At 47.6% G+C, this 57671-nt stretch carries 50 protein-coding genes, 6 tRNA genes, 1 other RNA gene and 2 pseudogenes (2 of these 59 cut by a window edge); 39 read left to right on the top strand and 20 right to left on the bottom strand.

Annotation, left to right across the window (positions count from 1 at the left end):
• The 3 genes from tilS to C2M24_RS13505 all read left to right on the top strand — a co-directional run.
• On the top strand, positions 1 to 1073 hold the 3' portion of the coding sequence (gene tilS, locus C2M24_RS13515; RefSeq protein WP_158683767.1) for a tRNA lysidine(34) synthetase TilS. Its footprint begins 262 nt before the window's first position; 1073 of the gene's 1335 nt are visible here — the last part of the coding sequence; the start codon falls outside the window, past its left edge; its stop codon occupies positions 1071 to 1073.
• A gap of 11 nt (positions 1074 to 1084) precedes the next feature.
• Positions 1085 to 1411 (top strand): hypothetical protein, encoded by a 327-nt coding sequence (locus C2M24_RS13510; protein WP_233999556.1) that lies wholly within the window; start codon positions 1085 to 1087, stop codon positions 1409 to 1411.
• Between the two features lie 195 nt (positions 1412 to 1606).
• Complete coding sequence (locus C2M24_RS13505; protein ID WP_105215519.1) at positions 1607 to 3574, top strand: monovalent cation:proton antiporter family protein; 1968 nt, start codon at positions 1607 to 1609, stop codon at positions 3572 to 3574.
• 7 nt (positions 3575 to 3581) lie between these two features.
• Here the strand turns inward: C2M24_RS13505 and C2M24_RS13500 are convergent, their stop codons facing one another.
• Entirely contained in the window at positions 3582 to 4721 is a 1140-nt protein-coding gene (locus C2M24_RS13500) for a patatin-like phospholipase family protein (protein WP_105215789.1), read from the bottom strand.
• Between the two features lie 147 nt (positions 4722 to 4868).
• On the opposite strand from C2M24_RS13500, the gene C2M24_RS13495 reads away from it, so the two are divergent.
• On the top strand, positions 4869 to 5708 hold the full coding sequence (locus tag C2M24_RS13495) for a DUF3014 domain-containing protein (protein ID WP_105215517.1): 840 nt from the start codon (positions 4869 to 4871) through the stop codon (positions 5706 to 5708).
• Positions 5709 to 5947: 239 nt separating this feature from the next.
• Positions 5948 to 6044, top strand: an RNA gene (gene ffs / locus C2M24_RS13490) — signal recognition particle sRNA small type.
• A gap of 978 nt (positions 6045 to 7022) precedes the next feature.
• Here the strand turns inward: ffs and C2M24_RS13475 are convergent.
• Positions 7023 to 7262, bottom strand: a complete 240-nt coding sequence (locus C2M24_RS13475; RefSeq protein ID WP_105200510.1) for an RNA recognition motif domain-containing protein — start codon at positions 7260 to 7262, stop codon at positions 7023 to 7025.
• A gap of 981 nt (positions 7263 to 8243) precedes the next feature.
• On the opposite strand from C2M24_RS13475, the gene C2M24_RS13465 reads away from it, so the two are divergent.
• The 3 genes from C2M24_RS13465 to C2M24_RS13455 are packed head-to-tail and all read left to right on the top strand — an operon-like array spanning position 8244 to position 10220.
• Complete coding sequence (locus tag C2M24_RS13465) at positions 8244 to 8927, top strand: energy transducer TonB (protein WP_105215504.1); 684 nt, start codon at positions 8244 to 8246, stop codon at positions 8925 to 8927.
• Positions 8928 to 8985: 58 nt separating this feature from the next.
• Positions 8986 to 9606 (top strand): RNA polymerase sigma factor, encoded by a 621-nt coding sequence (locus tag C2M24_RS13460; protein WP_105190773.1) that lies wholly within the window; start codon positions 8986 to 8988, stop codon positions 9604 to 9606.
• Entirely contained in the window at positions 9606 to 10220 is a 615-nt protein-coding gene (locus C2M24_RS13455; protein ID WP_105200506.1) for a hypothetical protein, read from the top strand. Before C2M24_RS13460 ends, C2M24_RS13455 begins: the two co-directional genes overlap by 1 nt.
• Positions 10221 to 10270: 50 nt before the next feature.
• Here the strand turns inward: C2M24_RS13455 and C2M24_RS13450 are convergent, their stop codons facing one another.
• From C2M24_RS13450 to cmoA, 5 genes are all read right to left on the bottom strand, one after another.
• A complete protein-coding gene (locus C2M24_RS13450) occupies positions 10271 to 11071 on the bottom strand; it encodes a DUF3108 domain-containing protein (protein WP_105215502.1) in 801 nt (266 codons plus the stop codon).
• Entirely contained in the window at positions 11004 to 11675 is a 672-nt protein-coding gene (purN, locus tag C2M24_RS13445; protein ID WP_105215500.1) for a phosphoribosylglycinamide formyltransferase, read from the bottom strand. The genes C2M24_RS13450 and purN overlap by 68 nt, the downstream gene beginning before the upstream one ends.
• A complete protein-coding gene (gene purM / locus C2M24_RS13440) occupies positions 11675 to 12727 on the bottom strand; it encodes a phosphoribosylformylglycinamidine cyclo-ligase (protein ID WP_105215498.1) in 1053 nt (350 codons plus the stop codon). The genes purN and purM overlap by 1 nt, the downstream gene beginning before the upstream one ends.
• Before the next feature lie 366 nt (positions 12728 to 13093).
• Positions 13094 to 14062, bottom strand: coding sequence for a tRNA 5-methoxyuridine(34)/uridine 5-oxyacetic acid(34) synthase CmoB (gene cmoB / locus C2M24_RS13435; RefSeq protein WP_105215496.1), 969 nt, complete (start codon positions 14060 to 14062; stop codon positions 13094 to 13096).
• Between the two features lie 11 nt (positions 14063 to 14073).
• Positions 14074 to 14799 carry a carboxy-S-adenosyl-L-methionine synthase CmoA gene (cmoA, locus tag C2M24_RS13430; protein ID WP_105215494.1) on the bottom strand — a complete coding sequence of 242 codons (726 nt, stop codon included), beginning with the start codon at positions 14797 to 14799 and terminating at the stop codon, positions 14074 to 14076.
• Positions 14800 to 15026: 227 nt separating this feature from the next.
• Here cmoA and C2M24_RS13425 point away from each other — a divergent pair, with 227 nt between their 5' ends.
• Entirely contained in the window at positions 15027 to 15710 is a 684-nt protein-coding gene (locus tag C2M24_RS13425) for a DUF3334 family protein (RefSeq protein WP_105215492.1), read from the top strand.
• Positions 15711 to 15728: 18 nt separating this feature from the next.
• Here the strand turns inward: C2M24_RS13425 and C2M24_RS13420 are convergent, their stop codons facing one another.
• Positions 15729 to 16586, bottom strand: a complete 858-nt coding sequence (locus C2M24_RS13420) for a DUF72 domain-containing protein (protein WP_105215490.1) — start codon at positions 16584 to 16586, stop codon at positions 15729 to 15731.
• A 193-nt stretch (positions 16587 to 16779) separates the two neighbouring features.
• Here C2M24_RS13420 and aspS point away from each other — a divergent pair.
• The 19 genes and pseudogenes from aspS (at position 16780) to C2M24_RS13325 (ending at position 31629) form a co-directional block, all read left to right on the top strand.
• Positions 16780 to 18566, top strand: a pseudogene (gene aspS / locus C2M24_RS13415) (aspartate--tRNA ligase).
• A gap of 129 nt (positions 18567 to 18695) precedes the next feature.
• Positions 18696 to 19217: a crossover junction endodeoxyribonuclease RuvC gene (gene ruvC / locus C2M24_RS13410; RefSeq protein ID WP_105200498.1), complete on the top strand. Its 522-nt coding sequence runs from the start codon at positions 18696 to 18698 to the stop codon at positions 19215 to 19217.
• A gap of 2 nt (positions 19218 to 19219) precedes the next feature.
• The gene (ruvA, locus tag C2M24_RS13405; protein WP_105215488.1) at positions 19220 to 19840 is read left to right on the top strand and encodes a Holliday junction branch migration protein RuvA; all 621 of its coding nucleotides are present in this window, start codon (positions 19220 to 19222) and stop codon (positions 19838 to 19840) included.
• Between the two features lie 13 nt (positions 19841 to 19853).
• Positions 19854 to 20858 (top strand): Holliday junction branch migration DNA helicase RuvB, encoded by a 1005-nt coding sequence (ruvB, locus tag C2M24_RS13400; RefSeq protein ID WP_105200496.1) that lies wholly within the window; start codon positions 19854 to 19856, stop codon positions 20856 to 20858.
• A gap of 1054 nt (positions 20859 to 21912) precedes the next feature.
• Positions 21913 to 22614 carry a protein TolQ gene (gene tolQ / locus C2M24_RS13395; protein WP_105200495.1) on the top strand — a complete coding sequence of 234 codons (702 nt, stop codon included), beginning with the start codon at positions 21913 to 21915 and terminating at the stop codon, positions 22612 to 22614.
• Positions 22601 to 23026, top strand: a complete 426-nt coding sequence (gene tolR, locus C2M24_RS13390) for a protein TolR (protein ID WP_105200494.1) — start codon at positions 22601 to 22603, stop codon at positions 23024 to 23026. The genes tolQ and tolR overlap by 14 nt, the downstream gene beginning before the upstream one ends.
• Before the next feature lies 1 nt (position 23027).
• Entirely contained in the window at positions 23028 to 23960 is a 933-nt protein-coding gene (gene tolA, locus C2M24_RS13385; protein ID WP_105200493.1) for a cell envelope integrity protein TolA, read from the top strand.
• A gap of 9 nt (positions 23961 to 23969) precedes the next feature.
• Positions 23970 to 25325: a Tol-Pal system beta propeller repeat protein TolB gene (tolB, locus tag C2M24_RS13380; RefSeq protein WP_105200492.1), complete on the top strand. Its 1356-nt coding sequence runs from the start codon at positions 23970 to 23972 to the stop codon at positions 25323 to 25325.
• Between the two features lie 122 nt (positions 25326 to 25447).
• Positions 25448 to 25981, top strand: coding sequence for a peptidoglycan-associated lipoprotein Pal (gene pal / locus C2M24_RS13375; RefSeq protein ID WP_105200491.1), 534 nt, complete (start codon positions 25448 to 25450; stop codon positions 25979 to 25981).
• Positions 25982 to 25997: 16 nt separating this feature from the next.
• Positions 25998 to 26765: a tol-pal system protein YbgF gene (gene ybgF / locus C2M24_RS13370; RefSeq protein ID WP_105215486.1), complete on the top strand. Its 768-nt coding sequence runs from the start codon at positions 25998 to 26000 to the stop codon at positions 26763 to 26765.
• 187 nt (positions 26766 to 26952) lie between these two features.
• Positions 26953 to 27028: transfer RNA gene (locus C2M24_RS13365), tRNA-Lys, on the top strand.
• A 26-nt stretch (positions 27029 to 27054) separates the two neighbouring features.
• Positions 27055 to 27130 (top strand) — tRNA-Lys (locus C2M24_RS13360).
• Positions 27131 to 27153: 23 nt separating this feature from the next.
• Positions 27154 to 27229: transfer RNA gene (locus C2M24_RS13355), tRNA-Lys, on the top strand.
• Between the two features lie 68 nt (positions 27230 to 27297).
• Positions 27298 to 27373: transfer RNA gene (locus C2M24_RS13350), tRNA-Lys, on the top strand.
• A gap of 70 nt (positions 27374 to 27443) precedes the next feature.
• Positions 27444 to 27519: transfer RNA gene (locus C2M24_RS13345), tRNA-Lys, on the top strand.
• Between the two features lie 130 nt (positions 27520 to 27649).
• Positions 27650 to 28693 carry a quinolinate synthase NadA gene (gene nadA / locus C2M24_RS13340; protein WP_105200489.1) on the top strand — a complete coding sequence of 348 codons (1044 nt, stop codon included), beginning with the start codon at positions 27650 to 27652 and terminating at the stop codon, positions 28691 to 28693.
• 106 nt (positions 28694 to 28799) lie between these two features.
• Positions 28800 to 28890, top strand: a tRNA-Ser gene (locus C2M24_RS13335).
• 95 nt (positions 28891 to 28985) lie between these two features.
• On the top strand, positions 28986 to 30722 hold the full coding sequence (locus tag C2M24_RS13330) for a site-specific integrase (RefSeq protein ID WP_105215476.1): 1737 nt from the start codon (positions 28986 to 28988) through the stop codon (positions 30720 to 30722).
• 22 nt (positions 30723 to 30744) lie between these two features.
• Positions 30745 to 31629, top strand: a complete 885-nt coding sequence (locus tag C2M24_RS13325) for a hypothetical protein (protein WP_105215474.1) — start codon at positions 30745 to 30747, stop codon at positions 31627 to 31629.
• A gap of 450 nt (positions 31630 to 32079) precedes the next feature.
• Here the strand turns inward: C2M24_RS13325 and C2M24_RS13320 are convergent, their stop codons facing one another.
• From C2M24_RS13320 to C2M24_RS13300, 5 genes are all read right to left on the bottom strand, one after another.
• Positions 32080 to 33777, bottom strand: a complete 1698-nt coding sequence (locus C2M24_RS13320) for a hypothetical protein (protein WP_158683766.1) — start codon at positions 33775 to 33777, stop codon at positions 32080 to 32082.
• Positions 33778 to 34648: 871 nt separating this feature from the next.
• Positions 34649 to 35134, bottom strand: coding sequence for a ribonuclease HI (rnhA, locus tag C2M24_RS13315; protein WP_105215470.1), 486 nt, complete (start codon positions 35132 to 35134; stop codon positions 34649 to 34651).
• A gap of 148 nt (positions 35135 to 35282) precedes the next feature.
• Positions 35283 to 35864 (bottom strand): recombinase family protein, encoded by a 582-nt coding sequence (locus C2M24_RS13310; protein ID WP_105215468.1) that lies wholly within the window; start codon positions 35862 to 35864, stop codon positions 35283 to 35285.
• 281 nt (positions 35865 to 36145) lie between these two features.
• Positions 36146 to 36379, bottom strand: coding sequence for a hypothetical protein (locus C2M24_RS13305; RefSeq protein WP_158683765.1), 234 nt, complete (start codon positions 36377 to 36379; stop codon positions 36146 to 36148).
• Positions 36380 to 36407: 28 nt separating this feature from the next.
• Complete coding sequence (locus tag C2M24_RS13300; RefSeq protein WP_105215464.1) at positions 36408 to 37904, bottom strand: KAP family P-loop NTPase fold protein; 1497 nt, start codon at positions 37902 to 37904, stop codon at positions 36408 to 36410.
• A 726-nt stretch (positions 37905 to 38630) separates the two neighbouring features.
• Between C2M24_RS13300 and C2M24_RS13295 the strand changes: the two genes are divergently transcribed.
• Both C2M24_RS13295 and C2M24_RS13290 read left to right on the top strand, forming a co-directional pair.
• A complete protein-coding gene (locus tag C2M24_RS13295; protein ID WP_105215462.1) occupies positions 38631 to 39731 on the top strand; it encodes a helix-turn-helix domain-containing protein in 1101 nt (366 codons plus the stop codon).
• Between the two features lie 138 nt (positions 39732 to 39869).
• On the top strand, positions 39870 to 41396 hold the full coding sequence (locus C2M24_RS13290; RefSeq protein WP_105215460.1) for an amidohydrolase family protein: 1527 nt from the start codon (positions 39870 to 39872) through the stop codon (positions 41394 to 41396).
• 66 nt (positions 41397 to 41462) lie between these two features.
• Here the strand turns inward: C2M24_RS13290 and C2M24_RS13285 are convergent, their stop codons facing one another.
• The 5 genes from C2M24_RS13285 to C2M24_RS13265 all read right to left on the bottom strand — a co-directional run bounded on the left by C2M24_RS13285 (position 41463) and on the right by C2M24_RS13265 (position 46531).
• Positions 41463 to 42401, bottom strand: coding sequence for a LysR family transcriptional regulator (locus C2M24_RS13285; protein WP_105215458.1), 939 nt, complete (start codon positions 42399 to 42401; stop codon positions 41463 to 41465).
• Between the two features lie 61 nt (positions 42402 to 42462).
• Positions 42463 to 44157: a bifunctional isocitrate dehydrogenase kinase/phosphatase gene (gene aceK / locus C2M24_RS13280; protein WP_105215456.1), complete on the bottom strand. Its 1695-nt coding sequence runs from the start codon at positions 44155 to 44157 to the stop codon at positions 42463 to 42465.
• Positions 44158 to 44222: 65 nt separating this feature from the next.
• Positions 44223 to 44708 carry a DUF4124 domain-containing protein gene (locus tag C2M24_RS13275; protein ID WP_158677897.1) on the bottom strand — a complete coding sequence of 162 codons (486 nt, stop codon included), beginning with the start codon at positions 44706 to 44708 and terminating at the stop codon, positions 44223 to 44225.
• A gap of 116 nt (positions 44709 to 44824) precedes the next feature.
• Complete coding sequence (locus C2M24_RS13270; RefSeq protein ID WP_105215454.1) at positions 44825 to 46315, bottom strand: DUF3413 domain-containing protein; 1491 nt, start codon at positions 46313 to 46315, stop codon at positions 44825 to 44827.
• Between the two features lie 3 nt (positions 46316 to 46318).
• On the bottom strand, positions 46319 to 46531 hold the full coding sequence (locus C2M24_RS13265; protein WP_105215452.1) for a DUF1414 domain-containing protein: 213 nt from the start codon (positions 46529 to 46531) through the stop codon (positions 46319 to 46321).
• Between the two features lie 64 nt (positions 46532 to 46595).
• Here C2M24_RS13265 and yejK point away from each other — a divergent pair, with 64 nt between their 5' ends.
• Complete coding sequence (gene yejK, locus C2M24_RS13260) at positions 46596 to 47603, top strand: nucleoid-associated protein YejK (RefSeq protein ID WP_105215450.1); 1008 nt, start codon at positions 46596 to 46598, stop codon at positions 47601 to 47603.
• Positions 47604 to 47686: 83 nt separating this feature from the next.
• Here the strand turns inward: yejK and rne are convergent.
• Positions 47687 to 50916: pseudogene (gene rne / locus C2M24_RS13255) on the bottom strand (ribonuclease E).
• Positions 50917 to 51548: 632 nt separating this feature from the next.
• On the opposite strand from rne, the gene rluC reads away from it, so the two are divergent.
• Both rluC and C2M24_RS13245 read left to right on the top strand, forming a co-directional pair.
• The gene (gene rluC / locus C2M24_RS13250; protein WP_105215448.1) at positions 51549 to 52511 is read left to right on the top strand and encodes a 23S rRNA pseudouridine(955/2504/2580) synthase RluC; all 963 of its coding nucleotides are present in this window, start codon (positions 51549 to 51551) and stop codon (positions 52509 to 52511) included.
• The gene (locus C2M24_RS13245; RefSeq protein WP_325034823.1) at positions 52495 to 53145 is read left to right on the top strand and encodes an HAD-IA family hydrolase; all 651 of its coding nucleotides are present in this window, start codon (positions 52495 to 52497) and stop codon (positions 53143 to 53145) included. The genes rluC and C2M24_RS13245 overlap by 17 nt, the downstream gene beginning before the upstream one ends.
• Before the next feature lie 31 nt (positions 53146 to 53176).
• Here C2M24_RS13245 and C2M24_RS13240 read toward each other — a convergent pair whose 3' ends face one another.
• Positions 53177 to 53764 (bottom strand): Maf family protein, encoded by a 588-nt coding sequence (locus C2M24_RS13240; RefSeq protein WP_105200474.1) that lies wholly within the window; start codon positions 53762 to 53764, stop codon positions 53177 to 53179.
• A gap of 120 nt (positions 53765 to 53884) precedes the next feature.
• Between C2M24_RS13240 and yceD the strand changes: the two genes are divergently transcribed.
• The 6 genes from yceD to acpP form a co-directional block, all read left to right on the top strand.
• Entirely contained in the window at positions 53885 to 54409 is a 525-nt protein-coding gene (gene yceD / locus C2M24_RS13235) for a 23S rRNA accumulation protein YceD (RefSeq protein ID WP_105215446.1), read from the top strand.
• A gap of 10 nt (positions 54410 to 54419) precedes the next feature.
• Positions 54420 to 54590, top strand: a complete 171-nt coding sequence (gene rpmF / locus C2M24_RS13230) for a 50S ribosomal protein L32 (protein WP_105190738.1) — start codon at positions 54420 to 54422, stop codon at positions 54588 to 54590.
• Between the two features lie 11 nt (positions 54591 to 54601).
• A complete protein-coding gene (gene plsX, locus C2M24_RS13225; RefSeq protein ID WP_105200472.1) occupies positions 54602 to 55648 on the top strand; it encodes a phosphate acyltransferase PlsX in 1047 nt (348 codons plus the stop codon).
• A 66-nt stretch (positions 55649 to 55714) separates the two neighbouring features.
• Positions 55715 to 56644, top strand: a complete 930-nt coding sequence (gene fabD, locus C2M24_RS13220) for an ACP S-malonyltransferase (RefSeq protein WP_105200471.1) — start codon at positions 55715 to 55717, stop codon at positions 56642 to 56644.
• Positions 56645 to 56656: 12 nt separating this feature from the next.
• Positions 56657 to 57403, top strand: coding sequence for a 3-oxoacyl-ACP reductase FabG (fabG, locus tag C2M24_RS13215; protein WP_105200470.1), 747 nt, complete (start codon positions 56657 to 56659; stop codon positions 57401 to 57403).
• 243 nt (positions 57404 to 57646) lie between these two features.
• Positions 57647 to 57671: the start of an acyl carrier protein gene (acpP, locus tag C2M24_RS13210; protein ID WP_010374019.1), read on the top strand. 212 nt of this gene lie beyond the right edge of the window; the window shows 25 of its 237 coding nt (coding positions 1-25); the start codon lies at positions 57647 to 57649; the stop codon falls past the right edge of the window.

The raw sequence follows: 57671 nt of genomic DNA, 5'->3' as shown, positions 1-57671 counted from the left end.
TGTCGGATAAAACCAGGCTGGGCATTGAAGCCAAGGCGCGTCAGGCTCGTTATCGAGCCATGGATATGGCCTTGCCTGCAGGCTATGCGCTGCTTTTGGGTCAGCATAGTGACGACCAGGTAGAAACCTTCTTCTTGCGCTTGAAGCGAGGCGCCGGTCTCAAGGGGCTTGGCGGCATGCAGGCGCTAAGCTACTGGCAACAACGTCCTCTACTTAGACCCTTATTGGGTATTAGTCGCAAGCAATTGCAGCACTATGTCGAAAGTCATGGCCTTGAGCATATTCACGACGAGTCCAATGATGACAGCCGCTTCGACCGTAACTTTGTGCGTAACCAGGTCTTGCCGCTACTTAACAAACGTTTCCCCGGCTTTAGCGCTAAGGTGGCGCAAACCACTGAGTTACTGCAACAGCAGCAGCGCCTGCTTGATGAGATTGCCGCCCAAGACTTAACTCAGTTGGCTGTTAATCCGCAGCAGCTAAGCCTGGCGCCATTAATGGCCTTAGGCGCGGCTCGTGCCAATAATGTGTTGCGCTACTGGCTGCAAAGCCATGATGTGGCCATGCCTTCGCAATTGCAGCTGCAAAGCCTGTGCGAGCAGCTGTTAAGTGCCCGTATTGATAGTCAGCCGAGTTTATCGCTGCGCACTCATAGTGGCGCTGAGGTGAGTGTGCGTCGCTTTAATGAGCAGCTGTACTTGGTTGAAAACCAAGTCGAATTATTGGCACAGCAACTAAGTTGCCCGGGCGCCCATATCCTGAAAGATGCACGTGTTTTAACCTGTGAGCCGGGGCTGGGAGTCAGAGCGCCAAATGCCGATGAGCAGGTCTGGGTGCGCTTTGGTGTGCTTAATGCCCGTATTCGTCCACAGCACAAACCCTATGGCAATAAACTAAGTCACTGGCTCAAAGAGCTCAAGGTACCGCCCTGGGAGCGCCAACGTATCCCGCTTATTTTTTATGGCGATACCCTAGTGGCCGTGGTGGGTTACTTTTATAATTACGACTTTTTGGCACAACAAGGATTGCAATGGCAATTGAAACCAACTCTTCCCCAAAGCCCCCTCATGTAGGTTTATCTTTGGTGCAAAAAGCACCCTTGGCTACGCTGGTTACCTTGATTTTGCTGGCTGTGGTGGTCGGTGTTTATGGGCCAATGTGGTCTGTATTGGTGATTGCGCTTATTGCTGGCGTCGGTTGCGGTGTTTTGTTACTCGCTTATTGGCTGGGTAAGGGTGGCATCTATTTTATTCTTGGCTTGTTGGTGCCCTTGCTGGCCGTGATCTTCGCCGAGTTACCAAACTTTATTTCCCTGTTTCAGCTTATTTTGGCGTTCTTTTGTGGTTTTTGGTTGTCGTTATGGGCGCTTAAGCTCGTCAATGGCACGGCAGATAAACCCGGGGCGCCGTGATAGGTGTTGCGAGCACTGAATTTGGCCTGTTAAGGCCTTATCGGCGCGCTCAATATGTACCGCTGTGAATATTAACTTCGTCTAGCATTTCCATGCTAGAACTGTGCCTGTAATTCAAACTAGCCATAAAACAACGCCTTGCTATAGTTAGTGAAGGGTCATTGGTTGGTCGGGTGTTGACGTTACAGGAGCGCCATGCAGCAGCTGTTTATCGAAGTTATTGGCTTGTTAGTCAGCGCTGTGGTGCTGGTATGGCTGTTTAAACGCCTGGGTCTGCCGGTGATACTCGCCTATCTGGTCACCGGAGTTATGGCCGGTCCCCACGGTTTCGACTGGCTTGCCAGCGGCTCTCAGATGCATGGCATTGCCGAGCTCGGCATCGTATTTCTGCTCTTTAGTCTGGGCCTGGAGTTCTCTTTTCCCCGCTTGTTGGCGATGCGCAATATCGTATTTGGCGTTGGTTTATTGCAAGTGCTGGTGACCTCGAGCGTTTTCTTTTTCTGCCTGTGGTTATTTTCTTTCGACACCCTAAGTGCTTTTGCGGTGGCGACCCTGGTAGCATTGTCGTCTACCGCCGTGGTGGTGAAATGCCTTAAAGATAGCGGCCAGTTGCAAAAGCGTCGCGGCCAGCTGGCGGTGGGTGTCTTGTTATTTCAGGACCTGGCCGTGGTGCCCTTGCTGATCGCCATTCCTTTACTGGCAAACGACACGGAGCAATCGTTACTTTATAGCCTGGCCTTTGCGCTCGGCAAGGGCGCCTTGGTTTGCGCCTTGCTGTGGGCCATAGGCAAGTGGCTGTTGCCGCTTATCTTTAATGAAGTGGCGCGGATGCGCAATGAAGAGCTTTTTGTACTCACCACCTTGCTGGTAACCCTGTTCGCCGGTGGATTGACCTATTGGTTTGGTCTGTCGATGGCCCTGGGAGCCTTTTTGGCCGGTATGATGCTTGGTGAGAGCCAATACCGGCATCAACTGGAAAGCGATATACGCCCATTTCGCGACATTCTGATGGGCTTGTTTTTTGTTACCGTGGGCATGCAGCTGAGCCTGCTTTATGTGTTCTCTAATCTGCATATAGTGCTTGCGGTGCTGGTGGCCATGATGTTGCTAAAATGGGTGATTCTAGCGCTGATAGCCCAGCTTTTGGGGGAGCGTAAAACCGATGCCTTCAGTGCCGCCATCATGCTTTGTCAAATGGGTGAATTTGGCTTTGTGCTGGTGGCCTTGGCGAAAACCCATGGTATTTTGGCTACCGAGTTAGCGTCCTTGCTTATTGCTGTGGGCGTGTTGTCTATGGCTATCACCCCTTATCTGATCGACTGCGCGCCGCGCTGGGTGCACCGTCTCTTTGCAACTTCAAGCGAGCCGGATCAGATCAATTGTGTCGATGAGCGCCAGAGCGAACATGTGATCATTTGCGGTTATGGTCGTGTTGGTCAAAATATCAGCCGTTTTTTACGTGCCGAAGCGCTGCCCTTTGTGGCCATAGACTTAGACCCCTATCTGGTGCAGCAAGGGCGTTTGGCCAATTATCCCTTGATGTTCGGCGATGTCACACAAAAGGGGATTTTGCAGCGTGCTGGCGCCGCTCAAGCGCGCTTGGTGGTGATCACCTTCACCGATCTGGCTAAGGTCAAATTAGTGACCGAAGTGATTAAAGAGGTGGCTCCTGAGGTTAAAATTTTAGCGCGCATGCCGGATGATGCGCACCTTGAAGAGCTTAAAGAATGCGGCGTGTCCGAGGTGGTGCCCGAGTCGCTCGAGGCGAGCCTGATGCTCTCTTCCCATGTTTTATTCATGAGTGGCGTACCCATGAAGCGGATCCTACGGCGTGTGAGTCAGGAGCGGGAAAATCGTTATTCCCTATTGCATAGCTTTTATATTAGCGATGAGGCCCCACACAGAGAGCTTCACAGCGACCGTTTAGAGTATCTGCATGTGATGGCCTTAGGGGATAACGCCTATGCTGTGGGTAAAACCATTGCCGAATTAAATCTGGGTCTGCGCCGCGTTAGTCTGGCGGCTATGCGCCGCCATGGTGAGGAAATTGACGACCCTTGCGCCGATACTGTATTGCAAGGTCAGGATGTGCTGGTGCTTAAGGGCAAGCCGCGCCGGGTGGAGCGTGCCGAGCGTTACTTACTCAATGGCAGCGATACTTAATGTGGCACTAATCTAAACACAAAAAGTGGCGTAACTCGGGCAATTTATTTAGTCCATCCTGATAGCCAAGGTCAATTAACTGCTGGGTATAGCGTTTTTCAAACAACAGGTAGCTGGGTAAGCTCGACTCACTGTAGCGCTTTACACCTATGCCACGCAGTAACAGGCGAATGGCGAGGGGCAGGTCGTCATAATACTCGCTGCTCAGCGCATTAAAGTTGTGTGAAGGATTAATAACAAAGGTGTCGATATGTTTGAGCTCTTTGTGATCTTCACGGTCTTTTAGCAGGCTCAGGGTGCGGTTGATGCGATCAACGCGTTCCAGATCGGCCTGCAGGGTATCGGCAAATACACTGTCGAGTAGATGACCGGCGATATGGGAAATGCCTGGATAGTGCGGCGCATATTTACGGTGTTCATCTTTAGGCTCCTCAACACCGATAACAAAAATGCGCTCGGCTCCGAGGTGAATGGCACTCGATAGCGGCGACATTTGGTGGATGGAACCATCACCATAGTATTGCTGTCGAATTTTAACACTGGGAAATATCACAGGGATGGCGCTTGACGCCATCAGGTGTTCCATATGGATGCGGGCTTTCTGACCCTGACGCCTTACTCTTTGCCAGGGCTCGGCGCTTTGGCTTTGAAAAAAGGTAATGGAATCGCCACTGCTGTAGTTCGAGGCGGTGACCGCCAAGGCATCGATAATGCCGCGGTGAATATTGCGGTCGATGCGCTCCATCGGCAGCACCTCGGCTAATAAGCGCCGCAGTGGCGCGTTATTAAGCAGGCTGCCCGGAGCATGGTTAGCGTGTCCGGAGCGAAAGCTGGTCAGGACATTGCGAAGGATATGGCCAAACACATGGGCGAAGTCACTGCGATAGACGTCCGAGGTATGAAATTGACCCCATACCGCATCAAGTTTGCGGCTCGCCAGGTGGGCGCAGGACGCCCAGCAGCCCAGTGCTACGGAATTGATTGCCCCGGCGGAGGTGCCGGTGATAATACGAAACGGCAGCGGAGCGGTGCGTGGCAAGCTATGAGTGAGGGCCTTAAGCACTCCCACCTGATAGGCCGCACGAGCGCCACCGCCACTTAAAAACAGTGCAGTGCCTTTTTGACCGCAATTAGTTTGCTTTCGCATATTATTTGCACTTAAATGGAGACCTAGCTTTAATGTAAAAGATTCTTCAGTAAAAAGAAACGTATAGGCAAGCGCGTTGCTGATGTTGGCAGTGCCACGGATCCCCATCGCCCTTGCTGAAACCGTGGTTATGTTAACGGAGCACCTATGAAAGAGCAGCCCCCCGAACAAGACACGAAAACACCGAACAGAAATACCCTGTTATTTGCCGCCATCGTTGTTGTGGTGCTGGTGATTGTGGTGGTTATCGCCTTAAGCAATCAGCAGGAGCAACCTACTCAACCGGCGCCTATTGCCGAACCTAAAGAGGTGGTTATTGAGCCGCAAGAGCCCGAACCCGAGTTAGAGCCGCAGCCAACCCCCGAGCCTGTTCAGCCCGAGCCCGTTCAATCTGAGCCGGTAATGGAAGAGCCCTTACCCAGCCTGGATGACAGCGATGCTGAGGTCAGCGAGCGGGTAGAGCAATCCTTGGCCGCCAGCAGTGCCGAACTATTGGTTAATGATGATTTAATCCGTCGCACCGTGGTGTTTGTTAATAACCTCGCCGCCGGTCGCGTTGCCACCAATCACTCGCCGGTGACTAAATTGCAAGAGCCGTTCAGCGTAGTTGAAGGCGATGTGCTGACCATGGACCCGCAAAGTTTTAAACGCTATGACCCTTATGTAGCCATTCTTACCGCCCTGGATAGTGAGCAGCTTTTGGCACTTTATAAACGCTTCGAGCCACTTTTTGTCGAAGCTTATGGTGAAGTAGGTGAGCCGGGTACCAGCTTTGAGCAGCGCCTGGTGCAGGCCATCGACCTGGTACTGGCAACGCCGGAGATGACCACACAAATTCCGTTGTTGCGCGATTCGGTTACCTATAAGTACGCCTATTCAGAATGGGAAAACCTGCCGCCGGCGCAAAAGCAATTACTGCGCATGGGCCCGGAAAACGTGGCCAAGGTGAAAGGGGTGTTACGCGAGCTCCGCACCCAGCTTGATTAAATGCCGGTAATAAGAGAGTCGGTGGCACTGCCTTCGATTCTCGATAGCACAATAGCACAGAGGTGGGCTGGCCATCAGGCTGGCCCAATAGCCTAAACTCGTGCCTAACAGACAACCAACTGTTTGTTTACTAGGCAGTTAACCTGTATTTATTGGGCAATTCACGGATTTCCCTTGAATCTCACCGTTAAAGTCGGGATAATCCCTCCTGCGCCCAAAGAGGCCCACTATGGTGGCCTTATTGGTCCTCTCGCAACACTAGCATGTGAACCTGGTCAGGCCCGGAAGGGAGCAGCCACAGCGTGTGATGTGTGTGCCGAGATGTGGCTGGTAAGGCTACCACCCAATTCCTCTTCTTTGAAATCTTTCTGAAATCTACTCTCTTTCTACACTTACTATGTAAATTAATTTGCAGCTGATATCCGATCCCGCATTGGCCGGAGTCAGGCTAGAAGTAAATAATCAGACCATATTAATTTTAACTGCCGAAAAGGCAGGGTAAATAATCAACTGCTCCATAACTTTGTAGGGGCACTTTTTCCTGAAGCTTTTCCTTTTGTCTCTCTTCAAAACTGAATTGATGAATTTCGGATATTAGCTTATGAGTGATAGTTTGAAGATATTTGGATTGAAAGTGACCTTTCCCCTGAATTAGTACCATTCATTCAATGAGATAATGCAAATGCTCTAAGGGAGGCTTTGAGCGAAAAGCTGACCTTCATCCTTCCACATAAATTACTGTTTATATATCCATAATCGATGAGTTTCTCCCATAGTCAGGAAAACGATCCAATGGGTCGTTTTTGTCGTGTCCACGTTTATAGCAACGTAGCGTAACTTCAATGCTGGCAAGCACTTCCTAAGTTTGCTATCAATGGTCATAGGAAAAAAGCGAGACAGATTGCGGCAGAAAAACGACCCAATCGCTCGATATTAAATTGTTATGTGTTTCAAGCTGAACATTATGGACAAAGTTGTTTTGAAAAAATACGTTGATTTAATCAGCAATATATTTTTGGCTTGCATAGTAGTTGTGTACTTAATACTGATCTTCAAAGCGCGGGAGGAGTTTAGTTTTACTCTACTAGCAGTGCTATTGGGTCTGGGGTTAATCGCAATTGTCACGTTAGCTAAATCAACGATTAGTAAAAAAAAATAATGGTAAAAACACATAACAAGGCGCTGTTGTTGCCACTATCGTGGCTGGGACGGCTTACGCTGCGCTTCAGCCGCCCCAAAGCTTTGCGTTAGGTACAATACGAAAAGTTTGAAATCGAGCCAGCAATATCTAAGGTTTACTGGCTCTTATTGTTATTAGTTTTGAGCTAATTTAACTCTGATTTTGGTCTTAGCTACCGTTGAAAGGTGTAATTTTTCAATGGCTGTTTTTGCTTCGCTTTCGTCAGGCATTTCAACAAACGCGAAGCCTTTTGATTGACCAGTTTCTTGGTCTAAAACTAGATTGCACTCAGTTACAGTGCCGAAAGTGGAAAATAGAATACGAATGTCATGTTCCGATGTTTTACGCTCTAAATTGCGAACTAAAAGTTTCATGGTGGTTGCCTAATATAAAATGCGAGCTAAGTGTGGCAGGTAACGGTTAACAAACCAAGTTATTGATAACTTACCTTGAAAAAATTGTACCTAACAAAACGTTTAAGGCAGATTCGCAACGCGTGGCATTTTAGTCCAATTTGAGTTTTGTGTTTACGGTGCAATGGGTTAGGTGGTAGCGTTGCTCACTACTTAACGCGGCGTTCTCACCGTCCGCTTTTGGCACAAAAGAGTCATCCGAAGGTCATTATTGGGACAGGGGAAAGTTTTTGTCATCTTTTACTTCACTAATACCTCTGAAGTGCCTGAAATTGGCATGGGCTTTATGACAACTTTCACTTCAAACAACCGAACCCTACTCGAATAAGGTCTAAGATTAATTACAAACACCTTTAGTAAAAACCAATAAATAATGGGGGCGCGAAAAAGGATATGAAATGTCCAGAGTGTGATTACACAGAAATTAAGTATTGGGATGTACTAAGTAAGCCTAGGAAGTTACGTTGCCCTCAATGTAATACTTCCATTGGTACCCACTCACTTATCTATTTTATTTTTTCGCTTAGTGTCATTTCTCCAGTTTTTATACTCGATTTCTTTCCAACGTGTGACCCTTTATTGCTGGATATACTTATTATATTGCCTTTGCTGGTGGGTGGGTTTACTGGCTATTCCTTGGTATGGGTGTTGCCTCTACTCAACAAGGATAAAATGGCTTACAAACTCCAGGAGATTATATTTTGGTCAATTATGGTGTTTGTTGTTGTGTATGCCTTCGTTGGATAATTCCTTGTTGTGTTAATTTCAACGCTTCTATCAATACGAATTGCTTTGTGACCCCTGTTTACGGCCAACCTTAGTTGGGCTAAAGCAAGCTCTATGCAAAAATCTTAAAAATATTTTCACCCCTTTTTATACCCCCATGCGTTTTCTTAGTAAGCACCTTACTTGTCAGGGTGTCAGTTTTTAAGGGGAAATTGCATGGAAAATACATTGAATATTACTTATGGCGCTCACCAGAGTGGCACATACAAACCGGGTTTTGAGCCCAGCCATAATCTGATTTCACCAGGTTTTAAGGCGGTTGCCTTTGCGTTAGCCGCTGCGGCAATCACTTTGGCGACCTTTAGCTTTATGGTGTCGCTGTTGACCGCAGAGCAACGTGCGCCCGTTGAGGTGTTTGACGATGTCATTGTGGAAATCATGGAGCCGCCAAAGCACACCGAGGTGCTCAAAAAAGCCAAGCCGGTGCCACCTAAGGTTGAGCCAAGGCCAGAATCAAGACCAAGCCTGGTTGCCGACCCAGGTGGTGAGGTGCTGACGTTAGCGCCGACATTGCCGGATGTGGGCACCGAGATGTCGGACTTGGGGGAGTTTTCATCCATGTCTCGCGATACCGCCATGCCCTTGGTGCGGGTACCGCCGCAATATCCAGCGACCGCCGCCCGTGAGGGGATCGAAGGTTATGTCATACTTAGCTATGATATTTCCCCATCCGGTCAGGTTATCAATGCTAAGGTAATTAGCGCCGAGCCCAAGCGGATTTTTGATCGTGAGGCCCTTAAGGCGCTGAGTAAATGGAAGTTTAGCCCTAAGGTTGTGGAGGGTGTGGCTAGGAGCCAGCCCAATCAACAGGTAAGATTAGACTTTAACTTGCAAAATTAGTCGCCTAGGGCGCCACCCTGGATTTGAGCTTAGGGTGTCGCCGATTTAAGGAGTGAAGATGCTAAAAGCGGTTGCCACACGGATATTTGCGCCCCTGTCGCCAAACTATAGCCACTATAGTGATGAGCAGTTGGCGCAACTGGCCGCCGACAGCGCCAAGGCACGGGATGTCTTGGTGCTCAGGCTAAGCGACGATGTGCTGTATTTTTTGCAGGCCCAGTTAGTGTCCTTAAGTGAGGATAGCCATACGCGGCGGCAATTGGCGCTCGATTTATTGCATGAGGTGTGGTTGCGCTGGTTGGCCCAGCCACAACGCTTTAGTCCGCAACAGCAGGGCAGCTTTAAGGCCTGGTTATTTAGCCTGGCCCGCAATCAGGTGATTGATTATGCCCGCAGGCAAAAGCGTCATCTACCGGTAGAAGAATGTCTGCAGGAGCCTAATTTGCACCTCGACGCCCAGCATATAGAGGGACTGATCATGGCCGCCACCGAGCAGCAATTAACAGCGGCGATAGCAGACTTGCCGCACTTACAACGCGAGGCCTTAACCTTGCAACTCGAGGGTTTTAGTTTGCAGGAAATTGCCCAGATCACCGCCAGCGCCCAAGAGAGTGTAAAAACCCGATTGCGCTATGCACGCGCAAAAATCGCCGCCACCATGGTCAAAGGAGCACAGTAATGGCAAACCGCGGATCAGACAAACTGGCCCAATGGCAGCAACAGCAAAAACAACAAAGTGGCCTGCAGGCACAGGAGAAAAAAGCCTTGTTGTCGGCCCTCAATTCGAGCCCCCGTAATCGTCGTAGCTGGTGGCATCAGGGTCAGTGGCTGATGGCCTGTGTGGCCTTATTTACCTTAGTGTCGGTAACCTGGCAGGCGGCAAAGCAAGAGCATGCCCCCCTGTATAGCGTTGAGAGTTATACGCGCATGGAAATCTTTGATATCGCCGATGGCGAGCAACGCATGCGTATCAGCGACACGGTACCGGCGCAACTGGGCAGCATAGAGCAGGCCGAGCTGCAGCTGGCCAGTCAGCTGCGGGTGCAACACCAGGCCTATGCGCTTGACCAAGAGCAGGAGCCGGTTCGTTTAGTGCGTTTAGTGCAAAATAAGGGCGATTGGTTGTTGGCCGATTGCCGGCAACAGGTGTTGATCGCCTTGAGCTCGGAACTGTTGAAGCGGGTAGGGCACCCGGCGGCGCAACTGCAGTCTGGCGCTCTGTTGGCCTTGTCTTTTGACAGTAACGGTCAGCTGGTGGCAATACAGGGAGCGGGCAAGTATCAGCAGTGCTGAGCTAAGAGAGGTCAGGCGCTAAATGTAGCGCCTGGTTGTGTGTTCTAAGATTAGTGGGTTGCGGTGCCCGGCGTGTATTTGGCCAATTCCACCTGGAACTGTTCAACGCCGTCTTTGCCCTTGTACATGCGTACCATCATATGATCTAGGCTAGGAGCAAACCAGGCGATGGCTTGGCGCTTATCATTGTCGTACACACGTTTAACCTTGATGGTTTCCAAATTGCCTATGGGCAGGGTAATGGTTTCGTTGCCAATCACCTCGAATTGATATTCGCGGTTGTTACCCTTTTTATCCACTATGGGGTAGGTAAACTTGGTTTCCCCCTTGCTTAGCGCCTGACGCAATGAGATCTGGTAAGAAAGCACGTCTTGGAAGTTTTGTTGCCAGGTGCACTCAAGCGGGTATTTGGACTGGTTGCTGAACACCTGCTGTTGCTGGTGATCAAAACTGATCTTATAGGTCTTATCCGGGCCGGTACCTGAGCGCTTAAGTATATAGTCTATGGGCAATACGGCGCCGTCGACATACTTAAAGCGACTGCTTTCCTGGCGCTCGTCGGAGAAGATCATCCACTCAATCTCGCTGCGGTAGCTTAATTGGTAGAGGTCATTGTCGACGCGGGTCAGGCTGCGCTGTGCGGCACCATGGCGTTCACCCTGACGGGTCACTATATACTCGGCGCTGTATTCGTTTAAGGCGATGGTCGGTGCAGGATCTGCGTCTTGCTGCTCGGCGTGAGCAAGATTGACACCGCAGCCAAGGACTGCGGCAATCAATAATTTAGCTGTCCAAGTACGCGCTGAGGTCGGCGCCTTGGCTTGGAAGGGTGTTGTTATCGAGCACTGCATAGTTATCTTCCATTTTCAGTCGTTGTTCGCTGAACCACTTAACCACCAACGGATAGATAATATGTTCTTGTGCATGCACTTTTTGCGCTAAGCTCTGTGCTGTGTCATCGCTTTCGATGGCCACCTGTGCCTGAACTATCACAGGTCCGCCGTCGAGCTCTTCAGTCACAAAGTGAACGCTAACGCCATGCACTTTATCGTTTGCATCTAAAGCACGCTGGTGGGTATTCAGCCCTTGGTACTTAGGCAACAAGGAAGGGTGAATGTTCAACATTTTCCCTTTAAACTTTTGCACTAAGCCTGCTGTTAGAATACGCATAAATCCAGCTAATACAACACAGTCAGGTGAAAAACTCTCAATCAGCTCACCCAGAGCCACGTCATATTCTTCGCGCGAGGCAAACGCCTTGTGGTCTAACACTTTTGTTTCGATGCCAGCATTTTTGGCGCGCTCAAGGCCGAAAGCATCGGCCTTATTAGAGATCACCGCGCAGATTTCAGCGGGGAGGGTACCCGCTGTAACCGCATCAATGATGGCCTGAAGGTTAGATCCACTGCCCGAAATAAGTACTACGAGTCGAGCAGGTACCTGGCCTGGTGTCATTATTGCGCACCACCGGTGATTTCAACTTGCTCTTCGCCGGCAACAGCGTCTTGGATTTCACCAATGTGCCAAGCGTTTTCGCCGGCATCTTTAAGGATGCTCAGGCTTTGCTCTAGCTTGTCGGCAGGAACCACAAGCACCATGCCTACACCACAGTTAAAGGTGCGGTACATTTCGTGGGTTTCGATGTTGCCGTTTTCTTGTAGCCAGTTGAATACCGCAGGCCACTGCCAGCTGTCACCCTTGATCACGGCTTTAGCCGACTCAGGCAATACGCGTGGGATGTTTTCCCAGAAGCCGCCGCCGGTGATGTGTGAAAGCGCGTGTACGTCTACTTGCTTAAGTAGCTCTAGTACCGGCTTAACATAGATGCGTGTTGGTTCAAGCAGATGCTCACCTAGAGTCTTGCCTTCAAATTCGCTGTTGGTGTCGGCGCCAGATACTTCAAGAACCTTACGGATCAATGAGTAACCATTTGAGTGAGGGCCGCTAGAGGCAAGAGCGATAAGCTGATCACCGGCAGCAACCTTAGTGCCGTCGATAATGCCTTCTTTTTCTACCACACCCACACAGAAACCAGCCATGTCGTAGTCGTCGCCTTCGTACATGCCAGGCATTTCAGCGGTTTCACCACCGATAAGGGCACAACCAGAAAGCTCACAACCCGCGCCGATACCGGTTACTACGTCGGCAGCCGTGTCTACGTCTAGTTTGCCGGTGGCATAGTAATCAAGGAAAAATAGTGGCTCGGCACCTTGAACGATAAGGTCGTTAACACACATGGCAACCAGGTCGATGCCTACTGTGTCGTGCTTTTTAAGGTCGATTGCAAGACGCAATTTAGTGCCCACACCATCGGTACCGGCAACTAAAACAGGCTCTTTGTAGCCAGTCGGTAGCTGACATAGCGCACCAAAGCCGCCGATGCCGCCCATCACTTCAGGACGTTTGGTCTTTTTCACAACGCCTTTAATGCGTTCTACTAGGGCGTTACCCGCATCGATATCAACGCCGGCATCTTTGTAGCTAAGAGACTGTTTTTGTTCGCTCACAGGGTTTCCTCAAAATTTAATTTAGGGGTGATCAGGGTCTGTTGACCTTTGTTGTTTGTTTCTGCAGCAGTTTGTAGCAGATTTGTACAAGGCGTCACATGTGTGGTGTAGTTATTCTACATAAACATGTAACAACACAGTAGAAATGCGCTACAAACGCTGCCCTGTGGGTTCATCTAAACGCCTCCTGCTCTGTGTTGCTCGCCATGAACAGAGAATGACTATGCAGCATAACGAGCGTCGTGATCAGAATGCGTTTAGATTGAACATAAAGTAAACCACAAAGATAAACAGGCCCTCTAAACGCCGGGCATTTTACAGCAAATGCCGCGGCTTAGCTAGGAAAAGGAGGACCTTTGTCCTTGTTTATGCAGTGGCCACAATAACGGCTCTTAATGGTGCCGGATAGCCCTCAATGGTCTTGTTCGGATCATTGGGGTCCAGAAAATCGGCCAGGGATTCATTTTCCATCCATTCGGTGCGGCGCTGCTCGTCGAGCGAGGTTTGGTCGGTGTCGACGACGCGAATATCCTTAAAGCCAACACGGCGCATCCACAGCATCAGGGCTTCTGTGCTGGGGATATACCAGACATTACGCATTTTCGCGTATCTGTCCTCGGGTACCAGAACTGTATTGATATCGCCCTCGATAACCAGGGTTTCCAGCACCAGTTCGCCGCCTTTGCGCAACTGAGCGCGCAACTGGGCCAGGAAGTCGATGGGCGAACGGCGGTGATACAGCACGCCCATGGAAAACACGGTATCAAAGGCTTTGAGTTCCGGCAGTTGTTCCACCCCTAACGGCAGCAGGTGTACCGCTGGGTCTGGGTTATAGTGCTTAATGGTTTGGAACTGACACAGAAATAGATCGCTTGGGTCAATGCCGACTACCAGCTCGGCACCTTCGCCGCGCATACGCCATAGGTGATAACCCGAGCCACAGCCGATATCCAGCACCTTGCGCCCATGCAGAGGGCTGATATGAGGTAAAACTCGATCCCATTTCCAGTCGCTGCGCCATTCGGTATCAATATCAATGCCGAACAAAGAGAAGGGACCTTTACGCCAGGGCATAAACCGCTGCAATAAATGGATAAGCTGCTTGCGCTGGCCTTCGTTAATATCCTCGCTGGTACCTACTTGCACCTGAGTTTGAATATTCACTTCTGAGGCGTTCAATTCAGGCAGGTTATTGAGTACTTTTTGCCATTTCGGCATATCGCCATGGCGGGCTTCGTCTTGCCAGTGTTGTAGTTGCGCCGGCAAGGTATTGAGCCAATGGCTGAGCTCGGTGCAGGCAATATGGCGATAAAATTCGTTAAACCACTGATTCATAGTTGTTCCGTTTATTTAATTGCGACCATGGAGCAAAAGTTGAAGCATTGATACCACACCTGGGTTTGGCTGAAGCCAATCTCATTAAGGCGGGTGAGGTGTGTGCTCAGGGTGTCGGTGCGCATCACATTCTCGATGGCGGTACGCTTTTGGCTGATCTCCAACTCGGAATAGCCGTTGGCGCGCTTAAAGTCGTGGTGCAGATCGATCAACAGGTCGTCGACGATTTGATTTTCACCACGCAGCTTTTCGCTCAACAGTAAAACGCCGCCGGGCTTAAGGGCGTTGTAGATACGGCTTAATAGCGCCTGGCGTTTTTCCGGCTCGATAAACTGTAAGGTGAAGTTCATTGCCACTACAGAAGCATTTTCTAATTTGGCGTCTAAGATATCGCCCAACTCAACCTTGACCGGTACCGTGGAGCGAAAGCCTTCAAGGTGTAAACGGCAACGTTCAACCATGGCTTCGGAATTGTCGATGGCAATGATCTCACAGCCGGTTTGGTTCAGGTTGCGGCGCATGCTCAGGGTCACGGCGCCCAAGGAGCAACCTAAGTCATAGAGGTTACTGTTGTTTTGCGCGTACTTACCGGCAAGTTTGCCCAGGGTGCTGACTATGGTGGCGTACCCGGGGACCGAGCGCTCGATCATATCGGGGAATACTTCCACTACCTTGGCGTCAAAAGTGAAGTCTTTTACTTGTTGTTCAGAGGCGTAAATACTGTCTTTGGCTGACACTTTGCTAAGCTCTAGCTAGAAACGATGACGTTATTTTATCATTTTTGTGCTGTTTGTGGGCAGCTTTAGTCGGCGATTATGTACGGGCATTAACCCTGTGTGCTGGCCAAGGGGATATAAGAGCAGGAACAATGATAAAAAAGCGCGAATAAACCAAGCCTATTTGCCGTTAATTCAATATGTTAGTCGCGGCAATGCGCCATTAACAGCAGCAAGTGAGACTGTGCATGAGCAAAAGCAAAGTAATTAGCACCGATGATATCCTCGCTACCTTGTGTCATTCGGTCACTCAGGTCTTATCGTCCGCCAGTGGCAATAGCATAGGTTATTCCGCCATGGTGCAGAAAATATCGCACACTTGTATGCGCCCGGACCTAGGCTGTTTTGTGCTGTTTGACGGCGGTTTTAGCGCCTTAGTGGTGACCAACTTCAGCGCTGGGGCGGCGCTGGAAATTTACGGCAATTACCTGCGCAACATGGGCATGCCACAGAGTGAGCTGGCAAAAAGCCATTTATCCGATGATGTGGCCAATGTGCTCGGTGAATTGATGAATCAGATTGTCGGCGACTTTAGCAAAAAAGTGCGTGAACTACTGCATACTTCTATCAGCCAAAACCAGCCGAAAATGATGGCTATTAATAAGCAGGTGCAGATCTCCGTCGATACTACCTCAGACAGACCGCAGGCGCGACGGGTCACCTTTACCACGCAAAGTCAGCATATCTTCTATCTTGAAATGGCGATGGAAAAAACCAAGTTTTTTAAGCTGCGTGATTTTGATATCAATGAAGCGGTAGACCCGGATGAGATCATCGCCAATACCCGTGCCGAGCAACAGACCAAGGTGAAACAACAGCAAGAGGTCGATCAGGATATCGACGACGACTTTATGGAAAACCTCGGTTTATAGTGGTGAGCCTCGGGGGGACTAAAAGAAACTGCTTTGCTGCTTGTATTCGCCGGCAAAGGGGTCGATAGCTCTATGATGATAACCGCAGTGGGCTTTTAAATCTTGAGCAAACTGTCGTGCTAATAAGGGTGCGCCATGATTGTCGGCTGTGTGCAAAAACACATAGGGCTCACGGCCTTCATCCAGCCATTGCTTAATCTTTTTGAGCCAGGGTTGATAGTAGCTTTGATATTCATCCCCCATGGCGGCTATAACAAAACGCACGATAGGACGCTGGCCCAAAGCAATAGCATGCACGGGGAGGTGGGGCTTCTTTTGCTGGGCATCAATAATGGCGTCGTTATAAGGCTTGGCGGCAAACAGCGCCCGGGTATCCATGCACACACGATCTATACCCTGTTCAAAACAATAGCGATTAAGCTGTTTCTCGCCATCCCCTTTGGTGAAAAATTCAGGATGCCTGACTTCTATGCTGCGGCCGATGTCCGCGGGTATCTGCGCCATAAAGTGTTGTAAGCGACTCAGGTGCATGGGGGCAAAACTGGCGGGCAGTTGCAACATCAGGGAGCCGGTTTTTTCCAGCAAGGGCGACATTAACTTCAACCAGGTATGTACCGCCTGTTTATCACATTGCAGCGCCAGGTCGTGGCTAAAACGCTTGGGAAACTTAAAGGTAAAGCGAAAGTCATCGCCGGTGGCCTCATGCCAGCGCTGTACTGTCTCAGTCTTGGGATCGGCATAAAAGGTGGTGTTCCCTTCCACCGAGTTAAACACCTGGGCATATTGTGCCAGCATCTGGGCGTTTTGACAGTCGGAAGTAAAAAGACTGCCTTTCCAGGCGTTATTGGCCCATTGTGGGCAACCCAAATACAACATCTGTGCTTTTGCTCTTGTCTTTATTTGCTCTGATACGCAAATGCTACCATAGCTTGGGTCTTCAAGGTGGTGAATAAATAGCCAAGCCGTAGTTTGCTTCGTGACATTGACCGCCGTTTTTATATAATTGACGCAATTTATTTGGCCACTGCGTGCATTTAGCTCACGCGCTTACAATTAAAACAGGAATATTATGCGCTCTATATATTGCGGACACTTGAATAAAAGCCATGTCGACCAAGAGGTTACTCTTTGTGGTTGGATCAACAAACGCCGTGATCTAGGCGGTTTGATCTTTGTCGATGTGCGTGACCGCGAAGGCCTGGTGCAGGTGGTGTTTGACCCTGAAGTAGAAGGGTTAATGGATATTGCCAACAAACTTCGTCAAGAATTCTGTGTCCAGATCAAAGGTGTGGTGCGTGCTCGCCCCGAAAGCCAAGTAAATAAAGATATGGCCACAGGTGAAGTTGAAATTCTTGCACCGCGCTTGAAATCATCAACCGTGCCGAAGCGCTACCGCTGGACTTTAACCAGCAAAACTCGGAAGAGCGTCGTCTTAAATACCGTTATCTTGACCTGCGTCGTCTTGAGATGAGCGATCGCATTAAACTGCGCGCCAAGGCTTCAAGCTTTGTACGTCGTTTCTTAGACAGCAACGACTTCCTTGATATCGAAACTCCGGTATTGACCAAGGCGACACCAGAGGGTGCTCGTGACTACTTGGTACCTAGCCGCGTACACCACGGCAGCTTCTACGCCTTGCCACAGTCGCCGCAGTTATTTAAACAGTTGCTGATGATGTCTGGTTTCGACCGTTATTATCAAATCGTAAAATGTTTCCGTGATGAAGACTTACGTGCAGACCGTCAGCCTGAATTCACCCAGATCGATATCGAAACCTCGTTTATGACGTCAGATCAGGTTCGTGCCATCACCGAAAAACTAATTCGTGATATGTGGCAAGAGCTACTGAACGTTGATCTTGGCGAATTCCCTGTGATGGGTCACGAAGAAGCCATGCGTCGCTTCGGTTCGGATAAGCCGGACTTACGTAACCCGATGGAACTTATCGACGTTGCCGACTTAGTGAAAGACGTTGAGTTTAAAGTATTCTCAGGCCCGGCCAACGATGAAAAAGGCCGTGTAGCTGTACTTACCGTACCAGGCGGTGCTGAGTTATCACGCAAACAAATCGATGATTACACTAAGTTTATCGGCATCTATGGTGCAAAAGGTCTGGCCTGGATGAAGGTTAACGACCGCGACGCCGGTGTTGAAGGCGTGCAATCACCTATCGCTAAATTCCTAAGTGAAGAAGTGATCTCTGCCTTGCTTGAGCGCACCAATGCGCAATCTGGCGACATCATTCTATTTGGTGCCGACAGCCGCAACGTGGTTAACGAAGCCATGGGTGCACTACGCTTGAAAATCGGTTTAGACCTTGAGCTAACAGATTTAAGCAAGTGGGCACCGCTTTGGGTTGTTGACTTCCCAATGTTTGAAGAAGACGACGAAGGTAACCTGCACGCGGTACACCACCCGTTCACGGCACCAAAAGGCGTAAGCCCAGAAGAGCTGGAAGCCAACCCGGCGGGCACCTTATCCGATGCCTATGACATGGTCTTAAACGGCTACGAAGTCGGTGGTGGCTCGGTACGTATTCACAACAGCGCCATGCAAGAAACCGCTTTCCGCATCTTGGGTATTGAAGAGCAGGAGCAACAAGAGAAGTTCGGCTTCTTACTGGATGCCTTGAAGTACGGTACGCCTCCACATGCGGGTCTGGCCTTTGGTCTTGACCGTCTGGTAATGCTGCTATGTGGCACGGACAACATTCGTGACGTAATCGCCTTCCCGAAAACTACTCAGGCTTCATGCTTGATGACGGATGCGCCAAGCGGTGCCAACCCGGATGCGCTTAAAGAGCTGGGTATCGCCATTGCACCTAAAGCAAGTGCGACAGCGGAGCAGGGTGAGTAATCCGCTCGCTCAGACACAGAGTTCAATCTTAAAAGCGGCTTAGGCCGCTTTTTTCTTGTGCCTCGCCTTTACACTGGTCATCCATACAGTTACCATTGTTTGGTGCAATAACAAGAATAAGGTTTCTGGGTGAGTATTATTTTGGGGATTGACCCTGGCTCGCGATTCACCGGTTACGGCGTGGTGCGCCAACAAGGACAGCGCTTTGTCTATCTGGGCAGCGGCTGTATTAAGCTTGGTGAGAACGCGTTTCCAACGCGCTTAAAAATGATCTACCAAGGTGTCACCCAGTTGATCGAACAGTTTAACCCCGACGCCTTTGCCATTGAGCAGGTCTTTATGGCCCATAACCCGGACTCGGCACTCAAGCTGGGTCAGGCTCGCGGTGCCGCTATCGTTGCCGCCACCATGGCAGAGCTGGGCGTACATGAGTATTCCGCGCGCCAGGTAAAACAGGCCGTGGTGGGTAAGGGCTCGGCAGAAAAAGCACAAGTTCAACATATGGTTAAGCATATTTTAAAGCTGCCGGCGACGCCCCAGGCGGATGCCGCCGATGCCTTGGCCATTGCCATGTGTCATGGTCACTCACAACAAAACCTGATTAAATTAGCCGGCCAAGCGCGCAAAACCGTGCGTGGTCGTTTGAGGTGAATATGATAGGAAGAATTCGCGGACAATTAGTCGAAAAACAGCCTCCAGAAGTGCTGGTGGATGTGGCCGGTGTCGGCTATGAAATCAGCTTGCCCATGAGCTGTTTCTACGCCTTGCCGGAGTGCGGCGAAGACGTCACCCTGTTTACTCATTTTGTGGTGCGTGAAGATGCCCAGCTTCTATTCGGTTTTAACACCAAAAGCGAACGCGCTCTGTTTCGAGAGCTGCTAAAAGCCAATGGTGTGGGTCCTAAACTTGGCCTCGGCATTCTCTCTGGCATGTCGGCGGAGCAGTTTATCCGCTGTGTCCATCATGGCGATGCCAGCACCTTAGTGAAGCTTCCCGGGGTGGGCAAGAAAACCGCCGAGCGTCTGGTGCTGGAAATGAAAGACAGACTCAAAGACTGGGGGCCGGATTTATTCACGCCATATACGGATGCGGCGCCCCTTAGCGGTGCAGGTGGTGATACCTTAGTAGCCGCCAATGCCACAGACGATGCTATTGCTGCCCTCGAAGCCTTGGGTTATAAGAATAGTCAGGCAACAAAAGCGGTGAAAGCCGTTGCCCAGGAGGCCATGACCTCGGAGCAAATGATCAAGCAAGCGCTTAGGGCGATGCTGTAACAGAGATAAGTGAATGATAGAAGCGGATAGACTAATTGAGCCCCAGCAGCAGGGCAATGAAGACGTGGTCGATAGGGCCATACGACCTAAGCTGCTGGCGGACTATCATGGTCAGCCTCATGTAAAACAGCAAATGGATATCTTTATCGAGGCGGCACGCTCTCGCAGTGAGGCCTTGGATCACCTGCTTATCTTCGGTCCGCCGGGCTTGGGTAAAACCACCTTGGCGAACATAGTCGCCAATGAACTGGAGGTGAGTATTAAAACCACTTCAGGCCCGGTATTAGAAAAGGCCGGCGATTTGGCGGCCTTGCTAACCAATTTAGAAGCCCATGATGTGCTCTTTATCGATGAAATTCATCGCATGAGCCCGCATGTGGAAGAAATTCTCTACCCGGCCATGGAAGACTATCAACTCGATATCATGATAGGCGAGGGTCCGGCAGCGCGCTCAATCAAGTTAGATTTACCGCCCTTTACCCTTATCGGTGCAACGACTCGGGCCGGCTCTTTAACCTCACCGCTGCGCGACCGTTTCGGTATTGTCCAGCGCCTGGAGTTTTATAATGTCGATGATCTGGCATCCATAGTTAAGCGCTCTGCAACTCATCTTGGTTTGAGCATAGACGAGCAGGGTGCCTATGAAGTCGCTAAACGCTCGCGGGGCACGCCGCGTATTGCCAACCGCTTGTTGCGCCGCGTTCGTGACTTTGCCGAGGTGAAAGGCGATGGCAGCGTGTGCGCCGATATTGCCGCCCAGGCTCTGGACATGGTGGATGTCGATAAAAGCGGTTTTGATTACATGGATCGCAAGTATTTACTGGCGATCATCGAGAAGTTTATGGGTGGGCCGGTTGGTTTGGACAACCTCGCCGCCGCCATAGGCGAAGAAAAAGAAACCATTGAAGATGTCATTGAGCCTTATCTGATCCAACAAGGCTTTATTCAACGTACACCAAGAGGACGCATTGTCTCCGACCATGCCTATGCTCACTTTGGTCTGCATAAGGCGACCTAAGTCTGGGTGTGTAAAATCGCATTTTATTAGTCCAGCACTAATCAGCCGAGCCATAAGCTCGGCTTTTTTATGCCCGGAATACCTCTGTAGGTCGGGATTCATCCCGACAAAAGTGTACTGTTGGCACCTTGTTGACGCTAAGCTGCGGCCGACAACAGACAGCTAATTGATGTCATACCAATTCTGTTAAGTATGTGATCAGTTATAGCGCCGGATAAATGATGTGATAACAAGGCGGAATTTTTCTTATGTAGTTATTCTACATAGAAAAATTCCAACGCGGGTAGCATGATATTTAGCCCGCTAGAATGATTAGCTATTTAAGTGAATTGGTATTATACGACTGCCGATTCACAGCGGATTAAGGCTGCACCGATTAGGGTCTGTGACTGAGCTTGATTCAGGCAAAAAAAAGCCCGCTAATAAAGCGGGCAAAACAACAAGTTGAAGGAAGTAAATCCGAGGAACACACCAGCTGCTCAATAGTAGGATGAAACAGCCGATGGTGTGAGGTGGGGAATCAGAAACCACCTCATGAACTGTGCAATAGAGCCATAGTTGGTTGCGCTAGCTCAGTACAGGAAGAATAATAAAGCGGTAGCAGATTTTCTTCAAACTAGAAAAATTATTTTTTTCGGATAAAAAAAACTAATACCGAATAAAATCTTCATGATGATATTTTGCGCAATAAACGTAAGGCTATTAGCTTTGTATGTTGAAATATAAGGCTATTATTATTTTTGTGCTTTTTTTGTTCTATTAGAATTACTATTTTTTAACTTGTAATACCTCGGCAAAATGACAGCTTATGCGAATAATTCGCATAAAATCTGTTTTTTTGGAACTTTTTCGCATGTAAAAGAGCCCAATAAGATATCTGTGTATCTGCCTGTTAACCACAGCCTGCGGCGATTTATCGGCGCTAGGCGGCAATTCATGGCAAGGTCATTGTCAGCGCAATTATGACTGGGTACACTAGGGTTCATTGTGTGTCGTACGCTGTATTGAGCGCGGATACAGTTAATTGCAATATACGCGCCTTAGGAGAAAATACGTGGATTCAGGATTAAACTTTATTGATCTTATTTTAAAAGCCAGCTTTTTAGTGCAGCTGGTGATGCTTACCCTGGTTGCCCTGTCGGTGCTTTCTTGGGCCATTATCATTCAGCGTCGCAAAATACTTAGCAACGCCTTAACGAATGCGAAAAAGTTTGAATCCCGTTTTTGGTCTGGCGTTGACCTTTCTAAGCTGTACAACGAAATCTCTGCTCGCGGTACCCAAAGTGAAGGTATCGAAGCCATTTTTACTTCGGGTTTTAAAGAATTTGCCCGCGCCAAGAAAAACAATCTCTCTGCCGCTGCGATGGGAATTGATGGTCCACATCGTGCCATGCGTGTTGCCCTTTCTCGTGAGATTGAAAAGCTAGAAAACAGCCTGTCTTTCTTAGCCACTATCGGTTCTATCAGTCCTTATATCGGTCTGTTCGGTACCGTATGGGGCATCATGAACGCCTTTATCGCCTTGGGTGAAGTAAAACAAGCGACCTTGCAAATGGTTGCCCCGGGTATTGCCGAGGCTCTGATTGCAACGGCCATGGGTCTATTCGCGGCTATTCCTGCGGTTATCGCCTACAACCGTTTTGCTACCAAGATGGAAAAAATCGAATCTTATTACGGTAACTTTATGGAAGAGTTTGCCAATATCCTACATCGCCAGACTCTGACTCATGAGGTGAAAAGCCATGTATCAGCGTAAGAAGCGTCGTCCGGTCTCGGAGATCAACGTCGTTCCTTACATCGACGTGATGTTGGTGCTGTTAATTATCTTTATGGCCACCGCGCCTCTGATCACCCATGGCGTCAAGGTTGAACTGCCGAAAATGGAGCAGTCGGAATTGGTGGATACCAAGGGTGAACCGCCTATCATTGCCTCTATCGATGCCGACGGTAAATACTACGTCAGTGTGGGAACCGATCCTGAAGCGCCGATGGAAGCCATAGATGTGGCCGCGGTGATCAAGTTAAAGCTGGATCAAAACCCAAAAACACCTGTGATGATCAAGGGGTCCGGCCAGGTCAGTTATCAAGAGGTGTTGCGATTGATGGACTTTCTTAAGCGCGCAGGCGTTCCCGAGGTGGGTCTGATGACGGAGTCGTTCGAGGATTAATATGCAGCAGTTTAAAATACCTCTTCTGATCTCTGCCGGTTTGCATGTGCTGATGATTGCCATACTCGTTGGCGTCAATTACTTGCGCCCGTCAACGCCCGAGGTGATCACTGTGACCTTGAATGCGCCGAGCAATGAAGACACGCCGCAAAAAGCCGTGGATGCGGTGGCCGTGGATCAAAAGCAGGTGGAAAAGCGTATCGACGAGCTGCGTAAGCAGGAAGAAGATAAGAAACGGGCTGAGCAAAAACGCATTCGCGAACTGGAAAAACGCGCCGAGCTGGCCAAGCGTCAGCGTCAGGAAGAAGCTAATCGCATTAAAAAGCTAGAGCAGGAACGCAAAGCCAAGGAAGAAGAGCGTAAAAAAGCCGAAGCCGAAGCGAAAAAAGCCAGAGAAATTGAGCGCAAAGAACGCGATAAAGCGAAGAAAGCTCAGTTAGAAAAGGAAAAGGCAGAGAAGGCTGCCAAGGCCGCAGCGGAGAAACGTCGCAAGGAAGAAGAAGCGGCACGCAAAGCCGAAGAAGAGCGCAAACGCAAAGAGGCGGAAGCCAAGCGTAAGGCTGAAGAAGCAAGGCAGAAGGCACTGCAAGAGCAAATGTTGCAAGAGCAGATGGCCGCCGAGCAAGCGGTGCGTGCTAAAGCCCGCCGTCAGCAGGTGCTATCTGAAGTCGACAAATATCGCGCCTTAATCGGTCAGCGTATTCAGCAGAACCTGCTGCTTGATGATAGCTTCCGCGGTAAAGAGTGTCGCCTCAATATTAAATTGGCCTTTAATGGCTTGGTGACCAGCGTAAATTCGCTTGGTGGTGACAGACAAGTATGTGAGGCCGCAGTACGTGCCGTGCGCCGCGCCGATACGCTGCCGGTATCTAAAGATCGCGACGTATTTGAAGAATTAAAAAATATTAACTTAACGGTTAAACCAGAGTTTTAGGGGACTTTTATGATTAGATTATGCCGCATGGTGGCAGTGTCTTTACTGGCGAGCATGAGTATGTGGGCTCAGGCCGCGCTGGAAATTGTGATCACCGAAGGGGTCGACAGCGCTCGCCCCATCGCTGTGGTGCCCTTCGCCTATAAAGGCACAGGCGAAATGCCCATGCGAATCAGCGAAGTGGTGGCTGCGGACTTGCGCCGCAGCGGTAAATTTAAGCCAGTTGCCAATATCGATATGCCGCAGCGCCCGAGCTCGGATGCAGATGTAGATTATGGTGCCTGGGCACAGCGTGGTGTAGAAGCCATAGTTGTGGGCACGGTTGAGCAGCAATCAGCGGGTCGTTACCTGGTCAGCTTTGAGCTGATCGATGTGTTACGCGGTCAGATCACTGGCGGTCAAACCCGAGTATTGAACAATGGTCAGTTGGTGAACAGTGAAGACCATGTGCTGGATGCCCGCGAAACCGTGATTTCGGCATCGAGTTTCCGTCGCTATGGGCATCGTATCAGTGATGTGGTGTATGAGGCCTTGACCGGTGAGCGCGGCGCCTTTTTAACGAAAATTGCTTACATCATAGTGCGTGAGCAGGACGAGAAGCCATATCAGCTAGTGGTTGCCGATTACGACGGCTTTAACGAGCAGGTGTTATTGCGCTCTAAAGAGCCGCTGATGTCGCCTTCATGGTCGCCGGATGGCAATAAGCTGGCTTATGTAACTTTTGAGAACCGTCAGAGTCAGATCTTTATTCAGGATATCTACTCAGGCCAGCGTCAGTTGGTCACTTCTCACCCAGGTATCAATGGTGCGCCGCAGTTTTCACCCGATGGCACTAAGCTGGCCATGGTACTGTCAAAAGACCGTACCGGCGCCACTGAATTGTATTTATACGACTTAATTACTAAGCAGGAACGCCGCTTAACACGCCACCGTAGCATAGACACGGAGCCAACTTGGCATCCCAATGGTAAAGACCTAATGTTTACCTCTGAAAGAGGTGGTAATGCCCAGATTTATAAGTTAAATTTAGACTCGGGTCGAGTACAGCGTGTGACTTTCGACGGCGATATGAACCTGAATGGTTCGGTGACCCCGGATGGGAAACATCTGGTCATGGTTAACCGTACTTTAGGTCAATATCATATTGCTAAGAAGGATCTTGATAACGGGAACTTCCATGTGTTGACTCGAACTCGCTTGGATGAATCACCAAGCGTTGCGCCCAATGGCTCAATGATTATATACAGCACCATGCATAACAATAAAAATGTATTGGCTTTGGTGTCGATGGATGGTCGTTTTAAAGCGCGTTTACCTGTGCTCGACGGTCAGGTTAAGTCGCCGGCATGGTCGCCATTTTTGTAACTCGCTAAGGGTGCAGTCAGCTTTAGTCGTATAAACTTGATGTTTGTGCGACTATCGCACTATATTAAGAAAAATTGAAAATCAGGTGATGGTTTCACTAAATCATAATAGGAATCTACTCAATGCAACTGAATAAACTGTTAAAAAGCCTGCTTGTTGCAGTGCCAGTAATGACACTAGCGGCCTGTAGCTCTTCATCTAACCTAGATGAAGGCCAAGCCAACGAGACTAACCAAGTTGAAACCCAAGTAACTGATACTGTAGAAGTTGAAACTGTTGAGCGCGTAGAAACTGCAGAAGAAAAACTACGTAAAAAGTTTGAAGAACTTCGCCAGCAACAAGTTATCCACTTCGACTTTGACCGTGCAACGATCCAAAGCAAGTATGCTGAGCTACTTCAAGCGCACGCTCAATTCCTAATCCAAAACCCATCAGTTAAAGTACTTATCGAAGGTCACGCCGATGAGCGTGGTACGCCTGAGTACAACATCGCCCTGGGTGAGAGCCGTGGTCAGTCGGTAGAAAAATACCTTCTAAGCCTTGGCGTTAGCGCAAACCAAATGTCAGTTGTGAGCTATGGCGAAGAAAAGCCAATGATCAAAGCACGCAACGAAGAAGCGTTTGCTCAAAACCGCCGTGCGGTATTAGTATACTAAAATCAGTAGAGTAATGATGAAGCCGAAACTTATTTTGGCAGCCTTACTCATGAGCGGGAGCACCCATGTTTGGGCTGCTCCCGCTCCTGTTTCTGAGGCCACTGCCAGCGAATCAAGTATTGAGCAGCGCTTAAGCCGACTTGAGCAAATGATGCAATCGCGCAACATTATGCAAGCCAATCTGCAGCAGCAGCTCGATATGTTACAGGATGAAGTGAGCCAGCTACGTGGCATTACCGAAGAGCATAGCTACAAGCTCGAGAAGGTGTTGCAACGTCAACGTGAGCTTTATCAAGAGATTGAGAACCGTGTGAGTGCCGCTTATACGCAGCAGCCGAGCTACGAGTCATCACAAGTGCCAATGCCGCAGCCTGACACTGGCTTAAGCACCACGGCGGTCAGCACCGACCTATCGGAAAACGAAGCGTACGATAAAGCGGTGAAACTGATTATGCAGGATAAGCGCTATGATGCCGCTATTCCTGAATTCCAGTCTTTTTTACAAAGCTACCCAAATTCCGTGTATGCGGCTAACGCTCATTACTGGTTGGGGCAATTGTTGACTATCAAGGGCGATACAGCCGGTGCCAAGTCTCATTTTGAGACCGTAGTGAATCAGTTCAGTGATTCTAGCAAGCGCCCGGACGCACTCCTTAAACTTGGCACCCTAGAACAACAGCAAGGTCAGCTGGCCAAAGCTAAGCAGTTGTTTAATGAGGTTATCACTCAATACCCTAATACCACGGCTGCGAAACTTGCCGCCGAACGTGTTAGCAAGTTGTAGCCGAATTTTGCCAGTTGCAATGTTTTAGACTGCTTTGTAGCTAAAGCGGTCTAAAATTAGGCAACTAAAAGGAAAAACTAAAAAAAACCGAGTATTTGTATTGCACTTGGATTTTAAATAAGTATTATAAGCGCCCGCAGCAGGGGATAACCACTCAGGAAGTTTTCTGCGGCAAATTACATAAAGTGGGTCATTAGCTCAGCTGGTAGAGCAGTGGACTTTTAATCCATTGGTCGATGGTTCGAATCCATCATGACCCACCACTTTATGTAATACTTAGCACAGCGTTGGGTCATTAGCTCAGTTGGTAGAGCAGTGGACTTTTAATCCATTGGTCGATGGTTCAAGTCCATCATGACCCACCAATTGCTAAATAGATTCTAATGTTGGGTCATTAGCTCAGCTGGTAGAGCAGTGGACTTTTAATCCATTGGTCGATGGTTCGAATCCATCATGACCCACCACTTTAGAATCAATACTGTTAACTTGTTGACGTTAATCATAACGCCTTAAACAACTTAACAACCCGGGCGGGTCATTAGCTCAGCTGGTAGAGCAGTGGACTTTTAATCCATTGGTCGATGGTTCGAATCCATCATGACCCACCATTCAATCTCCCCCTGCTATTATGAATAGCACTTAATGTGCCGACATCTTATTGGCTCATTACACCAGAGCGGGTCATTAGCTCAGCTGGTAGAGCAGTGGACTTTTAATCCATTGGTCGATGGTTCGAATCCATCATGACCCACCACTTTCTTTATTCCCTTTTAAACTAACTAGTTACTAACTATCTTCTCGAACCCTAGCGCATAGCTTCTTTTTATCGTCATAGTTTCGTATAATTGCCCTAGTATTTCGTAACCTAGAATAGTTTTATCAGTATGGGTATTAGCCAACAGATCATGCCAGAGGACTATATTTTTCCTCCTAAGCCAGCTCCTCTTTCCGATGCCGAAAAGCTCGCCTATAAAGAGCGTATTAAGCAATTGCTGAAAGAGAAGAATGCCGTATTAGTCGCGCACTACTATACCGACCCTGAAATTCAGGCGCTCGCGGAAGAAACCGGTGGCTGTGTTGCCGACTCGTTAGAGATGGCTCGTTTTGGCGCACGTCAAGAGCAAGCAGATATGATTATTGTTGCCGGCGTTCGCTTTATGGGTGAAACGGCTAAGATCCTGACGCCGAATAAAACCGTGGTCATGCCAACTCTGGAGGCGACCTGTTCGCTGGATGTGGGTTGTCCTATCGATGCTTTTAGCGCGTTTTGTGATCAGCACCCGGATCGTAAAGTAGTGGTGTACGCCAATACTTCGACTGCGGTTAAGGCCCGTGCGGATTGGATTGTTACCTCATCATGTGCGTTGGAAATTGTTGAGCACCTTGATAGTGAAGGCGAAAAAATTATCTGGGGTCCGGATAAGCACCTTGGCAGCTATATTCAAAAGCAAACCGGTGCCGATATGATCATGTGGAATGGCGCCTGTATCGTTCACGACGAGTTTAAAACTAAAGCGCTGCAAGATATGAAAGCTTTGCACCCGGATGCGGCGGTTCTGGTTCACCCAGAGTCTCCAGCGGAGATTGTTGAGTTGGCCGATGCGGTTGGTTCAACCAGCCAGCTGATTAAAGCGGCGCAGGAAATGGATAACCAGAAGTTTATCGTCGCCACCGATCGCGGTATTTTTTATAAGATGCAGCAACTGTGCCCAGAGAAGGAGTTCTTTGAAGCACCGACTGCAGGCGAGGGTGCTACCTGTAAAAGCTGCGCACATTGCCCTTGGATGGCCATGAACGGCTTAAAAGCCATTGAAGAAGCACTGATTGACCCAAGCGGTAAAGAAGTGTTTGTGGACATGGAGCTGCGTGAGGGCGCCTTACGCTCACTTAATCGCATGCTTGATTTCACCGCCGCCATGGCACGCTAATGGCGGATTACTAAGCAATTGATTTGGTTTTGTAAAAAACACCTTGCAACAAACAAAGCCTTTGCTTAGTATAAGCGGCGCTGCTGCGGCAGCCCAGTTAAAGTGCGGAGAGGTGGCTGAGTGGCCGAAGGCGCACGACTGGAACTCGTGTATACGTTAATAGCGTATCGAGGGTTCGAATCCCTCTCTCTCCGCCATCCTATCTCAAGGCCTCGTATTCCGCGAGGCTTTGTCGTTTCTGGGCTACAGAGAATTGACTACATCTACCAACTGGTACAAAAGGTTGGTACAAATGGGTATTATGGCTTCTCCACAAAGACACCCAAAATCGGGTATTTACTACTTCAGAATGGGTGTTCCAAAAGACCTCCGTTCAATCATTGGTAAACGTGAATTTAAAACATCTTTAGGTACGACTAACCCGTCTGAAGCAAAGCGTTTATATAGTGATCATTACCAACAAGCATTACATCAACTTGAACTGGCGAAGCTTAAAGTGTCAGGGCAAGCTAACACTGACTTAAATCATAAAGACTGTGCAATCATTGCTGAGCGCTGGTATGAACACTCCAAGAATGAAGTTGAGCGTTCTGGTGCGTTTAGTAACCATCTATCGAAGACTCATAATGAAGGGTACGGTCAGGATGGCTTTAAAGCTAAGTTCACTGCTTACTTTGGTTTATCTGATACTCTTTCTATCTCTGGTCGTGAGTTAGAATCAGCTTCAGAGCAGCAGCTTGATGAACTGGCTGAGGACTTAAAAGAAGAAATAGATGCTCAGTTAGATCGTGAGTCCATCGTCCTTGTTTATCCTAGTGATGCCTATAGACGTTTAGCTGTCGCATTCTATCCTTACGTGATTAATATTGAGCGCTTGTGCAGGGCTAGGTATGAGAGAAACTGGGGCTATGAACCCGTTGAAATCAGAATCGCAAAAGACTCACTCTCGTTTGATATGCAGTCGATGTCCACTTCCTCGTCTAGAGCGCGTAAAGCGGTTAAAGACAGTCTTTCATCTGTATTGAAGAAGTTTATCGAATCAGAGAAGGTCAAACATAAAGGCTCTCTAAGCCGCCTCAAGACCCTCAATGAGACGTCCCTTAAGGTAGAGCGCTTCATTGAAATTATTGGTGATAAGCCTATTACAGAGGTCTCTCGTAGTGACGTTATGACTTATCGTGACACGTTATTGCAACTACCTAAATCTAAACAGAAAAATATTCGAAGTAAGCCTATTGAAGAGCAGATCAAGCTAGTGGAATCTGAAGGTCTGGAGACTATTTCTGCTGCGACGGTTAAGAACTCTCTACGGCAGTTATCGACCGTGTTTACCTATGCCACTGACTTAGAGCTGATATCTAAAAACCCTGTCTTTGGGGTAAAGGTGAGTACATCTCAGAGGAAAACTGAAGTAGAAGAAGGCAAAGGCTATACAGACAAAGAGATTGAGCGTTTATTTGCTACAGAAGTATTCATCGACCCTCGTGCTCCCAAAAGGTATGAGATGGCCTGTTACTGGATACCTCTGTTGTGTAGATACACTGGCGCAAGACTTAATGAGATTGCTCAGCTGCGCAGTGAAGACGTAATGCTCTCAGAGTCTGGAGTACATTACTTGAATATTCGTAGAGGTGAGCAGCAGAGTGTTAAGACAGATGCTTCCTTAAGACATATTCCATTGAGTGAACACCTAATCGAGCTTGGCTTCTTGGAATACGTCAAGACTACCAAAGGTTGGCTGTTTTCAGAGTTACCAAAAGATAAGTATGGAAAGAAATCTACTGCAATTACAAAGTGGTGGCGTTGTGTTCTAGAAGAAGTAGAAATTAATAACACTCAACCATTTCATGCGTTTAGGCATTCATTCAAAACCCAGATGCGTACTCTAGGGATTCCAGATACCGTAAGTGATGCAATCACAGGTCACGCGGGTAAATCAGAGGGAGACCGTTATGGAGTCGTTACGCTAGAAACCAAAAAAGATGCTGTTGATCGTCTCCCTCGATTATCAGTGAACCGTATATTTTAGTTAAGCTAGGCAATTAAGAAGTATGTCTCAAGTTAAACGTATTACCTGCAAAGAGTGTGGGAAACGAAGAGTAAAAGCCACGATAGTAAACCCTGAATCAGGTATAGAAAGGAAAACTCCCGCCAAAATTTGCCAAGAGTGTCATTCTAAAGTTATTGACTATCAGTTTTTCAACAGTTCCTTTGGACAGTGGCTTAGAGGGGCGTTTAAAAGGCAATGTACGGAGTCTATACCTAAGACGACAGAAGAGCTTGGGGGTGTACTTATGCTTTGGCGTGCGTGTAGAAGTGCTTCTGGTTTTTACAGTGATGGAGAAACAGTTAGTAAGAACTATAAATACGAGTTATGCCATATAGACCCAGTGAAGGGCTCGGACGGGAAGGTAGGGCTGCTTCTTGCAGGAAACTTAGTTATTGCTCCATCTCATATAAATAGGAAGTTATCCAATCTACCTTACCCTGCGACGAGTGGTTTATCTGCATTAGGCGGAGAACCTATAGATGATGACAACTTCAGGGAAGTATGTCGCGAGCGTTATGATCTTCAGAGGTTGAAGAGAGACTTCATGCTCAAGCCTCCAAAGAAAGGAAAGGGGTTGTCAACATTTGAGACTATAGGGGTTTCCCCATCGAAATTGCTAGCTATGGAGTTAAATCGTCTTGGTTTCGTGACCGACTTAATAATAGATGATGATGAGTATCCTGAGTTAGTTGATAGTGTTTTTGAAACTTTCTTTAAGGTAGGTGGAGCACTCGCAGTCGCAGAACTTGAGGGATATCAAGAGTATTCAAGAAAGGCTATTAGTGGAGAAATTTCATATAACATGCAGACACCTTTTGAGAAGATAAAGGTGTCACAAAAGCGACGAAGAGCGTCTTCAAAGAATGAGGAAGTTGAGGAATTCTGAGGGCTCAGCCCTATACTATAGTTATTATTTGTTGTTCTCTCTGAATCTCGTAAAAAGAACATAAAGCGATCGTTTTTAGGGGTGTTTAGTCTCATAAATGAACAATGTGGTTACCTAATGTACACTCTAGGGTGTTCTTACATCGTCCAGAGAGCGTCCACAAAGTCACTTATAAGTGTCCAGCAGAAAAGAATGCTAATAAGGATAAATACTACAGTGGTTAGGCTTAATGACTTCCTAAAAATACTCTCGTTGTTATGTTTCTTTACGATCTAGACAGCTAATGACCACTACCTAGCTAATCACTTTTCCTTGATTAATCTAATTGCCTAGGGGTTAGGCCAAGGGGGGAGGGGTGGAGGTAATAGGCTTCCTAAGCGATTGCATCGGGTCACTACGTTCACACAAAATGTATTTTTTAAAAGTGGGTTTTTTCATTAGTAATAGTAGTTAATGAGAGTCACTGGATGCTAGCAATATAACACCGCTACATTCAGTCTCTAAATTTTCGTAGCATATATAAGCCCTGCTTAAATACTCAACAGTATATTGTTCAGTTTCTCCGAGTTTTGAGCTTACAAAATCTCTGATGTCCTTGAAGGAACTATGTATCCAGTTCTTTTCGACCTCATTTGTCATTTCTAAGTCAATAGAATACGAGGCTCGTGTGTTCGAGTCTTCACGGACAACTAAGTGTACTCTGTCTGAATATTCTATTTGCGGGGGAGTCGTAAGGTGCAAAAACTTAATTGTTCCAGATAGTTTGTCTCGAAGAACTTTATTGATTCCTGCGTTAGAAATAATATCGTGGCTTGTAGTGGTGAGGGACAATGCTATTTGTGTGTCACTTAGTCCAAGTTCAACAAGAGCAAAGTAGGTAAGAAGCGTATGTAGACGATCTTTTATTCTAAGCTCTGTTGTTATATAGCCTTCTTCATGTGGGGTATAGGGTACCCCATGGGCAATACTATTACGGATATTTCGTATTACATCAAAATCAGTTGCACTGAAGTTAGCAATACTCTGGGCTTCATACCCTTGGCTTTCCATTAGATAATAATATTTCTCCTTAAGAGTTGGCTGTGATGTGTTTTTAAGATTGTTAATAACCTCAATGAAATTGGCAATAAGTTGAAGGTCATCCCCTTGTAACTCGTTACGCTTAATGAACTCATTACTTTGTGATACTAGCTCTTGTTTATAAGACCTGAAGATATTCTTAGGTAGTTTATACCGTGTGCCTTGAACCTTTTTTGCACAGTACATTTCTAATGTAACCACTGTTGATAGTATTTCATGTTCCCAGTAATTAGTACCACTGTGCGGTAGTAAAGGTACAAGGCGACACCAGATATGTCTGAATGTATTCAACGTAAAAAAATTAACGATAATTCGCTCAATAACTTCCCAATTAATTAGGTTCTTAAAGCAGAGTAGTGTTTGATTGCCGTATACAAAGGGTTGTTTGTCATAGAGTACACTACCAAAAATGACAGATATATTTCTGTGTACATTGGGAGAATGAAGCCAACAGGTTTCGAGCGATAACGGATAGCCCACTAGGAGTGAAAATAAATTCCTAATTTCATGAGCTAGGTTGTTTATCTCGTCAAGATTAAAATTCCCTTTTTCTTTAGTGACTATCAAGTAGTCATCAATTTCAACTTCGTATTTTGTTGCTGAGTCCTGTCTTGACGATACGCTTCTTGAGTTTTTAATGTTGTATGCTTGGTCGCTAAACTTAAAGTTGACAGAGAAACTTTTTACAGTGACGTCGCGACTGATTGACTCATCTGTTATATTAAATCTTCTGATCTCCTCTAGCCAAGAGTGCAAGCCTGTTAGTTTAATATTTAAAGCGTCGCATTGTTCGATGGTGGTGTTTGATCGTGTTTTAGTCACGGATTTAGCTTGACAGAAATCGCCCCTAACATCCACGTCGTGTAAAACATAACAGGTTGAACTCTCTATACATTCACAGCTAACACTTTCAATATTATTATCCTCAAAATATTTGTTTGAGAGGATGGTCAAACGAGGGAGGGTGTTCCTACCTATTTCAAGTTTCCCCTGTAACTGCAACCCCTCTAATTCAAAGTTAACTATTTTTGTTTCTTCTTCGTAGAAGTTGAGGTGGAGACTGCTCATGCAAAACCCTTTGAGATTAAAATCCATTTACGTCTATCGTACTCTTATTATCACTTAACTGAAACTTCCAGATTCCAGAGGTTAGAGTGCTTTTCCCCTCCCAACCAATCGTGCTTAATGAATAGATAATTGTTAAGCTCACAAAGTAATAGACGTTTGAGTCATATATTTAGCTACTATGATAACTAGCTCATTCCCGCATCATGCATTGTTGAACCATGTAAACTTACTGATATAAATTGTACATTAACCTCTGACGGTGAGCTCTTTAGCATTGTTTAGAGTAACGAAATAGCTCTATTCCGCCTTTGATGATCCTGAGCCAATTAGATGTATTTCAATAGAGGTTCATTGTAAAAATATACATCAACAAGTGTTAATTAGAAATACACTGCAAAGTTAGTCTATAACCGACTCCCCAAGTTTGTATGGCCTTACTCGAGTACGTGTAACTCAGAAGGCATTGCTCACTTTCCGCATCATGCGTTTTATGAGCAGACCCATTGTTTAATTCATGAGGTTCTTCAGTTCGTTCGTTTTCCGCTACTGGCGGTTTATGAACGCCTCGAGTTCCTTTAGGGTGTCCATTTTTGGCATCATGCCGTTTTTGGACACTAACCCGCTGAGTTTCTTCAGCTTAGCTCATTCCCGCCACTGGCGATTTTGAGCTAGGTGAGTTTTCTGTTTGTACTTAAGCTTCGCTCATTTCCGCATAGTGCGTTTTTGAGCTAGGCGAGTCCTCTACCTGTTCATTACCTTGGCTCATTTTGGCATCATGCCGTTTAGAGCTAGGTGATTCCTAGCTCAATGCGCTTTAATGAAGCCAGCTAGCTCACCTTATTTCCCTTGAACCCCTCACATTCCTGTAGGTTTATTTACGAGGGATAGCAGCCGTAGATAATTGCTCTGCCTGTTCATTCTCAGGGTTTCCACTATGCCCTTTGACCCACTCCCAAGTAACAGACAGCTTAGAGTTTAATTCGTCTAACTGCTTCCATAGGTCTTGATTCAGCACTGGCTTTTTAGATGAGTTTAACCAGTTATTCTTCTTCCAATTCACTATCCAAGTATTAATCCCATCAACGATATACTTACTGTCTGTGGTGAGGACTACAGGTTTCTCAGGGTGTTTATCTAATACAACCTGTAGAGCGTTGATAGCAGCCGTAAGCTCCATTTTGTTGTTGGTCGTATTCTTAGCACCACCGCTACGCTTCAAGACTTTCTGTTCACCTTCTTCGTTTGTACGTTTCAAGATGAAGCCCCAACCACCTAGCTTTAAGTTGACCTGACAAGCTCCGTCTGTATAAGCGTAGATAGTAGTATCGTTGATAGGCGTTAATATATTGTTTTTCATAATTCTCCTAAATATTGCGACAATTAGCTTTAGCCGCTGTTAATAGCAGCCCTTTTTGAGAGCTACTTTCCTTTAGTCAGGGAATTTGAAGTATTTAATTTGGGGTTGGGGTAACAAAAATAATATTGCCTTACCACAATGGGGGTCACTAGCCACTCTTTACAAGTGAAGTAAGGCGTTTAACTGTAGCAATAGAAACACCTAGCTGGTTAGCCGTTTTCGAAATGGAAAGCCCTTGAGAGCGCAACTCAGCAACCTTCTCAGGGGTTACTTTTCTTGGTCGACCAATCTTCTTACCTTGTGCTTTAGCTCTTGCCTGACCCTCTATGGTGCGCTCTCTAATACGGTCACGTTCGAACTCTGCAAACGCCGTGAACATACGGAGCATGAGCTTACCTTCCGAGGTCGTAAGATCTTTGGTAGGGAGATCTAGGCTGTGCACGTTGATGCCTTTGTCACTCAGGAGATTAATAGTCTGTTGAACGTCTATGTTATCTCTTCCTAAGCGGTCTAGCTTTAAGACCACCAGCGTATCACCCTTCATCAGTTTATGTTCTACAAGGGCTCTGAAGCCCTCTCTTTGCATCGCACAGATTGAGCCTGATACTGTCTCTTCAACGATAAAAGCATCATCAACTAAGTAGCCTTTGTCTTTGAAAGCTTGCTTCTGGTTCTCAGTTGTTTGCTCAGTGGTTGACACACGACAGTAGAAGTAAGTCCGTTGGCTCATTAAGTTAACTCCTTGGATAAACTAGGGGGTATTTTAATGAGCTAGGCTAAAAAGTCAAAAGGGCACTTGTGAGCCATCCTTTGATAGGTCCAATGCTGGTGGCTCATAAATGAATGTTTTTAATCCCCCCTTTGGAAGTTTCCAATGATGGTGCAATATCTAGGGTTTAGCCCCCAAGGGGGGAGGGGTGGAGGTAACATCTTGCCTTAGCGATTGCATCGGGTCACTATGTTTACACAATATGTGTTTTACTTTTCGTCTATTTTGTTCGTGACCGTAACTTAACCTTCAGAGTGTTCATTTTTGGCATCATGCCATTTTTGAACACTATCTTGGTGAGCTTCTTCAGGTTGCCCATTTTCGGCCATTGGCTGAATGTGGGCAGACCCTTCAGGATCTTCTTCAGTTTGTCCATTTTCAGCATCATACCCATTTTGGACAGGCTCAGCGTTATCATCAGCTTGCTCCATTTCCGCATCATGCGTTTTTGGAGCAGAGCCCTCAGATTGGCTCATTTTCGCATCGTGCGTTTTTGAGCCGCGCTTAATCTAATCTACCTGCGAGCTGGGCTAACTTTACGTAATCATCCCAAAGCCAAAACCTAGGTAACCCAGCACCTTTACGTTTACCTGTACTAAAGTAACTTACTGCATCTGCGACTTCTTCAAATGCTGCAATTGATAACCCTCCTTTTGGTTTAAAATGAACATGTGAGTGTGTGCCAAAGACTTCCTTTTCTTCCACGCGTCCGAAATCTCCTCTAGCAGAAATCCAATGCATTTTTGAGCAATGTTTCATTGTATCTATGAAATCGCTTAGCCGCGTGCGCTCTTCTTTATCAAATGCATTACTTCTTCCAACGAAAGTATTTGTGAGGCGATGTCTTACTGCGTCGTCGATATAATTACCCTCATTGCTAAATTCCCTAAACCTCCTATCAAAGTCGATTAAGGCAATGAGTAATGTGAATATATTTATATATTGAGTAGCAGATGTAGATTTGTACTCCTCTTGTGCATATCTTAAACAAGCTTGAAGCTTTGCGACAAGTTGGTCTACGTCTCTAATACTAAGTTTATATGCTCTTGCTAACCATTCGATGAAATCGTTTAATCCATCTTCAGACAAATACGATCTTACCAGAGGGTATATTATTAGACCCTCGCTCTCGTATAACTTGTTCAACCTTTGCATTCTTAAATAAAGGCTGAGGTCTGGCTCATTTAACTTGGCTTCTCTGTCGAAGAAACGTTTTAGATATAAGCTTGAATCAAACGACGAACCGTACACAGCTTTAATAGAATGTTCTAATTGCTCACTGTCAGTTGCTACTACAAAAACAAAGTTCTTAGTAGTGAAGAAGTGCTTGATGACTTCAAGCATTTCAATTGCGTAGTTAGGCCTGCATCTGTCGAGTTCATCAACTAAAACTACAACGGGTAGTTCGTAACTAAAGTTTTGTTTTAGTACTTCAGCCAATAGAGCTAATTGATCTCGTATGTCTTTAATTGCCTCTACTTGCTCGACATGATTGCCCATTATGTCTTTCAGGTAATCTTGGTCTGTCTTTTCAAATAATGCCTTGGCTGCCTCAGTACCAACACTAGCTTCATCCAAAAGGTGTTTTGTAAGTAGCCCAGCTCCACCAACTATTGTGCCTTTAAGTGCTTTGCCTAAAAACTGCTGTACCTTTTCAAACTCATTACCAATGTTTTCATTAATCATTGATAACTGGTTTATCAATTCACTCGCCACGACGGATAAAGGTATTTCTGAGAAGTCACTTTCCCAAGCGTCAATGTATACAGTTGGGTAGCCTCTTTCACATAGGAGTGAATATAGTCGTCTGAGGAACTGAGTTTTACCTGTACCCCAAGCCCCATTTAAGTTCAATACGAACCCATCCTGCTCACCAGCGATATAACTCGCTATAAACTCTCCGTATTCACGCCTGTTAAGTTTGCAGGTGTCAAACGTATAGTCATCAAACCAATTTTTGTATTTGCAGTTTGTTATTGGTGATGGAGTATTTAAGGTCATGGCACTTCCTTGTTTTTGTATTTTATCGTTAACTATATGAATCCTAACATGAATGTGAGGGCTGCTTACAATGACTTCCCTCGGATGATACAAAACGCTGGTACAAAAAATTTAGGTGGTGTACTATTATGATGTTGAATTTAAAGGTTTTTATTTAGGTAGATGACAGTCGAGGGTTCGAATCCCTCCCTCTCCGCCATGCATTATGATAAAAAACCAGCTTCGGCTGGTTTTTTGCTTTTCGGCGTACGGTCGCAAGCTTCGGCCCTGCGGCGTTGCCTTGGGCTGTTCGTTCACTAGTGGTGAACTCGCTCCTCTGCGCCATGCATTAAAACGAAAGAGCCCAGCTAAATAGCTGGGCTTTTTTGTTTTAACAGCACTAGCTGAGTGGGGGAGGTCATGATGAAAACCCTAGTTCGACAAAACGCCGGGAGCGTTTTGTGCTGCGAAGCACCCGAAGGGGCGAATATAGGGATATATGAGCGCACCTAAATGCCGCGAGCATTTTAAGTCGCGTAGGCGCCCGCAGGGTTGCCTACAGGACGTAGGCAAGCTTATCCCTCCCGGTCGCAAGCTTCAGCCCTGCGGCGTTGCCTTGGGCTGTTCGTTCACTCGCGGTGAACTCACTCCTCACCTCAACACTTATAAGCCGATACAAATCGACATAAGTTCGGTTAATAGATAGACTTATGCCCTTATCTAACCAGACATAAAATAAAAATAACAATGTCGCAAACTCAGACTGTAATACTGGCCATTGGCGGGTTTCAGGGCTTTTTGTTGTTTACCTTATTAGTGAGTGACAAACGGGTTAACTACGCCAGTAAGTTATTGGCTATCCAGTGCTTGTTTATAGCTACAACTTTTGCTTTGCCACTAATCGTGGATGCAGGAGAAAGTCAATTTACTTGGTTGATAGCTTGGTTGGTGTTTCTACCCGCTTGTTATGGGGCTCTTACCTATTTGTATTGCCGAACAGCCATTACCGGTGCGCCGCTTAAGGCCAGTGATATTCTTCATCTTTTTCCCTTGGCAATATGCTACCTGCTCAATTACGACATCCTGTTTTCTGGCGACAAGGCGTTGAGTTTTGTCACCGTACCCGACACCACGCTTATCAAGCATACTCTGACAAAAATTGTTTTTTACGGACAAGTGGGCGTCTATTTAGCGCTGTTGATAACCATGGTCAGTCGCTACCAGGCCAAGGCTAAACAAACACTCTCCTCTTATAGCCCAGATATTTTTAAGTGGATTTGGAGCCTGGTGGCCTTTATGGTCGGGATATGGAGTTTAAAGCTGTTGTTTTACTTTATTAACTCGGCACCTATCGTCAATCTGCTTGCCGATTGCCTCCTGGTTTTAATGGTTTATTTTGTTGCAGTAGTCCAATGGCGCAACCCAAGTCTCTTTCATATTCGGCAACTGACAACACAACTGGAGCAGCCAAAGGATTCCGGTGCTAAAGCCTCTGCTGATGGTGTATTGGATCCAGATACGCGTTCAAGCATACTGAAATTGGTTCAAGATGAAGTCAAAAACCAGGCCCTATATCGGAACAGCGAATTGACCTTGGCCACACTTGCACAGCAGGTTGGTGTGAGTGTGCACCAATTGTCAGAGACCTTGAATCAAGCCGGTGGCAAAAATTTTAATCAATTTATTAACGAATACCGGGTGGCCGAGGTATGCGAGCAACTCGACCAAAAAAGCGAACGTAAATTAATTGATTTGGCTATGGATGCGGGGTTTTCTTCAAAAAGCAGTTTTAATGCCATCTTCAAAAAGCTTACGGGGCTGACGCCAAGTGCGTATCGATGCCAGTAGTGCTCTATCGGCTAGATCGGATATAGCGCCTAAAAAGGTGTAAAAACAACATATTGGACGTCTGATATTATAAGGCTGGACGCTTTTGATTCACCTGTGTGCTGAAATTACTCCATCAACAACAGATGGAAATACCCCATGTTTAAAACTCTTTTAAAATGGCTTTTTGGTCTCTTTATTGGCGTCAGCATTGTCGCAGCCGCTTATCTCGCTTGGTTTAAAAATGGCGTTAATTTTATTTATGGCGCCCATACCCAGGTCGTCGATCATCGCGCCTTTGCATCGCCCAGGCAGTTAACCGTAATTACGGATGTCAGCGTGCTCTCACCTGACGGCCAAACCATGCTACCCAATCGCACTGTGGTCCTGGATAAGGGAGAGATTCTCTCGGTGACCACCGAGGGCTCAATTCCCGCAGGTGCTATGGTCATACCTGGCCAGGGTAAATATCTTATTCCTGGCTTGGTGGACTCACATGCCCATCTTCTAAAGAGCCCCAACGATTTATTGCTTTACGTTGCCAATGGCGTCACCCATATTCGTGATTTGGGAGGCCCAGCCGAGCGTTTACAATTGCGTGAAGAGATTGACCAAGGTCGCGTTGGCCCTAGACTCTTTGTGTCTTCCCCACCCATCGACTCTATGGGACTGCTTGAGGGCGCATTTTGGGAGTTTATTACATTCCATAAAAATACCCATGATGTTGAGCATGCTAAAAGCATGGTCAAAGAGTTTGCCGAGCAAGGTTATGACGCCATTAAAATCTACCACCTAGATATGCCGACCTACCGTGCCGTGAATAAACTAGCCACCGAATTGGGAGTGCCAACCACGGGTCATTTTCCTTTGACCTTTGAGCTCTCGGAATTGGCGGTCACCCAACAAATGGAGGTCGCGCACCTTGAGGAAATTGTGCGGGTGCTGATCAGAGAGTTTGGTTCTATCAATAAGCAAGGCAGCGAGGCCTTCTATGCCCATGTAGAAGCCCGTGCCGACGAGATTATTGACGACTTATTGGCGAATGACATCACAGTAAATTCCGTCTTATGGTTTATGGAAAGCATCCACGATCAGTTCAGCAATCTTGAGGAGGCATTAAAAGAAGTGCATATGGAATACGCCAACCCAGGCCTGGTTGAAGGCACCAAAGACGGCGGCGAATATAAAGTGGGCTGGTTACCCGGCTATAATCAGTTCGAAGCTGTGAATGATGCGTCGGAGGAGGCTTACAAAAAGAGCGATACGTTCTGGCTAGCGCGGGAGAAAGCGCACCATATTTTATTAAAAGCCATGGTTCGTCGTGGCGTTAAGATCGTTGCCGGCACAGACGCGGGAGGCAACCTAGTGGTACCTGGCTTCTCACTGCATGACGAACTAAGTTCGCTAAATTTAGGCGGCATGAACCCGGCGCAAACGCTGGCAACCGCAACCAGAATTCCAGCGGAATTGATGAAGAGTAATGCCGGTATTATTGAACCTGGCCGACGTGCCGACTTGCTAATACTCAATCAAAACCCACTTACAGATATTGGCAACACTCGCAGCATAGATACGGTTATTCTAAACGGTCGTGTGTTTGCGCGAGAGCAGCTAGATGCAATGTTAGACGCGGTTAAGCAGGCGAACGCTAACAGTCGCAAAATCAATATTGATAAGTATCTCTAATCGACCTTGTCCTTTGAAACAAAGAGCCCAGCTATGTCGCTGGGCTCTTTTATATTTGCATCCGATTTACCCTAACTCCTGCGCCACTTCTGCTACTTTTTGTCGTAACCAGATATGGCTCACATCCCTATGCAGCAGCGGCGACCAAATCATGTCGAGCTCGAAAGGCGGAATGGGGAAGGGCGGCTCTAAAATGGTGAGCCCCGGATCGTCTTTGTATATTTTTGCCGCCTTAGAGGGCAAGGTGGCCACCAGGTTTAGCTCTTTAGCCAGGTGAATGGCTACGTGGTAATTACGAGTGAAAGTGGCAATATCCCTGTGTTTACCAAAGTGTGCCAGGGCTTCGTCAACCCAGCCGAGTTTTTGTACGTCCTTGGGATCCATACCCACACCGACGCCAAAACCGGTTTTACTCACCCAGATATGTCTGGCCTGCAAATAGCTCTCTAAATTAAAGCGCTCCAAAATGGGGTTGTCGGATTTAACCAGACAGCAGAAGCTGTCTTTCCAAATACGTTTGTGGTGGAAAGACTGAGGCAGTTTCTCAAAACGGTTGAGGGCCATGTCCACCTTGCCGTTTTCAACGTCGTGGAAGTTAACGTCGCTTGGCGTCAGTATATCCAAGGTGGTATCCGGTGCTTCGGCATGGAGTTTACTTAACAGGCGTGGAGCCAAGGTGCTGGCGGCATAGTCACTGGCCATAATGCGAAATACGCGCTTACTGCTGGCGGGCTCAAAGTCGCGGTTAGGGGCTAAGGTTTCTTCCAGGGTCATCAGCACCCCGCGGATCACAGGTTGCAGCTCTAAGGCGCGCTCTGTAGGGACCATGCCCTCACTGGTGCGCACCAATAGGGGATCGTTCAAAAGGTTACGTAGGCGTTTAAGGCCATTACTCATGGCCGGCTGAGTAATGCTGAGCTGATTGGCTGCCTTGGTGACATTACACTCGCGCAATAAGGTATCGAGATAAACGAGAAGATTTAAATCAATTTTGTTTATGTTCATTCCGCTATGCCATTTATTATATTTATAGTTAGTCTAGCTTATTCTTGGGTAGCAGAATAGGCTACCAAAGGTGTATAAATCGCTGTTCTTTGGGATAAGGATAAACCTGTTTATATTCGCCGCGAACAATTTTTTGCTGTGCCTGCTGCCAATAGGCGGCTTCAGTCAGCTCGCCATGATGACGCATAAATATTTCTTTATGAGTAGGGTTAGGTAACACAAAGGTGGTTAGCTGAGCCGGGAACACATCGTTTGGGGCGACCGACATGCTGTGCTCATCGTTGTAATCGAATTCGCGAAATTGCATATCTGTAAGATATTGAACTTCGTCATAGTCATAGAAGACCACACGCTGATGCTTAGTGACGCCAAAGTTTTTCAACAGCATATCGCCGGGGAAGATATTGGCGGCGATCATTTCTTTAAGTGCCTGACCGTATTCGATAATGGCGTGCTCGGCTTTTCCCTCATTCACCTCTTGCAGGTAAAGGTTTAGCGGCGTCATACGGCGTTCGATATAGAGGTGCTTGATGATCAGCATATCGCCTTCGATACGCATGGAATTAGCAATGCTGTTTTCCAACTGCTGCAGTAATTCATCGCTAAAGCAACTCAGGGGCAGAGCCACATCGGAATACTCCCAGGTATCGGCCATGCGGCCAACCCTGTCGTGGCGCTTAACCAGTTGATAACGCTCGAGTACGGTTTGTCTGCCAAAGGGTTTACTGGAGCCAAAGCGGTCGCGGATTATTTTAAATACGTAAGGGAAAGATGGCAGGTTGATAACCATCATCACCATGCCCGGAGTACCGGCGGCCAGCTCAAAGCGCTCCTGAGCATGCTGCATATGTGCCAGTAGCTCACGGTAGAATTCGGTTTTGCCCTGCTTATGAAAACCTATGGCGTTATAGAGTTCCGCCTTGGTTTTGCCAGGCATGAGTTGATTGAGAAAGTGCACTAAGGCCGACGGCGCATGAGTTTGCACCATAAAATAAGCGCGGGCAAAGCCGAAGATCACCCGCATTTGCGATGAACGCGTGAGCAGGGCATCGATATAGAGGCCGCGGTCTTTGTTATGCAATACTGCAATGATAAAGGGCTGGGAGCCAGTTGATGAAACTATACGACCGACGATATAGGCGGCCTGGCCGCGATAAAAGGGGGCCTGCAGTATGTCAAAGCGCATTTGGTGGCTTTTAACATGGGTGTCTGGCGCTTGTTTTATAAAAGCCTTTAATAACAAGCGAATATCACGTTCTAAATTGGCAAAGGCACAACCAAACTCAAACTGAGTGATAATTTGGCGAATGGTGGGTTTAAGGCCTTCAACCACGGGAAAGTAGCTGCGATATTCGGCCTCCACCGGCAGCGCCGGGGCATCGGCCAAGGTCGCCTGAACGAAGATAAAGTCGTTATTGTAGTATTTGCGTTCAAATAAACGACAAAACACCGAGTTATAAAAGGTTTCTGCGAGCTCAGCCTGAGGGTGAAAGGTTAAAAACTGCTTATAGCATTCCTTGGTGTCTATCCACAGCTGGGGATCGTCCGCCGGATCACTGACTACAGAGGCCAGAGTGTCGACGGTTTCATTAACGCGGGTATCATAATAGCTAATGCGCAAACTGGCGATATGACGCATGGTCGCCCAATCACGCTTGGCAAAGGCTTGGGGAGCTTGCGCCGTGATCGATTGGAACAACTTATAATGATGGAAAAACCCATTAAGAATTTGTTGCGCTATTGCTTGTGCATACACAGTTAAAGCCTCTAGAGTATAAACTCTAACCTACCTTAAGCCATGGTTCTAAGTCTTTGCAAGTGTTATTGATATTTTGCCAGGGACTTTTCTAACCTTGCCAGCTTTTGTTCGGTTTCTTTAATGCGCTGAGTATAGCGACGTTCAATGTCCTTGATATTAACCTGAACCTCTTTTTTCAGTGCCTTGCGCTCGTCATCTGACATCAGACGCTCCAGGCGTTGTTCTTCGGCCAGGGTTTTTGCACTGCGCTCGCGCTTTAACATCACCACCTTATGTTTGGTGCTGCGAATTTGCATATTGATGCTGTCGCGCTTATTTTCCTTTTCCAGCTCGGATAGTTGCTTGTTGTAGTCTTCTTTTGGGCCTCGTTGAGGAGACTTGGTATGTGTTACTTCTTGCTCCTTCGCATTTTTATCGCAAGGGAACTGGCTAAATACCGTGCCTTCTGACGTTTGACACTTAAAATATGTGGTATTGGCATAACCCAAAACTGGCAGCGCCGCGCTAAGTATTAACACACTTCTTAGGAGTGCTAATCTACTAGTCACTATTTCACCTCGCTTAATTATTGTTCTCATTCCTTACCCAATATAGATGAACTAAAATTGAATGTCACGGAAGTAAGCCAAAGGTATTAAAGCAAGGTGGTTGTTTTTTATCCGTTTTATTGCGCGTTAAAGCGTTTGAGCTGCTTAAGGCCTTGAATTAAAAAAGGCACATTAAGTTCTTGGTCGACATTAAAGCCCTCGCTGGCGGAAATATGTTTATAACTGCCATCGCTGCTTAACAGGGTAATGCGGTCTTTGCGCAGGGCGATAAACACCCCTTGTGAGTAATTGATATTGGGCTGAGTGTCATTACCCAGCATATTATTGGCAATTAATGCACTGGCTGCCAACTCTGGGCACTGCCAATGTTCGGCAAGCACTGTGGCCAGTATGTCCTGGGGTTGCACTATATGACCTAAACCCTGCAAACGCGTGTCTGAGCTCCACAATTGATTAATTGTCGTGATGCGCTCTGTGCTTTCGCTGGCAAGGGTAAAGGCAAAGACGGTATGTGAGTCTTGCACCGGCGTGTGCTCATCAAGGGAGACCTTGACCAGGGCGTCGGCATCGTCATGAATAAAATCAAATTGCGCTAGATTCGTTTGCAGCGTCAAAGGCGTGCGTCGCCACAGCGGATCTATGTGATCCTTGCTCATGCTTTGGCGGTAATAGCTGGGTAAGCCATACAGGGCATTGAATATAGTGTCTTCAGCGCTGGTTGGATGCAAAATAGGGGCAACCTGTTGTAGGGTCGGATTAGCCTGGGTAAAGCGGGCTAAGTCGGCCTGAGTGCTAAACAAGCGAATATCAACTGCGGCGGCATCCGGCGCCAGGTTGCAGCTTGGCAATTGCGCTGGCATCACAAAGCTGACATTGGGCGCATTGACATTAACCGAGCGCTGTTGCTCGTAACGTTTCAGATCCAGTAAGTCATTTTTCGCGAGCAGGGATTTTGCCGTAGTCGGGTAAGACAGAGGCAACATATTGTCCTGCTTGGTGATATCAAATTTTAGCTCGGCGTCGGCCCAAATATGAATGCTGTGGCTAAGGGCAAAACACACTACTAATGCAGTGGTGATGGTGCGACCAATACGCAGGCGTTTGAGGTCGCCCAGATGGTGCCAGGCATAATTACTGACGATCAGCTGATAGGCCAAAATCAACATGACAAAGGCACTTACCATCAGAGTCGACAACGCTGGGGTATTACTTACATTGCGCCAAAACAGGGATAAAATTTCCCCTAAGGCACTGTAATTCAAGTGATATCCCAGGTTGTAATAAACAAAGGCATCCACCGCCAGCAAGGTCATGCCTATGGTGGCCAGCACCGAGGCCATGCCGCGAATATGCCGAGGATAGGGAAAAACCAGGGACAGCGGGAATATGGTCAGCACAAAGGCTAGAAAAGTAATAAAGGCGGTGTGGCTTAACCAGGTCACCACCATATAAAAGGTGCCGATAGCCGTTGCTGGATGCGCATCGGCGAATAAATAGGCAAGGCTAAGCAACAACGCAAGACCAATATTAGCCAAGGTAAACCAGTGACCCCAGGCCAGTAACTGACTGACTCGAGAAGAAAATTGATTTTGCGTTGTCAGGTTCATTGGTTACTTCAACGAATCCGTTAGGGCATTAGCAAAGTTTTGCGCCACGGCAGCTCTTTTTGCCGCAGGCACATGCTCTTTAATAATATGCGTGATAGTATTGCCCAGACACATCAGGCTTAAATCAACCGGTGCCTTTTTTTCGGCAAGTACAGCTACAAGCTGGTCGACAAGTTGTTCTACTTCTTCATTGGTATATTTGGATAACGCTGGCATCGGTGGTTCATTACTGATTTATATATGTCCTTGTATTTTAACACCGTAGGAGTGAAAAACAAAGATGACCACTGAGGTTAAGAAGCTGGTTGTACATTACGTCGATAAAGACGACGGTAATACCCAAATTCACTTGCGCAATGACGAAATGCCCATCAATGAGCGCGTTAATGTGTTTATCGAGCAGTTACATCACGCCTATAACGGCAAGCCAGGCAAGGGTTTTTGTGCCTTCAGTGCAGACAAAAGCAGTGTTGTGGCAAGTGCCATGCAAAGCTACCGTAATCATGAGCTTGGCTTTTGGCAAGTCACCGAGCAGGCCGCTACGGTATTAAAAGAAGAGCTTGATAAATATGCCTTTAATGAAACCGGCTATCTGGTGTTTTGTCATTATCAGTATGTTGCCACGGAATATATTTTAATTGCCCTAATTAATATTAAAGAGCATTACAGTATTACCTCTGAGCTGGACTTGGCTTCTTCCCGTCACCTGGATATCACCCGCATGCAATTGGCGGCGCGCATCGACTTAGCAGCCTGGGACACGCAGGCAGACGATAACCGTTATATCTCCTTTATCAAAGGTCGAGCCGGGCGTAAGGTTGCCGATTTCTTCTTGGACTTCCTCGGCTGTGAAGAAGGTATCGACCCGAAACAACAAAGTCGCTCCATGTTGAACGCAGTTGAAGACTACCTAAGCGAGCAAGGCTTAGACAAGACGGAAAAAGATGAACGTCGTCGCGAAGTCTTTGATTATTGCAGTGACCGCTTAAGCAGTGGCGAAGATGCTCAAATCGATGAAATTGGTAAGGCTATCAGCAAGGATGATGAGAACAGCTTTAACGATTTTTATCAGCAGCAAAATTATGATTTGGCCGAGTCATTCCCGATCGATAAGAAAACCGTAACCGGCATGGTGAAGTTATCTGGCATGGGTGGTGGAGTGAGCGTTGGCTTTGAGCGCAAGCACTTGGGTGAGCGGGTTATTTACGACCCGGTTAATGACACCCTGACTATCAAGGGCGTGCCGCCAAATCTAAAAGATCAGCTTGAGCAGTTGGATAAGGAGTAGGGGGTAAACCTGCTTCTAGTCTTAGGAATATAAAAGACATAAAAAAAGCCGCTGAAATCAGCGGCTTTTTTCGTTTACCTTAATTACTCGGCATCAGCCTGAGCTACTTCAGGCACCGGCTCAGCGGCAATCTGTGGGGCTTTTGGTGTCGCCGCGCCACAGAATGCATGGTGTACAGGTGCAACTGAACCTGGCTTCAAGCCACTGTTGACCACGGCAGCACGCTGCTCTGCAGGCATTGGCTGTGGCAATTCACCCAGAGGTTGCATGGCTGGGGTTACCGGCTGTGTCATAGGCGCAGAGGCGTGACCGATTGCGCGTACGGCTTTAGCGGCTGGCTCAGCCGTTACTGTAACCTCTGCTTCAACTTGTGGGGCTTCTGCAGTTTCCGCAACAGGTGCTTCTTCAGCTACAACTTCAACCTTTTCCTCTTGAACAGGCTCGGCTGGTGTTTCAACAACTGTCTCGACAGCAGTTTCGACGGAAGTCTCGACATCAGTCTCGGCAAGTGTTTCAACCTGAGCTTCAACTTCAACTTCAACTGGTTTCGCTTCATCTTGCTCGGCGATAACTTCTACCGCAGGCTCTTCGCTGCTAGTCGCAGGCGTTTCAACAACCGTTTCTTCAGCTTGTGGCTCAACAGTTTCTGCAACAACTTCGGCTTGAGGCTCTGGGCTTGGTGCTGGAGCAGCTTCAACGGCTACTTGCTCCACCGGCGTTTCTACCGACTGCTCGACTGTCTGCTCTGCAGGTACAGTATCTTGCTTCGCTTCTTCCGCCATGGCTTGATCCGCTACCGGAATAAAGGCAGCCTTTTCCACTTCGCCTTCTTGCTTTTCACGGCGACGACGTTGACCAGCGGCGCGCAGGTGGCGTGGTGAACGACGGCTGCGAGTGCGGCCTTCTTTTTCACCCTCAGCTTGCTCTTCACCTTCTTGCGTCTCAGCGTTGGCGTTTTCCACCTGAGCTGCTGGCTCGGCTTTTGGCTCTGCCTTAGGTGCAGGCTTAGATTCAGCTTTTGGTGAAGCCTTTTCTTGTGCTGCATCAGCTTGCTGTTCTTGCACGGCAACTTCTTGAGTTGCTGCAATAACCGGCGCTGCTTGTTGCTTTTGAGCATCTACTGCAGGCTCAACCACAGGCGTTGCTGTTTCGGTTGTAAGCGTTTGCTCTGTCTGATTTGACACACGTACCTTCTTACGAAGGTTACGGCGCTGACGGCGCTGCTTAGGCTTTTGATCTTGCTCTTGTTGTTGCTCTTCTTGAGCTTCAACAACCGCTTCTTTGCGCACTTCCTCGTTATCGTTGCGGTTATCGCGACGACGGTTTTGCGAACGACGGCGTTTATTGCGGTTATCCGAGCTACGATTATCATCACGCTCGTTGCTGCGCTGACCACCACGTTGGCCGCCGCGCTCATCGCTGCGATTTTGCTCGTTGCTTTCGCTCTTCTCAGCTTCTGGCTTTTCACCGCCTTTTTGCTGAGGGCCTTTACCACGGTTACGCGACTGATTGCTGCGACGACGCTGGTTATTGCGACGACGTTCACCAGAGCGGCGCTCTTTTTGCTCTTCTTGACCTGACTTTTTATCTTGCTCTTTTTGCTCTTCGCCGCCGAACAGACCTTTAAGCCATTTGCCGATGCGCTCAAGCAGGCCTAGTTGTGCAGGCGCTTTGGCTTGAGGGCTGGCCGCTTTAGGCTGAGCAACAGGTGCAGGCTCGTGTGGCATGACTACGCCTTTAAGCACAGGCTCTTCACGTTGTGGCATAGCCGGCGCACGTGAGTACTCAATTGCTTCCGGCTCCGGCTCAATGATTTGCTCGTAGCTTGCTGCTTCTAGGGTCTCGTCTTTGCGTAAACGTACGACTTCGTAATGCGGTGTTTCCATATGTTGATTAGGAATGATCACCACATCACAGTTGTGACGTTTTTCGATGCGCTGCACGCTGCGGCGCTTTTCGTTGAGCAGGTAGGCGCCAACGGCAACTGGTACCTGAGCATTAACCTGAGCGGTATTGTCCTTGATCGCTTCTTCTTCGATTAAGCGCAAGATAGACAAGGCGATAGACTCGTTTGAACGAATGGTACCTTGGCCACTACAACGTGGGCAGCTGCCTTGGCTCGCTTCACCCAGTGAAGGGCGCAGGCGCTGACGTGACATTTCCAACAGGCCAAAACGAGAAATTTTGCCGATCTGCACGCGGGCACGGTCTTGACGTGCCGATCTTTAAGGCGGTTTTCTACTTCACGTTGATGGCGCGGCGGCGTCATATCGATAAAGTCGATAACAATCAAACCACCCAGGTCACGCAGGCGTAACTGGCGGGCGATTTCATCGGCGGCTTCCAAGTTGGTATTAAGTGCGGTTTCCTCAATATCGCTACCTTTTGTCGCTTTTGACGAGTTGATATCGATAGAGGTCAGTGCTTCCGTCGGGTCAATAACGATTGAACCACCAGAAGGCAGACGTACTTCGCGTTGGAAGGCCGACTCAATTTGGCTTTCAATTTGATAATGCGTAAACAGGGGCACATCGTTTTGGTACAGCTTCACGCGATTCATAAAGTCTGGGCGGAAGCGTTCTATATGGGCTTTTGCTTCTTCGAATACGCGCGGCTTGTCGATTAGGATTTCACCGATATCGCGACGTAGATAGTCACGAATAGCGCGGAAAATAACGTTGCTTTCTTGGTGAATTAAGAAAGGTGCCTTGCCGCTGTCGGCTGCATCTTTAATCGCCTGCCAATGTACCAGAAGCGCTTTTAAGTCGTAGTCAAGCTCTTCGTATGATTTGCCTACACCTGCGGTGCGAACAATCAGGCCCATGCCTTTAGGCAGGTCCAGGCGGCTTAGCGCTTCTTTAAGCTCGGCGCGCTCATCCCCTTCGATACGACGAGAAATACCGCCAGCACGAGGGTTATTTGGCATAAGCACCAGGTAGCTACCGGCAACACTGATAAAGGTGGTTAGCGCAGCGCCTTTTTGGCCACGTTCTTCTTTATCAACCTGGACGATCACTTCCTGACCTTCACGGATCACATCCTTGATATTAGGACGGCCGCTGAAGGTATAACCGCTAGGGAAGTAAGTGCGGGCAATTTCTTTCAGTGGTAAGAAGCCATGGCGTTCGGCGCCGTAGTCAACAAAAGCGGCTTCAAGTGAAGGTTCGATACGGGTAATTTTACCCTTGTAGATGTTTGCTTTCTTTTGTTCGTGTCCAGGGCTTTCGATGTCTAGATCGTACAGGCGCTGGCCATCAACCAGTGCTACGCGCATTTCTTCTTGCTGCGTCGCATTGATTAGCATGCGTTTCATATTGTTACTCTTAAATTCTTTACATAGTGCCCGACCTGACTTGGGTCGTTCGGCGCTCTTCTTTGTGTCTTAGGTACAGTCTCACGACTGGGCTTTTAACGAAAAAGCTTAACGTTTTAAATCTACCTTGGAGTGGTTTGGCAGTAATTTTGAGCCACTACACCACATCTAAGTTTATGCCCTCAGCTAGGGGCTGACAGGCGACGCACAAGGCAATAGTCGTTTACCGTTACACCAAATGGTGGTCGATAGCATTATGATTTTGTTTAATTACAGGCCGTTCGCTGACGTTCTATTTAATGCTGAATCGTGCGCAAAAGACCTAATGTTCTATTCTTCGTTTCCTATTATTACCCCGTTGGGCTAATCACCACTTGCGGTCGCAGCCAAACAAACAATCTATTACGCGCATTGTTTGTCACTGCATTCACGTGGTTTCTGGGTGATAAAGCTGTGGAAATACGAGCTCGAATCTGTATGATCGCCATTCCCAGAATGTGTTGCACGCAAGTTTTGGTTAAAACCAAAGGTGATGTAAAATCTTGTGTTATGCACAGGTTTTACAAGGGCGATTATCCCACTAAAACCTCAGCATAAGCAACTAAATTATGACTCAAATCAGTGATTAGGTAATGAAAGAGACAATTGGCACCCAGGTTTGCTTTGTAACCGTTGATGAAGACTACAGCGGACAACGCATAGATAACTTTTTGATAACCAAACTCAAAGGGGTGCCAAAAAGCGCGGTATACCGTATTTTGCGCAAAGGCGAGGTGCGGGTGAATAAAAAACGTGTCAAGCCTGTGTATAAATTACAAGCAGGCGATACTGTACGTATTCCGCCGATTAAGGTGGCCGAGCGCAGCGAGCAGCCTATACCGACCAATTTAGATAAGGTGAGTAAGCTCGAAGATGCCATCTTGTTTGAAGACAAATATCTTATTGTTATCAACAAGCCTGCCGGTATGGCGGTGCACGGTGGTAGTGGCTTGAGTTTTGGTCTTATCGAAGCATTGCGCGCGCTGCGCCCGAATGACAGAAACTTGGAGCTGGTGCACCGCTTAGACCGAGATACCTCGGGCTGTCTGCTTATCTCGAAAAAACGCTCGGTCTTGAAGTCTCTGCACGAGCAATTGCGCGAAAAAACCATGGAAAAGAACTACTGGGCCTTAGTAGCCGGGCAGTGGGACGCCAAGGTGCGTAATGTGAATGAGCCGCTAAATAAAAATACCCTGCAATCCGGTGAGCGCGTGGTGCGTGTTGACCATGAGCGCGGTAAAGCCTCCCATACGCGTTTTCGCGTTCTGGAGCGTTTTGAAAATTGCTCCTTGGTGCAGGCATCACCTGTGACCGGGCGTACTCACCAAATTCGTGTGCATACTCAGTGTAAGGGTCATCCTATCGCCTGTGATGATAAATATGGCGATCAAGCTTTTGATGGGCAAATGCGTGCTCAGGGCTTAAACCGCTTATTCTTGCACGCTCGTGAGCTGCGCTTTTTCCATCCGCAAACGGAAACTACCTTGGCTCTGGAAGCGCCTTTAGATGCGGCATTGGAACATTGTTTAGGACGCTTACGTGAGCAAAATCAATAACAAAGAGCTGCTGATATTCGATTGGGACGGCACCATTATGGACTCGGTGCCGAAAATTGTGGCGACACTGCAAAGTGCGGCGCGCGCATTGAGCGTGCCCGAGCCCGACCCGGTGAGCGCAAAGAATATCATAGGCCTAAGCCTAGATACCGCGGTGGCCACCTTGTTCCCCGAGCATAGCGAGTTTCATCAGGCCCTTGAAGAGCAATATAAGCACCATTATCTGGCCGTTGACACCACACCAACGCCGCTGTTTGATGATGTTGAAAGCACGCTCACGGCGCTAAAGAATAAAGGTTATGCCTTGGCGGTGGCAACCGGCAAAAGCCGTAAGGGCTTAGACAGATTGCTGGGTGAAACCGGTCTGGCGCATTTTTTTGATATAACCCGTACTGCTTGTGAGGCCCAATCTAAGCCGCATCCGCAAATGCTGGAGCAGATCCTTGCCTTTTATCAACTGTCGCCACAGCAGGCAGTGATGATAGGGGATACCCAAATCGACATGCAACTGGCAGCCAATGCCGGGGTTGACAGCATAGGCGTGACCTTTGGTGTGCATGCCAAGGAAGAACTGGAAATCTTCAATCCCAAGGCGACTGTAAACAGTTATCGGGAATTATTGGCGCTATTTTAAGCGCCATTTTTATGCTGGTGTGCTGGCACAGTTACAGCGCCAGCGGATCTATGCCCCAATCTAACAAGAGTTGGTTAAGGCGTAATAAAGGCAGGCCAACTAGAGCATTGGGATCATCGCCCTTAAGGGCTTCAAAAAGACAAATCCCCAAGCCTTCGCTTTTAAAGCTGCCGGCACAATTAAGCGGTTGCTCTTTGGCCACATAAAGACGTATTTGCTCGGCACTTAAATGGCGAAAATGAACCTCAAATGGCTCGACTATTACCGTATTTTTGCCCGTTTCTATGTCGAGCAGGGCTAAAGAGGTTAAAAAGGTGACTTTTTCGCCGCTAAAACGAGCCAGCTGCGCTTCGGCCTTGGCCACGGTGTGGGGTTTTCCAAGTATATCCCCCTGGTGCAGAGCCACCTGATCTGAACCAATCACCAGCCCTTTGTCATACAAGTTACACGCGGTTTGGGCTTTTTCCAGAGCCAAACGGCGTACCAGTTGCTCCGGCTTTTCGTCGGCTTTGGCTGACTCGTCAATTTCGGGTGAAAAATGGTGAAATTCAGGGATAATTTTTTTTAATAATTGCTGCCTAAAAGGCGAACTTGAGGCTAAGATAAAAGCTGTTTTCATTGCCCGATCATCGAATTGTTAAATATCGGCTCTAGAATACGGCGCAATCGGGCGAAAAACAAAAGGAAAGTCGAATTTTATTTTGACTCTAATGATAACTATCTATATGATGCAGCCCCTATGCAAAAGGTGAAGATTCCCGTCACCCTTGATCCGGGCAGGGCAGCACAGCGTCAGCTAAGTTATGATGGCGTGGTGATGTTTGAAGAACTTTCTCGATTCGAGCAAGTTGTGCTGGATAAAAGTGGTGAAGTAGCGGTACAAATTCATTGCAAGCAGGACGAACAAGGTTTAACTGTGCTAAGTGGTTCTTTAAAGGCCCGAGCCACCCTTATTTGTCAGCGTTGTAATGAAGAGTTTGGGTTGGATTTGGAACAAGACTTTGCGTATACGCCGGTTGGCATGGGTGCAGAGTCAGATCATCTCCCTGATTACTACGATCTTGTGGAGCTAGATGAGAACGGAGAAGTCAACATTCGACAATTAGTTGAAGACGAGTTGATTTTGGCCATTCCTATCGTGCCTATGCATGACGAAGCATCTTGTCGTTACTCAGAGCAACAAAAAAGCTTTGGTAAAATCGACGAAGAAGATGAAAAACCAAATCCATTTGAAATTTTGAAACAACTTAAGAAAGATTCTTAGGAGAAGGCTAATGGCGGTACAAAAAAGCAAGAAGTCTCGTGCAAGACGTGGTATGCGTCGTTCACACGATGCGATCAGTGGTCCAGCTCTAACAGTTGATAAAGTGACTGGTGAAACTCACCGTCGTCACCACATCACTGCAGACGGCTACTACAAAGGCGTTAAAGTAATTTCTAAGTAAGAGATTGCTTTATGCAACGCAGTCTAACCATTGCGTTAGATATGATGGGGGGCGATTACGGCCCCCGTTCATCTATCCCAGCCGCAGTTGAAGCGGTCCATCTTCATAGTTCACTTACCCTGATCCTCTGCGGTAATGAAACCCTAATTCAAGAGCAGCTTTCCCGTTTAGACGCGCTGCAGCACCCACGCTTAAAAATCAAACATTGTACGCAAATCGTCACCAATGCCGATGAACCCGCGTATGCGTTACGTAATAAAAAAGATGCGTCTATGCGTGTGGCCCTTGATTTGGTTAAATCCGGGGAAGCTCAGGCCTGTGTAAGTTCCGGCAACACAGGGGCGTTATTCGCCATTGCTCATTATGTTCTAAAAATGTTGCCCGGCATTAAACGCCCGGCGCTGATCTCTTCGGTACCCACAGAAACAAAACGACCGGTTTATTTATTGGATCTTGGCGCCAATGTCCATTGCGATGCTCATACCCTGTATCAATTCGGGATCATGGGCGCTGTGGTGGCGCGCGAGGTGCAAGACATTGAACACCCTAAGGTCAGCTTGCTCAATATCGGCTCCGAAGACATTAAGGGTCATGAGGGTATCAAAGAGGCAGCTCAGTTGATGACGCGCTGTAACAGCATTAACTACACGGGTTACAGCGAGGGTAGTGATATTTTCAGTGGCAAGGCCGATGTGATCGTCTGTGAAGGTTTTGTCGGGAATGTGGCACTGAAAACCTGTGAAGGAATTGCAAAACTGATCATGCATAAGATGACTAAAGCCTTGAAAAAGCATTTGCTTTATCGTGGCTTGGCGCTATTACTTATGCCTGTCATAAAAAAGATCTATAAAAAGGTGAACCCCGACCAGTATAACGGCGCATCTTTGGTAGGATTGCGCGGTATAGTGGTTAAAAGTCATGGAAATGCATCGGCAAGTGCATTTCTAGCGGCAATTAATGAGGCTGTTAAGGAAGTGCAACGACAGTTGCCCGAGAAGATTCAAGCGGCCTTTGCTGAGAACGAGCCAACGCCAGATACGAGCGCAGAAAACTCGTAAACTCCCTCCTCATTAATGCCTGCCAAAATTCGCGAACATCGCTAAAACAATACGAAAGAGCAGCATATGTCTGAAAAAATCGCAATATTATTTCCTGGTCAAGGCTCACAAAGCGTTGGCATGTTATCCGAGCTACTGAGCGAGTCTGAGGTAGTTAAAGCCACCTTTGCAGAAGCATCAGAAGCCCTTGGCTATGACTTGGCAGAGCTAGTGCTTAATGGTCCAGAAGAAGAGCTAAATCAAACTCACCGTACGCAACCTGCGTTATTGTGTTCTTCAGTGGCTATTTTCCGTCACTGGCAACAACTAGGCGGTGCAGAGCAAGAAGTGGTATTGGCTGGTCACAGTCTAGGCGAATACTCGGCGCTGGTATGTGCCGGTGTACTGAGCCTGGCCGATGGCGTTAAGCTGGTTGAAAAGCGCGGTCAATATATGCAGCAAGCCGTACCTGCTGGTGTAGGTTCAATGGCGGCCATCATTGGTCTTGACGATGATGCAATTGCTAAAGCCTGTGCCGACAGTGCCCAAGACCAGGTAGTTGCGCCAGTGAACTACAATTCACCGGGTCAGGTGGTGATCGCCGGCAATAAAGAAGCCGTAGATCGCGCCAGCGAAGCCTGTAAAGAAGCAGGTGCTAAGCGTGCACTGCCGCTTGCGGTAAGTGTACCTTCACACTGTGAACTGATGAAGCCTGCCGCCGAGCAGCTTAAAGGCGACCTTGACGCTTTAGCACTAAACGCGCCTCAATACACGGTGATCAACAACGTTGATGTGGCTGCCGAGCAGGATGTTGAAGCCATTAAAGATGCCTTGGTACGCCAGCTTTACAGCCCAGTTCGCTGGACTGAAACCGTACAAGCCATTGCTAAAATGGGCGTTACTCAGGCCTTTGAATTTGGTCCTGGCAAGGTTCTAACCGGCCTGGTAAAACGAATTGATAAAACCCTTGATTGCAGCGCTGTTAACGACAGTGCCAGCGCAGAAGCAGCTAAATAAAAGAGAACAAAAATGGCAAATTTATTTTCCCTAGAGGGCAAAGTAGTCCTAGTAACAGGTGCAAGCCGTGGTATTGGTAAAGCAGTTGCTGAGCAATTGGTTGCGCAGGGCGCAAAAGTTGCGGGCACGGCAACCAGCGACGGTGGTGCTGAGAAGATCTCTGCTTACCTTGGTGAGAACGGCAAGGGTTATAAGCTAAACGTGACCGATGCCGAGTCAATCGAAGCAACTTTGGCGGCGATTAAAGCAGATCTGGGTGACATAGATGTATTGGTAAACAATGCCGGTATCACTCGCGATAATCTGCTAATGCGCATGAAAGACGACGAATGGCAGGATATTATCGATACTAACCTATCGTCTATCTTCCGCCTGTCAAAAGCCGTATTGCGTCCTATGATGAAGAAAAAGTCCGGCCGTATCATCAACATAGGTTCTGTTGTGGGCACCATGGGTAACGCTGGTCAGGCCAACTATGCTGCTGCAAAAGCCGGCGTAATTGGTTTTTCTAAGTCGTTGGCTCGTGAAGTGGCCTCACGTGGTATCACGGTGAACGTTGTTGCTCCTGGCTTTATCCAAACCGATATGACAGACGAGCTAACCGAAGAGCAAAAGGCGGCAACGCTTGCCAATGTACCGGCTGGTCGTCTTGGTCAACCGAATGAAATTGCAGCGGCTGTATGCTATTTGGCGTCTGACGCCGCGGCGTACGTTTCCGGCGAAACTCTGCACGTTAACGGCGCGATGTATATGGTTTAAGGCTCTATCGGAGCCAAGAAAGGTCACAAAAACTCGACTAAAAAGATTGAAGTTTTTGTGATCTTGCTTTAAACATACTTGAAATCGCTATGAAAATGGGCGATAAAAGTGCAACTTTACTTTGATACAGGTTTGACCAGAGAAAAAACTCAGGGCAAATCCTTGAATCAGACAAATATGCTGCGTAAACTACGCCGCAATCTGAAAAAATAACGCAGTAGCGTTTAAATAAAGGAAAGAAGAATGAGCGACATCCAAGAACGCGTAA

This window comes from Pseudoalteromonas sp. T1lg22, assembly GCF_002964645.1.
In the GTDB taxonomy this organism is placed as follows: domain Bacteria; phylum Pseudomonadota; class Gammaproteobacteria; order Enterobacterales; family Alteromonadaceae; genus Pseudoalteromonas.
Note: the sequence above shows the minus strand (reverse complement) of the source record. Positions and strands in the feature narration are given on the sequence as shown.

Bases quoted from the DNA above. Each gene is read 5' to 3' on its own strand.
- C2M24_RS13305 (WP_158683765.1), bottom strand. From the start codon at position 36,379: ATGAGCCAATCTGAGGGCTCTGCTCCAAAAACGCATGATGCGGAAATG.
- C2M24_RS13425 (WP_105215492.1), top strand. From the start codon at position 15,027: ATGAGCAAAAGCAAAGTAATTAGCACCGATGATATCCTCGCTACCTTG.
- C2M24_RS13330 (WP_105215476.1), top strand. From the start codon at position 28,986: ATGGGTATTATGGCTTCTCCACAAAGACACCCAAAATCGGGTATTTAC.
- C2M24_RS13240 (WP_105200474.1), bottom strand. From the start codon at position 53,764: ATGAAAACAGCTTTTATCTTAGCCTCAAGTTCGCCTTTTAGGCAGCAA.
- C2M24_RS13300 (WP_105215464.1), bottom strand. From the start codon at position 37,904: ATGACCTTAAATACTCCATCACCAATAACAAACTGCAAATACAAAAAT.
- C2M24_RS13265 (WP_105215452.1), bottom strand. From the start codon at position 46,531: ATGCCAGCGTTATCCAAATATACCAATGAAGAAGTAGAACAACTTGTC.
- tolA (WP_105200493.1), top strand. From the start codon at position 23,028: ATGCAGCAGTTTAAAATACCTCTTCTGATCTCTGCCGGTTTGCATGTG.
- rnhA (WP_105215470.1), bottom strand. From the start codon at position 35,134: ATGAAAAACAATATATTAACGCCTATCAACGATACTACTATCTACGCT.
- rluC (WP_105215448.1), top strand. From the start codon at position 51,549: ATGAAAGAGACAATTGGCACCCAGGTTTGCTTTGTAACCGTTGATGAA.
- C2M24_RS13285 (WP_105215458.1), bottom strand. From the start codon at position 42,401: ATGAACATAAACAAAATTGATTTAAATCTTCTCGTTTATCTCGATACC.
- cmoB (WP_105215496.1), bottom strand. From the start codon at position 14,062: ATGAATCAGTGGTTTAACGAATTTTATCGCCATATTGCCTGCACCGAG.
- C2M24_RS13505 (WP_105215519.1), top strand. From the start codon at position 1,607: ATGCAGCAGCTGTTTATCGAAGTTATTGGCTTGTTAGTCAGCGCTGTG.
- pal (WP_105200491.1), top strand. From the start codon at position 25,448: ATGCAACTGAATAAACTGTTAAAAAGCCTGCTTGTTGCAGTGCCAGTA.
- C2M24_RS13460 (WP_105190773.1), top strand. From the start codon at position 8,986: ATGCTAAAAGCGGTTGCCACACGGATATTTGCGCCCCTGTCGCCAAAC.
- fabD (WP_105200471.1), top strand. From the start codon at position 55,715: ATGTCTGAAAAAATCGCAATATTATTTCCTGGTCAAGGCTCACAAAGC.
- C2M24_RS13465 (WP_105215504.1), top strand. From the start codon at position 8,244: ATGGAAAATACATTGAATATTACTTATGGCGCTCACCAGAGTGGCACA.
- C2M24_RS13295 (WP_105215462.1), top strand. From the start codon at position 38,631: ATGTCGCAAACTCAGACTGTAATACTGGCCATTGGCGGGTTTCAGGGC.
- fabG (WP_105200470.1), top strand. From the start codon at position 56,657: ATGGCAAATTTATTTTCCCTAGAGGGCAAAGTAGTCCTAGTAACAGGT.
- ybgF (WP_105215486.1), top strand. From the start codon at position 25,998: ATGAAGCCGAAACTTATTTTGGCAGCCTTACTCATGAGCGGGAGCACC.
- C2M24_RS13455 (WP_105200506.1), top strand. From the start codon at position 9,606: ATGGCAAACCGCGGATCAGACAAACTGGCCCAATGGCAGCAACAGCAA.
- C2M24_RS13320 (WP_158683766.1), bottom strand. From the start codon at position 33,777: ATGAGCAGTCTCCACCTCAACTTCTACGAAGAAGAAACAAAAATAGTT.
- rpmF (WP_105190738.1), top strand. From the start codon at position 54,420: ATGGCGGTACAAAAAAGCAAGAAGTCTCGTGCAAGACGTGGTATGCGT.
- C2M24_RS13420 (WP_105215490.1), bottom strand. From the start codon at position 16,586: ATGTTGTATTTGGGTTGCCCACAATGGGCCAATAACGCCTGGAAAGGC.
- yejK (WP_105215450.1), top strand. From the start codon at position 46,596: ATGACCACTGAGGTTAAGAAGCTGGTTGTACATTACGTCGATAAAGAC.
- tolR (WP_105200494.1), top strand. From the start codon at position 22,601: ATGTATCAGCGTAAGAAGCGTCGTCCGGTCTCGGAGATCAACGTCGTT.
- C2M24_RS13325 (WP_105215474.1), top strand. From the start codon at position 30,745: ATGTCTCAAGTTAAACGTATTACCTGCAAAGAGTGTGGGAAACGAAGA.
- tolB (WP_105200492.1), top strand. From the start codon at position 23,970: ATGATTAGATTATGCCGCATGGTGGCAGTGTCTTTACTGGCGAGCATG.
- C2M24_RS13500 (WP_105215789.1), bottom strand. From the start codon at position 4,721: ATGCGAAAGCAAACTAATTGCGGTCAAAAAGGCACTGCACTGTTTTTA.
- plsX (WP_105200472.1), top strand. From the start codon at position 54,602: ATGCAACGCAGTCTAACCATTGCGTTAGATATGATGGGGGGCGATTAC.
- purN (WP_105215500.1), bottom strand. From the start codon at position 11,675: ATGACACCAGGCCAGGTACCTGCTCGACTCGTAGTACTTATTTCGGGC.
- C2M24_RS13290 (WP_105215460.1), top strand. From the start codon at position 39,870: ATGTTTAAAACTCTTTTAAAATGGCTTTTTGGTCTCTTTATTGGCGTC.
- ruvA (WP_105215488.1), top strand. From the start codon at position 19,220: ATGATAGGAAGAATTCGCGGACAATTAGTCGAAAAACAGCCTCCAGAA.
- nadA (WP_105200489.1), top strand. From the start codon at position 27,650: ATGGGTATTAGCCAACAGATCATGCCAGAGGACTATATTTTTCCTCCT.
- C2M24_RS13495 (WP_105215517.1), top strand. From the start codon at position 4,869: ATGAAAGAGCAGCCCCCCGAACAAGACACGAAAACACCGAACAGAAAT.
- yceD (WP_105215446.1), top strand. From the start codon at position 53,885: ATGCAAAAGGTGAAGATTCCCGTCACCCTTGATCCGGGCAGGGCAGCA.
- C2M24_RS13475 (WP_105200510.1), bottom strand. From the start codon at position 7,262: ATGAAACTTTTAGTTCGCAATTTAGAGCGTAAAACATCGGAACATGAC.
- C2M24_RS13450 (WP_105215502.1), bottom strand. From the start codon at position 11,071: ATGCAGTGCTCGATAACAACACCCTTCCAAGCCAAGGCGCCGACCTCA.
- ruvB (WP_105200496.1), top strand. From the start codon at position 19,854: ATGATAGAAGCGGATAGACTAATTGAGCCCCAGCAGCAGGGCAATGAA.
- C2M24_RS13270 (WP_105215454.1), bottom strand. From the start codon at position 46,315: ATGAACCTGACAACGCAAAATCAATTTTCTTCTCGAGTCAGTCAGTTA.
- C2M24_RS13310 (WP_105215468.1), bottom strand. From the start codon at position 35,864: ATGAGCCAACGGACTTACTTCTACTGTCGTGTGTCAACCACTGAGCAA.